This is a genomic window from Anaerolineales bacterium (genome assembly GCA_019637805.1).
GTDB lineage: Bacteria > Chloroflexota > Anaerolineae > Anaerolineales > UBA11579 > JAMCZK01.
The window spans coordinates 620,184-677,175 of sequence record JAHBVB010000001.1 but is presented as its reverse complement, the minus strand read 5'-3'; the positions used below and the strand labels follow the sequence as shown (position 1 = coordinate 677,175).

Annotated in this window: 51 protein-coding genes and 1 tRNA gene (2 of these 52 only partly in view); 17 read left to right on the top strand and 35 right to left on the bottom strand. The window is 63.1% G+C overall.

All coding sequences use genetic code 11. The annotated features are described in order from the left end of the window. From KF885_03270 to KF885_03260, 3 genes are all read right to left on the bottom strand, one after another. Nucleotides 1-828, bottom strand: the 5' portion of a protein-coding gene (locus KF885_03270; GenBank protein MBX3048171.1) for an FAD/NAD(P)-binding protein. The gene continues 510 nt to the left of window position 1, outside the view; 828 of the gene's 1,338 nt are visible here — the first part of the coding sequence; the start codon lies at nt 826-828; its stop codon lies off the left edge, out of view. Nucleotides 829-902: 74 nt separating this feature from the next. Next, nucleotides 903-3,416, bottom strand: coding sequence for an ATP-dependent Clp protease ATP-binding subunit (locus tag KF885_03265; GenBank protein MBX3048170.1), 2,514 nt, complete (start codon nt 3,414-3,416; stop codon nt 903-905). Nucleotides 3,417-3,639: 223 nt separating this feature from the next. Further along, nucleotides 3,640-5,064: a S1 RNA-binding domain-containing protein gene (locus KF885_03260; protein ID MBX3048169.1), complete on the bottom strand. Its 1,425-nt coding sequence runs from the start codon at nt 5,062-5,064 to the stop codon at nt 3,640-3,642. A gap of 112 nt (nt 5,065-5,176) precedes the next feature. Here KF885_03260 and KF885_03255 point away from each other — a divergent pair, with 112 nt between their 5' ends. Together KF885_03255 and KF885_03250 are read left to right on the top strand one after the other, a co-directional pair. Then, the gene (locus KF885_03255) at nt 5,177-6,286 is read left to right on the top strand and encodes an ATP-binding protein (protein MBX3048168.1); all 1,110 of its coding nucleotides are present in this window, start codon (nt 5,177-5,179) and stop codon (nt 6,284-6,286) included. Between the two features lie 161 nt (nt 6,287-6,447). Beyond that, the gene (locus tag KF885_03250; protein ID MBX3048167.1) at nt 6,448-7,233 is read left to right on the top strand and encodes a VWA domain-containing protein; all 786 of its coding nucleotides are present in this window, start codon (nt 6,448-6,450) and stop codon (nt 7,231-7,233) included. Here KF885_03250 and KF885_03245 read toward each other — a convergent pair. The 18 genes from KF885_03245 to KF885_03160 form a co-directional block, all read right to left on the bottom strand. Then, the gene (locus KF885_03245) at nt 7,230-7,958 is read right to left on the bottom strand and encodes a hypothetical protein (GenBank protein ID MBX3048166.1); all 729 of its coding nucleotides are present in this window, start codon (nt 7,956-7,958) and stop codon (nt 7,230-7,232) included. The genes KF885_03250 and KF885_03245 overlap by 4 nt on opposite strands. Before the next feature lie 184 nt (nt 7,959-8,142). Continuing rightward, nucleotides 8,143-8,916 carry an alpha/beta hydrolase gene (locus tag KF885_03240; protein MBX3048165.1) on the bottom strand — a complete coding sequence of 258 codons (774 nt, stop codon included), beginning with the start codon at nt 8,914-8,916 and terminating at the stop codon, nt 8,143-8,145. Between the two features lie 68 nt (nt 8,917-8,984). Beyond that, nucleotides 8,985-9,061, bottom strand: a tRNA-Val gene (locus tag KF885_03235). Nucleotides 9,062-9,072: 11 nt separating this feature from the next. Further along, entirely contained in the window at nt 9,073-10,965 is a 1,893-nt protein-coding gene (asnB, locus tag KF885_03230) for an asparagine synthase (glutamine-hydrolyzing) (protein MBX3048164.1), read from the bottom strand. Nucleotide 10,966: 1 nt separating this feature from the next. Beyond that, nucleotides 10,967-12,097, bottom strand: a complete 1,131-nt coding sequence (locus tag KF885_03225) for a glycosyltransferase family 4 protein (GenBank protein ID MBX3048163.1) — start codon at nt 12,095-12,097, stop codon at nt 10,967-10,969. Beyond that, nucleotides 12,098-14,086, bottom strand: a complete 1,989-nt coding sequence (locus KF885_03220; protein MBX3048162.1) for a hypothetical protein — start codon at nt 14,084-14,086, stop codon at nt 12,098-12,100. After that, a complete protein-coding gene (locus tag KF885_03215; GenBank protein ID MBX3048161.1) occupies nt 14,087-15,046 on the bottom strand; it encodes a flippase-like domain-containing protein in 960 nt (319 codons plus the stop codon). Then, nucleotides 15,030-16,043 carry a glycosyltransferase family 2 protein gene (locus KF885_03210; protein ID MBX3048160.1) on the bottom strand — a complete coding sequence of 338 codons (1,014 nt, stop codon included), beginning with the start codon at nt 16,041-16,043 and terminating at the stop codon, nt 15,030-15,032. Before KF885_03210 ends, KF885_03215 begins: the two co-directional genes overlap by 17 nt. 2 nt (nt 16,044-16,045) lie before the next feature. Then, nucleotides 16,046-18,049, bottom strand: a complete 2,004-nt coding sequence (locus KF885_03205; protein ID MBX3048159.1) for a hypothetical protein — start codon at nt 18,047-18,049, stop codon at nt 16,046-16,048. 98 nt (nt 18,050-18,147) lie between these two features. Next, nucleotides 18,148-19,119: a GDP-mannose 4,6-dehydratase gene (gmd, locus tag KF885_03200; GenBank protein ID MBX3048158.1), complete on the bottom strand. Its 972-nt coding sequence runs from the start codon at nt 19,117-19,119 to the stop codon at nt 18,148-18,150. Between the two features lie 35 nt (nt 19,120-19,154). Next, entirely contained in the window at nt 19,155-20,288 is a 1,134-nt protein-coding gene (locus KF885_03195; protein MBX3048157.1) for a glycosyltransferase, read from the bottom strand. Beyond that, nucleotides 20,285-21,661: an oligosaccharide flippase family protein gene (locus KF885_03190; GenBank protein MBX3048156.1), complete on the bottom strand. Its 1,377-nt coding sequence runs from the start codon at nt 21,659-21,661 to the stop codon at nt 20,285-20,287. The genes KF885_03195 and KF885_03190 overlap by 4 nt, the downstream gene beginning before the upstream one ends. 16 nt (nt 21,662-21,677) lie before the next feature. Further along, on the bottom strand, nt 21,678-22,649 hold the full coding sequence (locus KF885_03185; GenBank protein ID MBX3048155.1) for a GDP-mannose 4,6-dehydratase: 972 nt from the start codon (nt 22,647-22,649) through the stop codon (nt 21,678-21,680). Beyond that, nucleotides 22,649-23,968 (bottom strand): nucleotide sugar dehydrogenase, encoded by a 1,320-nt coding sequence (locus tag KF885_03180; protein MBX3048154.1) that lies wholly within the window; start codon nt 23,966-23,968, stop codon nt 22,649-22,651. Before KF885_03180 ends, KF885_03185 begins: the two co-directional genes overlap by 1 nt. Nucleotides 23,969-24,057: 89 nt before the next feature. After that, entirely contained in the window at nt 24,058-24,543 is a 486-nt protein-coding gene (gene rimI / locus KF885_03175; protein ID MBX3048153.1) for a ribosomal protein S18-alanine N-acetyltransferase, read from the bottom strand. Beyond that, the gene (gene tsaB, locus KF885_03170; GenBank protein ID MBX3048152.1) at nt 24,540-25,211 is read right to left on the bottom strand and encodes a tRNA (adenosine(37)-N6)-threonylcarbamoyltransferase complex dimerization subunit type 1 TsaB; all 672 of its coding nucleotides are present in this window, start codon (nt 25,209-25,211) and stop codon (nt 24,540-24,542) included. The genes rimI and tsaB overlap by 4 nt, the downstream gene beginning before the upstream one ends. Further along, a complete protein-coding gene (tsaE, locus tag KF885_03165) occupies nt 25,208-25,702 on the bottom strand; it encodes a tRNA (adenosine(37)-N6)-threonylcarbamoyltransferase complex ATPase subunit type 1 TsaE (protein ID MBX3048151.1) in 495 nt (164 codons plus the stop codon). The genes tsaB and tsaE overlap by 4 nt, the downstream gene beginning before the upstream one ends. A gap of 20 nt (nt 25,703-25,722) precedes the next feature. Next, complete coding sequence (locus tag KF885_03160; GenBank protein ID MBX3048150.1) at nt 25,723-26,574, bottom strand: SDR family oxidoreductase; 852 nt, start codon at nt 26,572-26,574, stop codon at nt 25,723-25,725. Between the two features lie 216 nt (nt 26,575-26,790). Here KF885_03160 and KF885_03155 point away from each other — a divergent pair, with 216 nt between their 5' ends. Genes KF885_03155 through KF885_03145 form a run of 3 tightly spaced genes read left to right on the top strand, consistent with a single transcriptional unit; the run spans nt 26,791 to nt 31,644 of the window. Further along, complete coding sequence (locus KF885_03155) at nt 26,791-28,464, top strand: cobalamin B12-binding domain-containing protein (GenBank protein MBX3048149.1); 1,674 nt, start codon at nt 26,791-26,793, stop codon at nt 28,462-28,464. After that, the gene (locus KF885_03150) at nt 28,461-29,591 is read left to right on the top strand and encodes an NAD/NADP octopine/nopaline dehydrogenase family protein (protein MBX3048148.1); all 1,131 of its coding nucleotides are present in this window, start codon (nt 28,461-28,463) and stop codon (nt 29,589-29,591) included. Before KF885_03155 ends, KF885_03150 begins: the two co-directional genes overlap by 4 nt. A 46-nt stretch (nt 29,592-29,637) precedes the next feature. Continuing rightward, nucleotides 29,638-31,644 (top strand): cation:proton antiporter, encoded by a 2,007-nt coding sequence (locus tag KF885_03145; protein MBX3048147.1) that lies wholly within the window; start codon nt 29,638-29,640, stop codon nt 31,642-31,644. Between the two features lie 67 nt (nt 31,645-31,711). On the opposite strand, the gene KF885_03140 is transcribed toward KF885_03145, so the two are convergent. The 9 genes from KF885_03140 to KF885_03100 all read right to left on the bottom strand — a co-directional run bounded on the left by KF885_03140 (nt 31,712) and on the right by KF885_03100 (nt 39,917). Further along, entirely contained in the window at nt 31,712-32,779 is a 1,068-nt protein-coding gene (locus tag KF885_03140) for a phosphotransacetylase family protein (protein ID MBX3048146.1), read from the bottom strand. Beyond that, entirely contained in the window at nt 32,776-34,911 is a 2,136-nt protein-coding gene (locus KF885_03135; GenBank protein MBX3048145.1) for an acetate--CoA ligase family protein, read from the bottom strand. Before KF885_03135 ends, KF885_03140 begins: the two co-directional genes overlap by 4 nt. Nucleotides 34,912-35,138: 227 nt before the next feature. After that, nucleotides 35,139-35,960, bottom strand: coding sequence for a DUF3800 domain-containing protein (locus KF885_03130; protein MBX3048144.1), 822 nt, complete (start codon nt 35,958-35,960; stop codon nt 35,139-35,141). A gap of 133 nt (nt 35,961-36,093) precedes the next feature. Next, a complete protein-coding gene (locus KF885_03125) occupies nt 36,094-36,390 on the bottom strand; it encodes a MoaD/ThiS family protein (GenBank protein MBX3048143.1) in 297 nt (98 codons plus the stop codon). Nucleotides 36,391-36,427: 37 nt separating this feature from the next. Continuing rightward, nucleotides 36,428-37,540, bottom strand: coding sequence for an exo-alpha-sialidase (locus tag KF885_03120; GenBank protein ID MBX3048142.1), 1,113 nt, complete (start codon nt 37,538-37,540; stop codon nt 36,428-36,430). A gap of 87 nt (nt 37,541-37,627) precedes the next feature. Continuing rightward, complete coding sequence (locus KF885_03115; GenBank protein ID MBX3048141.1) at nt 37,628-38,215, bottom strand: hypothetical protein; 588 nt, start codon at nt 38,213-38,215, stop codon at nt 37,628-37,630. Nucleotides 38,216-38,322: 107 nt separating this feature from the next. After that, entirely contained in the window at nt 38,323-38,742 is a 420-nt protein-coding gene (locus KF885_03110) for a hypothetical protein (protein ID MBX3048140.1), read from the bottom strand. A 97-nt stretch (nt 38,743-38,839) separates the two neighbouring features. Then, the gene (locus KF885_03105) at nt 38,840-39,565 is read right to left on the bottom strand and encodes a hypothetical protein (protein ID MBX3048139.1); all 726 of its coding nucleotides are present in this window, start codon (nt 39,563-39,565) and stop codon (nt 38,840-38,842) included. Beyond that, a complete protein-coding gene (locus KF885_03100) occupies nt 39,552-39,917 on the bottom strand; it encodes a helix-turn-helix transcriptional regulator (protein MBX3048138.1) in 366 nt (121 codons plus the stop codon). The genes KF885_03105 and KF885_03100 overlap by 14 nt, the downstream gene beginning before the upstream one ends. Before the next feature lie 528 nt (nt 39,918-40,445). On the opposite strand from KF885_03100, the gene thrS reads away from it, so the two are divergent. Beyond that, a complete protein-coding gene (thrS, locus tag KF885_03095) occupies nt 40,446-42,248 on the top strand; it encodes a threonine--tRNA ligase (protein ID MBX3048137.1) in 1,803 nt (600 codons plus the stop codon). Nucleotides 42,249-42,285: 37 nt separating this feature from the next. Here the strand turns inward: thrS and KF885_03090 are convergent, their stop codons facing one another. From KF885_03090 to KF885_03080, 3 genes are all read right to left on the bottom strand, one after another. Continuing rightward, nucleotides 42,286-43,356: a GGDEF domain-containing protein gene (locus KF885_03090; protein ID MBX3048136.1), complete on the bottom strand. Its 1,071-nt coding sequence runs from the start codon at nt 43,354-43,356 to the stop codon at nt 42,286-42,288. A 580-nt stretch (nt 43,357-43,936) separates the two neighbouring features. After that, a complete protein-coding gene (locus KF885_03085; protein ID MBX3048135.1) occupies nt 43,937-44,335 on the bottom strand; it encodes a VOC family protein in 399 nt (132 codons plus the stop codon). After that, a complete protein-coding gene (locus KF885_03080; protein MBX3048134.1) occupies nt 44,332-44,616 on the bottom strand; it encodes a helix-turn-helix transcriptional regulator in 285 nt (94 codons plus the stop codon). Before KF885_03080 ends, KF885_03085 begins: the two co-directional genes overlap by 4 nt. A 199-nt stretch (nt 44,617-44,815) precedes the next feature. Between KF885_03080 and nirK the strand changes: the two genes are divergently transcribed. The 7 genes from nirK to KF885_03045 all read left to right on the top strand — a co-directional run bounded on the left by nirK (nt 44,816) and on the right by KF885_03045 (nt 49,890). After that, nucleotides 44,816-46,267 carry a nitrite reductase, copper-containing gene (gene nirK, locus KF885_03075; GenBank protein MBX3048133.1) on the top strand — a complete coding sequence of 484 codons (1,452 nt, stop codon included), beginning with the start codon at nt 44,816-44,818 and terminating at the stop codon, nt 46,265-46,267. 63 nt (nt 46,268-46,330) lie between these two features. Continuing rightward, on the top strand, nt 46,331-46,801 hold the full coding sequence (locus KF885_03070) for a hypothetical protein (GenBank protein ID MBX3048132.1): 471 nt from the start codon (nt 46,331-46,333) through the stop codon (nt 46,799-46,801). Nucleotides 46,802-46,845: 44 nt separating this feature from the next. Then, nucleotides 46,846-47,220: a cupin domain-containing protein gene (locus KF885_03065; GenBank protein MBX3048131.1), complete on the top strand. Its 375-nt coding sequence runs from the start codon at nt 46,846-46,848 to the stop codon at nt 47,218-47,220. A gap of 7 nt (nt 47,221-47,227) precedes the next feature. After that, nucleotides 47,228-47,641 carry a cbb3-type cytochrome c oxidase subunit I gene (locus KF885_03060; GenBank protein MBX3048130.1) on the top strand — a complete coding sequence of 138 codons (414 nt, stop codon included), beginning with the start codon at nt 47,228-47,230 and terminating at the stop codon, nt 47,639-47,641. Further along, nucleotides 47,641-48,072: a hypothetical protein gene (locus KF885_03055; GenBank protein ID MBX3048129.1), complete on the top strand. Its 432-nt coding sequence runs from the start codon at nt 47,641-47,643 to the stop codon at nt 48,070-48,072. Before KF885_03060 ends, KF885_03055 begins: the two co-directional genes overlap by 1 nt. Before the next feature lie 22 nt (nt 48,073-48,094). After that, nucleotides 48,095-49,318, top strand: a complete 1,224-nt coding sequence (locus tag KF885_03050) for an alcohol dehydrogenase catalytic domain-containing protein (GenBank protein MBX3048128.1) — start codon at nt 48,095-48,097, stop codon at nt 49,316-49,318. Between the two features lie 41 nt (nt 49,319-49,359). After that, nucleotides 49,360-49,890 (top strand): hypothetical protein, encoded by a 531-nt coding sequence (locus KF885_03045; protein ID MBX3048127.1) that lies wholly within the window; start codon nt 49,360-49,362, stop codon nt 49,888-49,890. Nucleotides 49,891-49,927: 37 nt separating this feature from the next. On the opposite strand, the gene KF885_03040 is transcribed toward KF885_03045, so the two are convergent. Further along, entirely contained in the window at nt 49,928-51,271 is a 1,344-nt protein-coding gene (locus KF885_03040) for an FAD-dependent oxidoreductase (protein MBX3048126.1), read from the bottom strand. 135 nt (nt 51,272-51,406) lie between these two features. Here KF885_03040 and KF885_03035 point away from each other — a divergent pair, with 135 nt between their 5' ends. Genes KF885_03035 through acpS form a run of 3 tightly spaced genes read left to right on the top strand, consistent with a single transcriptional unit; the run spans nt 51,407 to nt 54,338 of the window. Then, on the top strand, nt 51,407-52,693 hold the full coding sequence (locus KF885_03035) for an insulinase family protein (GenBank protein ID MBX3048125.1): 1,287 nt from the start codon (nt 51,407-51,409) through the stop codon (nt 52,691-52,693). Then, complete coding sequence (locus tag KF885_03030; GenBank protein ID MBX3048124.1) at nt 52,690-53,973, top strand: insulinase family protein; 1,284 nt, start codon at nt 52,690-52,692, stop codon at nt 53,971-53,973. The genes KF885_03035 and KF885_03030 overlap by 4 nt, the downstream gene beginning before the upstream one ends. Beyond that, nucleotides 53,973-54,338: a holo-ACP synthase gene (acpS, locus tag KF885_03025; protein ID MBX3048123.1), complete on the top strand. Its 366-nt coding sequence runs from the start codon at nt 53,973-53,975 to the stop codon at nt 54,336-54,338. The genes KF885_03030 and acpS overlap by 1 nt, the downstream gene beginning before the upstream one ends. On the opposite strand, the gene KF885_03020 is transcribed toward acpS, so the two are convergent. Next, entirely contained in the window at nt 54,339-55,217 is an 879-nt protein-coding gene (locus KF885_03020) for an SGNH/GDSL hydrolase family protein (protein MBX3048122.1), read from the bottom strand. A 79-nt stretch (nt 55,218-55,296) separates the two neighbouring features. On the opposite strand from KF885_03020, the gene KF885_03015 reads away from it, so the two are divergent. Then, a protein-coding gene (locus KF885_03015; GenBank protein ID MBX3048121.1) for a penicillin acylase family protein crosses the window boundary here: on the top strand, nt 55,297-56,992 show its 5' portion. It continues 815 nt past the right edge of the window; the window shows 1,696 of its 2,511 coding nt (coding positions 1-1,696); its start codon is at nt 55,297-55,299; its stop codon lies beyond the right edge, outside the window.

The window sequence follows — 56,992 nt, the reverse complement described above, 5'->3', positions numbered from 1 at the left end:
CAGGGCATCCACCACCGCCCGCCAGTTGCTGCCATTTTGCTGTGCCAGGACCAGGTGGCGGCGCACGATGCGCAGCAGCTCCCGCACGGAAGTCTTGCCGGCCAGCTCGGCGGAAAAGCTGGGGTAGCTGTGCCCCAGCTCGTGCACGGCTGGCGCCCAGCCGTGGGTGGAGATGGCCTGGATCGGCCCGCGGTGCCCGGCTTCGTGCAGGCTGAGGATGGTGTCCACTGCGGTCAGGCCCATGCCGATGATCAGCACGCGCGCTTCGGCCGGGACCTTGTCCACCAGTTGCGGGTCCCAGGGATTGTGCTGGTAACCGGGATGGCTGCGATACTCTTGCGATCCGCCGCGCAGGTACGGCGGCAGGAAATTGCCAAAAGCCAGCACGACCTGGTCTGAGGGCAGTTGTTGGCCGGAGGCCAGCTGCACGACCAGCCCGCCGGCCGCATGGCTGACGTCCACGGCTTCGTCCTGGTGCAGTTGCAAGGTGACCGCCGCGGCGTTGCCTGCCAGGCTTTCTTCCAGCAGGGCCGCCAGGTAATCGCCGTACCAGCGGCGCGGCACGAAGGCGTCGGCCTCCAGCGCATGCCCCTGGCTGAGCAGCCAGCGGTGGAAATGCTCCGGCTCCTGCGGAAAGGCGCTCATTTTGCCGGCCGGCACATTCAGCCGGTGGGTCAGACTGGCGGCGGAATAGGCGACGCCGCGCCCGGGCTGCGGGCGGCTTTCCACCAGGTGGATGGTGAGCGGCTGCTTCTGGCTGAGGCGGATAAGTTGGATGGCCAGCAGCGTGCCCGAGGCCCCGCCGCCGATGATGGTGATTGTGTGCATGGCAATTCTTCCCGAAAGACTGAGCGCCCAATCACTTGGGCGCTCAGGTATTTTATCCTACTTTTCTAATCGGATTAGTTGCTTGCTACAGCTTCTGCCGGCGGGGTCTTCTTCTTGCGGCTGGGCTTGCCTTTGCGCAGCACAACTTCCGGCTGCTCTTCGCCGACTTCGACGTCGATCACCACGATGTCGCCGTCCTTGAAGTCGCCGCCCAGCAGCGCATCGGAGAGCGGGTCCTCGATACGGTTCTGGATCACGCGCTTCAGCGGGCGGGCGCCGTATTCACGGTCGTAGCCCAGTTCGGAGAGCAGGTCCAGAGCCGCTTCGCTGGGCTCCAGGGTCAGTTGGTGCTCTTCCAAACGAGCGGCCACCTTGGAGATCTCCAGATTGACGATCTGGCGCAGGTTGTCTTTGGTCAGCGAGCGGAAGATGACCACCGAATCGACCCGGTTGATGAACTCAGGCCGGAAGACGCGCTTCAAGGCTTCGGTCAGCTTCTTGCGCATGTCCTTGTAGGCGATCTGCTCTTCCACCTCTTCGTCGGCTTTCAACTGGAAGCCCATGTCGCCGCGGCGCATGATCATGTCGGCGCCTACGTTGGAGGTCATCACGATGATCGCATTGCGGAAGTCGACCTTGCGGCCGCGCGCATCGGAGAGGTGGCCCTCTTCCATGATCTGCAGCAGCATGTTGTGCGCTTCGGGGTGCGCCTTCTCCACTTCGTCGAAGACGACGATGGAGTACGGGCGGCGGCGGATGGCTTCGGTCAGCTGGCCGGCGTCCTCGTAGCCCACATAGCCTGGAGGGGCGCCCACCAGGCGGCTGACCGAGTGGCGTTCCATGAATTCGGACATGTCGAGCTGGATGAGGGCCTCTTCGCTGCCGAAGAGGAACTTGGCCAGGGCCTTGGTCAGCTCAGACTTACCTACGCCGGTGGGGCCGAGAAAGATGAAGGAGCCAATCGGGCGGCGCGGGTCTTTGAGGCCGGCACGGGCCCGGCGCACGGCCTTGGAGATGGCGTCAATCGCCTCTTCCTGGCCCACAATGGCTTTGTGCAGTTCGTCTTCCATGTGCAGCAGGCGTTCGCTCTCTTCCTGGGCGATCTGCATGACCGGCACGCCGGTCCACATGGAGATCAGTTCAGCAATGTCTTCCGTGCCCACCACCGGGCTGTTGTCCCGGTCCCAGGTGGTGCGCAGCGCGTCCAGGCTGCCTTCCAGGTCGCCTTCCTGGCTGCGCAGGGTTTCGCTTTCTTCTTCGCGGCCTTCGTCTTCGGCTTCCAGGCGCTTGCGGCGCACATCCTTGAGCTGTTCGGTGATGCTCTTGGCTTCCTGCGCCGCGGGGCTCTTGTACATGCGCACCCGCGAGGCGGATTCGTCGATCAGGTCGATGGCCTTGTCCGGCAGGAAGCGCTCGGTCACATAGCGGGCGGAAAGCTGTGCGGCAGCTTCCAGCGCTTCGTCGGAAATGCGCAGGCGGTGGTGCTCTTCATAGGCTGGGCGCACGCCGCGCAGGATCTCGATGGTTTCGTCCACGCTGGGTTCGTCCACCACCACGGGTTGGAAGCGGCGCTCCAGCGCCGAGTCGCTCTCGATGTGCTTGCGGTACTCTTCCAGGGTGGTGGCGCCGATGACCTGCAGCTCGCCGCGCGACAGGGCCGGCTTGAGGATGTTGGCGGCGTCCACGCTGGAGCCGGCCGCGCCGGCGCCCACCAGCATGTGCGCTTCGTCAATGAACAAGATGGCTTCGGAGGCCTTGAGCTCGTCGATGACCTTCTTGAGGCGCTCTTCGAACTGGCCGCGGTACATGGTACCGGCCACCAGCGAGCCGACGTCCAACTGCAGCACACGCTTGCCCAGCAGCGGGGCGGGCACGTCGCCGTTGTTGATGCGCTGGGCCAGGCCTTCCACGATGGCGGTCTTGCCCACGCCCGGCTCGCCGATCAGCGCCGGGTTGTTCTTGGTGCGCCGCGCCAAAATTTGGATGACGCGCTCGATTTCCATTTCCCGGCCGATGACCGGGTCCAGCTTGTCTTCCTCGGCCAGGGTGGTCAGGTCTGTGGCCAGTTGGTCGATCATGGGGGTCTTGGCGGCGCGCGCCTCACGGCGGGTGCCGCTGCGGCGTTCGGCCGGCGGGGTGGCCTTGCGCGGTGCAGAGCTTTCCTGCAGCACGCGGCGCGTCTGGCGGCGGATCTGCTCCGGCGAGACGCCCAGCTTGCGCAGCACGTTGAGGGCAATGCCCTCGCCGTAGCGCACCAGGCCCAGCAGCAGATGCTCGGTGCTGACGTAGTGGTTGCCCAGACGGCGGGCTTCTTCAAAAGCAAATTCCAGCACTTGCTGCGTGCCGGGGGAAAGGTCAATTTTGCCGCCACTTTCGTGTTGGCCGGCGCCGGTCAGGCGCTCCACAATCTCCTCGACCCGGGTGGCTTCCAGGCCCAGCTCGCGCAAGACGCGGGCGGCCACGCCGCCCTCTTCGCGGATCAGGCCCAGCAGCAAATGTTCCGTGCCGATGTAGTTGTGACGCATACGCTCGGCCTCATGGTGTGCGAGGCTGAGCACGCGCCGGGCTCGTTGGGTGAGGCGATCCATTCCTGCCACGTACAATCTCCGTTCTTGCTGGAAAAACGCCGCGCTGAGGGTCAGCACGGCATTGCCAACAACAGTTTGATTCTACCAAACTCGCATTTTATTCAGTGTCAAGATTGCTTTTTTTGCTTCAACTCCCCGGAGGTTATATCGGCTCCCAATCGGGTGATTTGTATAAAAAAAGAGCGTGAAACCACGCTCTTTTTACTTTAAAGGTTGTGCCGGTTTACTCAGCGTCGTCGCCGTCCGCTTCTTGCGCCGTTTCTTCGGCTTCTTCAGTGGGCGCCTCGGCGGGTGTCTCTTCCGCAGGGGCTTCCGCTGGTGTGTCTTCGATCGGCGCTTCAGCCGCCGGTTCCTCCGCAGGAGCTTCGTCTGTGGCTGCTTCCACTTCGGTTACGGCCTCAGGCGCGGCTTCGGCCACCGGGCTGCCTGCGTCAGCGTCCAGGCCGGCTTCGGCCAGGGCGGCTTCATAGTCCTGGTCGCTGAACTGGGCGGAGTTCACCTTGCGCAGCGAGAGGCCGATGCGGCGGTTGTCGGTCTCGATGCGAATGACACGCAGGGTGACCTGGTCGCCTTCTTTGACGACCTCTTTGGGGTGCTCCACGCGGTCTTCGCTCAATTCGGAGATGTGGATCAGACCTTCCACATATTCATCCAGACGGGCAAAGGCGCCAAACTTCACCAGGCGGGTGATGGTGCCCTGCACCAACTGGCCCACTTTGTAGCCGTCCACGTGCTTGTCCCAGGGGTCGGACTGCAGCTGACGCATGGACAAACCAATGCGCTTGCGCTCCTGGTCAATGTTGATCACTTTGACCTCGACCTCGTCGCCCACCTTGAGCAGCTTGTTGGGGTGGTCCACGCGTTCCCAGGACAATTCAGAGAGATGCACCAGGCCGTCAGCGCCGTTGATGTTCACAAAGGCGCCGAAATCTGCAATGCTGGTGACGCGACCCTTGCGGGTGTCGCCCACCTTGATCTCGGAGAGCAGGCGGTCCTTGAGGGCTTCACGCGTTTCCTGAGCGGCGGCGCGCTCCGAAAGGATCAGGCGGCGGCGCTCACGGTCCACTTCGATCACGCGGCCCACCAGCGATTCACCCACCATGTCGCCCCAGCGCTGTTCGGGCGTGTCGCCCTTGTAGCGCATGCGGCGCACCTGGCTGATCTGCGAGGCAGGCACAAAGCCGCGCAGGCGGCCGACGCGCACGATCAGGCCGCCCTTGTTGTGGCCGATCACGTCGCCTTCATAAGTTTCCTTCGACTTGAGCAGCTCTTCAGCTTGCACCCAGTCGTCGTCTTCCATTGAACGCGTGTAAGAAAGCTGCATGGCGCCGCGGCTCAGGTCGGCGCTGACCACATAGACTTGGATCTCATCGCCGACTTTCAGCTTCTCGCGCTCTTCTGCACCGAGTTGTTGGACTTCCCGCGAGGGGATTACGCCCTCCGACTTGGCCCCAATGCTGACCATAATTTCATCGTTATTTACGCTGGCGATCACGCCAGTGACCACATCACCAGACTTGGGCAGGTCCCAGTTCAGGTCCCCCTGCTGCAATAATTGCTCCATGGTCAGTTCATTTGTCGGGCTTGCAGCCTTGCTGTCATTCGCAATGGCTTCTTCCCCCTCCTGGGGGATCTGATTTTGCTCCATTAAAGTATTAACTCCAGGATCCGAGATGGGCGCTATTATAACCGCTTAAGATTGGCATGCCAGCCTGTGATAACATTAACTCTTGCGTGCATACTGACGCCCAAATAGCCTTATGCGAATGATTTACCCCTTTACCGCGATTGTCGGCCAGGAGCGCCTGAAGCGCTCCTTGATCTTGAATGCCGTGGATCTGCGCATCGGCGGCGTGCTGATCCGCGGCGAACGCGGCACGGCCAAGTCCACCGCGGCGCGTGCCCTGGCCGCCCTGCTGCCGGAGATCGACGTCTTCGCCGACTCGCCTTTCAACGACGACCCCCACAACCCGGAATCCTGGTCTGACTGGGTCAAGGAGCGCAAGGCCGCCGGCGAAGAACTGCGCGTGGCCAAACGCAAGATCGGCTTCATCGACCTGCCGGTCAGCGCCACCGAAGACCGCGTGGTGGGCACCCTGGATATCGAACGCGCCATCCAAAAAGGCGAGCGCCGCTTTGAACCCGGCGTGCTGGCCGCCGCCAACCGCGGCCTGCTCTACATCGACGAAGTCAACCTGCTGGACGACCACGTGGTCGACCTGCTGCTGGACTCGGCGGCGATGGGCGTGAACACGGTGGAACGCGAGGGCATTTCCTTCGTGCACCCGGCGCGCTTCATCCTGATCGGCACGATGAACCCGGAGGAAGGCGACCTGCGCCCGCAGCTGCTGGACCGCTTTGCCCTCTCCGTGGAAATGCAGGGCATCCGGGATGCGCGCCAGCGCGTGGAGATCATGCAGCGCAACCTGGCCTTTGAAGGCAAACCGGAAGCCTTTTACAAGCAGTGGGAACCCAAAGAACAACAGCTCGCCGAGCGCATCCTGGCCGCCCGCAACCTGGTGGACAGCGTAGATTACAGCTCGCGCGACCTGATCTCGATCGCGGCTCTGACCTCCTCCCTGCAGGTGGACGGCCACCGCGCCGACCTGGTGATCCTCAAGACCGCCCGCGCTCAGGCCGCCTTCGACAGCCGCAAGGCGATCAGCGATCTGGACATTGCCATCGCCGCCGAGCTGGCCCTGCCGCACCGCATCAAGCGCGGGCCCTTCTACCAGGCTGAAATGACCGTCACTGAACTGCAGGAACGCATTGCGGAAGTGCAGAAGGACGCCGCCAACCAGGCCGAGATGGACGCTGAAGGCGAAGAGTCTGAGACTGAAGAGCAGACCCAAGACCAAAAAAAAAACTAGACGAGCAGCAGGCTAGCGAAGCCGAGCCCACCGACCGCAGCACAGAGCCCGCGCCGCAGGACGTGTTCGGCGGCAATGACGCCCGCTGGTGGGATGGCGGCCAGCAAGTGCAGGCCAGCCAGCCCTTCGCCCCCCGCAAGATCGACAATCCGCTGGACAAGATGACCCGCCGCCAGAGCGGTCGGCGTTCGCGCACCCACACGGAGCGCAAGCGCGGCCGCTACATCCAGGCGCGCCCGGCCGGCAACGACCTGAGCGACATCGCCTTCGACGCCACCTTCCGCGCCGCCGCCCCGCACCAGCAGGCCCGCGAGGAGCAGCGCAAGCAGATGGCTTTCGCCATCCAGCGCCAGGACCTGCAGCGCAAAGTGCGCGTCAAACGCGCCGCCAACCTGGTGGTCTTCGTGGTGGATGCTTCCTGGTCCATGGCCGTGTCTGAACGCATGGCGGCCACCAAAGGCGCGATCCTCTCGCTGCTGACCGACGCTTACCAGCGCCGTGACCGGGTGGGGCTGATCGTCTTCCAGAAAGACCGCGCCAACCTGATCCTGCCGCCGACCAACTCGGTACAGCTGGCGCAGCGCGCCCTGGCTGACATCCCGGTGGGCGGCAAGACGCCGCTGTCGGCCGGCCTGGCGCTGGCCTACGAAGTCATCTCGCGCGAAAAACGCCTGCATCCTGACGTGATGCCGCTGATGATCCTGCTGACGGACGGCGCCGGCAATGTCTCGATTGGCCCGGGCGATCCCAAAAAAGAAGCGCAGCACCTGGCGGAACAGATCGCCAATGATGAGATCCGCAGCGTGGTGGTCAATATGGAGCACGCCGCCTTTGACCAGGGCCTGGCCGACCAGCTGGCCGAGCATCTCAAAGCGCCCTGCTATACCCTGGGCGAGCTGCGCGCCGAGAACCTGTACCAAACCGTGCGCGAGCAGATGGGCCGCTAAAGCGTATCAAAGTAGCGCGCCAGTTCGACCCTCAACGCCTCTACGGAATCAAAGACAAACAGGACTTCATTGAAGGTGTAAATCGCCTTCTCGTAGCCGATCACATTTTCGATGGTGAAAGGCCGTACCGGCGTTTTGCCCTCCATCACATGCTGGATCTCGCCATACGAGGACAGCAACCCCGCCCCAAAGATCTTGGTCTGGCCGCCTTCGCGGATCAACCCAAATTCCGTGCTGAACCAAGCCAGCCGTTTGATGTTCTCACGTTGCTGCGGGGTGGCCTTCAGGAAGGCCGGGGCGAACAGCTCCTGCAGGGCGGTGTAGTCCGGCAGGACCATGAAGGGCAGGTGGCCGAAGATATCGTGGAACATGTCCGGCTCAGGAGTGAAGTCCATTTCGTGCCGCTCGCGCATGTAGTCGGTGATCAGGAACTGGCGTTTGGCGAAATGGTGGTACCAGGGCACCGCATCGGAGTAGCGCACCACGGTGCGCACCGTGCGCCACCCGGTGCGCGGCGTGATGGCGGCATTCAGCTCGGCCAGCTGGGGGATGCGCTCGGCGGGCAGCCCCAGCAGCGCAAAGCCTTGCAGATATTCGGCGCAGGCGTATTTTTGGATATTGGGCAGCTGGCGGGCGTACAGGTCGCGCCAGACCGCGTGCTGCGCCTGGCTGAACGCCAGGTCGCGGCCGCTGAGGGCGACAGTTTCGTTGCGGTGCAGGGTCATTTCCTATCTCCTTGGCCGCTTAAACAAAAAACCACAGGCCGTTTGCCTGTGGTTTTGCTAAGCGGGGTTCGCGAAGGGGTTACTCTAGGCAGGACAAAACGGCCAAGTGGGGCTCAGCATAATAATAGGCGTAATCTCGGGAGCCGTTTTGGAATGCCATTGGCCGGGATTATAACAGACGGCGCTATTTGGCAGCCAGGCTTTGCATGAAATCGTCGATGTGTTGGTTGACCGCCTCGGGGTTGTCCAGGTTGGTCAGGTGGCCGGCGTTGGGGATGGAGTAGTACTGCGCGCCGGCGATGCCTTCGGTCAACGCCGCCTGTTGGCGGGCCACGAAGACGTCTTTGTCGCCATGCAGGATCACGGTAGGGCACCCCACTTTGTGCAAGTCGTGCTTGGTTTCCAGGCGCAGATTGCCCGCCCACTGGCGCAGGAATTCGTCGTGGGTCATGGAAGCGAAGCCCTTTTCCACGATGTCGCGGTGTTTGATGTTGACCGCCTGGGCGGTCCATTTGGCGGTGGTCTCGTAGGGCAGCAGGCGCACGCTGAACAGATTCATGGCCACCAGCCATTTGTCGTACCAGTGGTAGTTGTTGGAGAAGGGCGTGCCGATGAGCACCAGGCCGCGCACCCGCTCGGGGTAGCGCACCGCGGCCTGCAGTGAGATGTGCCCGCCCATCGACAGCCCGCAGAGCACGGCGGACTTGATCTTCAGCCCATCGAGCAGAGCGATGAGGTCGCGGCTGAAGGATTCAGGGTCTACCTCGCCGGGCGGCAGGCTGCTGTTCCCGTGGCCGCGCACATCCCAGAGGATGACACGGTACTTCTTGGAAAGCTCGGCCACCTGCGGTTCCCACTGCCCGTGGTACATCGAATTGCCGTGGGTGAAGACGATCGGCTCGCCTTTGCCGTGCTCTTCGTAGTACAGCTTTACGTCGTCCAGTTCAATAAAGGGCATCTTTTCTCCAGGTTGAAACAAAAAGACCCACGTTGGTGGGTCTTTTTTGTAAGGTGCTTGCTACCTAATGGTGGGCGCGATAGGACTCGAACCTACGACCTTTGCGATGTCAACGCAACGCTCTAACCAGCTGAGCTACGCGCCCAAGAGACAAAATTATATCTGATTCCCCCGCGCCCACAAGGCCAGGCAGGCCAGCGCCCACAGGCGCTTGCCGTGGTCCTGCTTGCCCGCGCCATGCTCGGCCAGCAGCTCCACCATGGCCTCGCGGCGCAGCCAGCCGGCCAGCGGGCTGCCGGGGTTCAATAGGGTTTCGTGCAGCCAGCCCTGCAGCGGGCCGCGCAGCCAGGCGCCCACCGGGATGCCGAAGCCCTGCTTGCGCTTGCTGGTGATCTCGGCGGGCAGCAGGTGCCCGAAGGCTTTGCGCAGCAGCTGCTTGCCCTGGCGGCCGCGCAGCTTGTAGCCGGCCGGCAGGCGGGCCGCCCAGGCCACCAGTTCGTGGTCCAGCAGGGGCGAGCGCCCTTCCAGGCCCTGGGCCATGGTCATGCGGTCGGCTTTGACCAGCAGGTCGCCGGGCAAATAGCTTTTCAGGTCGGCGTACAGCGTGCGGTCCAGGCGGCTGGCGGCGGGCGCCGCGGCGTACAAGGCCGCCATGTCCTGCTCGGCGCGTTTGTGATGCAAGTGGGCCGCCAGCTCGGGCTGCCACAAGGCGGCCTTATGGCTGGGCGAGAAATACGAGCCCCAGCGCAGCAGAGAGGCGCGCCGGTCGATCTCGGTCAGCTGCGGCAGGCGTTTGATGCCGTTGGCCAGGCTGCTGCCGACCGGGCCGCCCGCCCGGTCTGGCAGAGCCGCCGCCAGGGCCGGCGCCAGCCGGCGGGTGACCAGGCTGGGCAGGCGCAGGTACTGGTCGGCATAGCCGTCCAGCCAGTGCCGCCAGTAGCCGGCAAAGGATTCGTCGCCGCCGTCGCCGTTCAGTGCCACGGTGACGTGTTGGCGCGTCAGCCGCGCCAAGTGGTACAGCGGCAAAGCCGAGGGGTCTGCGAAAGGCTCGCCGAAGTGGCCCAGCAGGGTTTCCAGCGTGGCCGGGATGTCGCCAAAGGTCAGGGTGAACTCGTGGTGGTCAGTGGCGTAGCGTTCGGCCACGGCGCGGGCGTAAGGCAGCTCAGAGAAGCTAGTCTCCTCGAAACCCACCGAGAAAGTCTTGACCGGGCCGGAACTGGCCTCCGCCATCAGCGCCACCACGATGCTCGAGTCGATCCCGCCGCTCAGGTGCGCCCCCAGCGGCACTTCGCTGATCAGGCGCATCTGCACCGCCTGACGCGTCAGCCCGCGCAGCTCTTCGATCAATTCTCCTTGGCTGGCGGTGTGCTTGGGCTCGTAGTCCACTTGCCAGTACGCTTCGGTGCTCAGCTGGCCGTTCTGCCAGACCATGCGATGGGCGGCGGGCAGCTTGTGTACGCCCTGGTAGGCTGTGTGGGGCTCCGGCACGTACTGCAGGCTGAGGTAATCGTCGATCGCCTGCAGATCAACATCAGGCTGCTGGGGCAGCACGCTCAGCAGGGCTTGCAGTTCGGAGGCGAAATACAGCTGCCCGCCCTGCACGGTGTAGTGCAGCGGCTTTTTGCCCAGGCGGTCGCGGGCCAGCAGCAAGCGCTGGCGCTTGGCGTCCCATAAGGCAAAGGCGAACATGCCGCGCAGATGCTGCACGCACTCGTCGCCGTATTCTTCATATAAATGCACGATGCATTCGGTGTCAGTTTGGGTGTAAAAGCGGTGGCCCTGCTTCTCCAACTTCTCACGCAAGGCCGGGTAGTTATAGCACTCGCCATTGAAGACGATGGCGAGGCTTTTGTCCTCGTTGAAGATGGGCTGGTCACCACCCGCCACATCGATGATCGCCAGGCGGCGCATGGCCAGGCCCACGCCGGGCGCCTCGTAATAGCCTTCGCCGTCTGGGCCGCGGTGGGCGATGGCCGTGTTCAGCCGGCGCAGTTGGGCGCCGTCTGGCCGCCGCTCGCCGCCCGGGGCAATGCCGCAGATGCCGCACATCTCAGTCAGCCCTCTGGGCGGCCTGCAGCAGCTGCAAGTAGGCTTCGGCCACAGCCGGCCAGGTGTAGTGCTGCTGGACGCGCTGGCGGGCGGCCGCGCCCATACCCTGGCGCAGGTGGGCATCTGCCAGGGCGTACAGGGCGTTTTTCAAGGCAAGCGGATCTTCGCTGGGCACAAGCACTCCACAGTCCGGGGTGATCAGCTCTTCGTTGCCGGCAATCCGGCTGGCCAGCACCGGCAGGCCGCTGGCCATCGCTTCCAGCACAGCATTGGGCATGCCTTCATGGCGGGAAGGGTGTACGAACAGGTTGGCCGCCGCCAGCCTTTCGGCCAACTGCCGGCGGTCCAGCCAACCGCAAAATTCTACCCGTTCGGCCAGGCCCAGTGCGGCGGCCTGCTCTCGCAGGCTTTCCAGCCGCGGCCCGTCCCCGCCGATGGTCAGCCTCCAACCCGGCTCGCCAAAATCCGCCAGGGCGTCCAGCAGCAGGTCCAGCCCTTTCTGGTAAACCACCCGGCCCACGAAGAGCATGCGCAAAGGCTGCCAGGTGCGCCTCCCGGCCGGAAAGGCGGCCAGGTCCACGCCGTTGGGGATGATTTCGATCTCGCGCGCTGGGTCAAAGGCCTGCGCCAATTGGCGCAGGCCTTGGCTGTTGGCCACCACCGCCGCCGCCCGCCGCCAAACGCGGCGCAGCAGCGGCCCCAGCAGGCGGTGCTGGCGGCCGAAGTCGTAGGGCCGAAAGCCGGGCACATCGCCACCGCGCAGGCTGACAATATAGGGCAACCCCAGCAGATGGTTCCACAGCCAGGCGGCCACGCCGCTGGGCGCGCCGAAGAAGGCCAGAGTTACGTCCGGCTTCAGCTGCCGCGCCCAGGACAAGCCCCACAAGCAGGCCGAGAGGATGAAAATGGCTTGCTCCAGGGCCGTAGAGCGATCTTGGCGGCGGCGCAGACTGGGCAGGCGGATGATGCGCACGCCTTCCAGCGTTTCGTCGCGCGGCAGGTCGCCATAGCGCGCCGTTAACACGCTGACCTGGTGGCCGCGCGCCGCGAACTGGCGCGCCAATTGGGCGCTGGCGTTTCCGGCCCCGGCCCCGATCGGCGGGTATTCGCTATTGAGGATCAGAATATGCATTTAGCGATCATCGCATTTGGGGAAATGCGGCACCAACAACTGCACCGAAGGATTGTTGGAGGTCGCCACCGGCTCATAAGCGCACAAGATGGTGCGGGTGATCGCCTCCACCCAGGCGTTGTTCTCGGCGGCCAGCGGATCCTGGTTTTCGTCCACCAAGCGGTCATACAGCGGATCAGTCACGATCAAGCCAAATCGGTGCTCATCGACCAGTTTGGCGAAACGAGCCAGGTAGTCTTCGTTGTGGGAAATCGCCATTTCCATCAGAAACAGCTTTTCGTAGTCCGGATAGAGCGGCACGCCTTCCACCAGGCCGAAGGTGACCAGATGGCGCTGGGAGATGAACAAGACCTGCGAGCCGTTGGCCAGGGCTTTGTCGGCCTCGGTTTGGATCTGCTGCAGCAACTGTGCCGTCTCCTGTTCCGGGGCCATCTTTAACGGTCCGCCGCTGAAGATGGCGAAGCCGATCGGGATGAGCAGCAGAGCGGCCTGCAGCCCAACCGGTACGGACAGAGCGGCCAGCTTGCCGGCGGCCTGCGGCGCGTACCGGCCCACGGCCAGGGCATAGGCCAGGGTCAGCAGCAGCACCATGTAGGCGTCCATGTTGTGCAGGTTGGTGCCCCCGCCGATCTTGACACTGACCACCAGGCCGCCGGCGAAGAAGATCAGCAGCAAGGCCGCCACGCCCAGCCAGCGCCATTGGCCCAGCCCACTCCCGGGTTGGCGCAGCCGCAGCGCCAGCAGGGCCAACAGCGGCAGCGAGACCAGCACGATCCCAGGCAAAATGCCGGGCGGGAAAGCGGCATTGGGCCACAGGCGCGCCCACAGCAATGCCGATGTGAACGATGAGCCGAAATGCTCCGGCGGGTTGCCCGAGTTGAGGATATAGAAGGCGTAGGCACCCAGGCCGGCCAAGCTGCCGCCCACGGTGAACAGCGCCGGCCGCCAGAGATAGTCCGGGCTTAGGGCTTGTGCTTTAGGGCGCACTTCAATGAAATACAGCAGGGCGGCCAGCGCCCCGGGCAGCGGCACCCAGTTGATGCGGCTGAGGCCGGCCCAGATCGAAGCCAGGGCCACAAATAGCAAAGTGCGCCCGAGGCGCTTGCTGTCAAAACCGATCAGCACCAGGAATACGCAGGGCAGCAGATGGTAAAACACGGCGCCCTGCATCAGGAACAAGAAGCCCCACAGGACGAACAAGAGGCGCGCATAGCCTGCCGGGGTCTGCAAGCGGCGCGCCAGCAGCCAAGCGGTCAGCAGCGGCATGCCAACCCACAGGACAGCCTGCCAGAGACGATGCAGCCACAAGGCAGAACCGGGGAGCAGGAAAGGCAGCGACTGCAGCATGTAGCGGCTGGGGTGCGTCACCGGCCAAGGCAGATTGATGCCGTACAGGGCCTGGTCGAAGAACATGGAAGCCTGGTAGTAGCGGCTGATCTCCGACCACTCCAGCGAGAAGGGATAGCTTTGCACCATGACCAGGAAGGTGCCCGTCAGGTAGACGCTGGCGATCACCAGCAGGCTGCCCGCCAGGTTGGAGAGCCAACTGCTCCTGCGCCAAGCGGCCAACAGTGCGGCGCCCACTGCCGCCAGCGTCCAGAACAGCAGCAAGCGCGTATAGCCGCCGGTCACAAAGCGACCATAAAAGCCGAAGGCGATCAGCGGCATGGCGACGGCTACGCCAGCAAACAGCGCCAGGGCCGCGGGGCCTAACGCCTGCAGCCTGCTTTGCAGGCGCTGCAGCCCGGCCAGCAGGCGGGTTCCCAGCGGGGTCAGCGCGGCGCTGGCCAGCAGCGCCAGCACCGCCAGCAGGCCGTAGCCGGCATACAGGGCCGAACGGAAACGCGCCGAGGTGAAGAACAGCTCTTCGGCGATGATCTGATCGCTAAATTGGCTGAGCGCGGCGGCTGCCAGGACCACGCTGAGCCACAGCAGCACCCGCAAAGCACTCAGGGGGTTGGGTTTTTCAAAATGAGGCCAGGCTGCCATTTAGCCGTCCAGTTTGGTCAAAAGCGGCTGGGCTTTGGCCATGCCGGGCAGCACATCGGAGAGCGCCAGGGCGCCGGGGAGGCTGACCAATACGTACAGCGTGCGCAGTAGCAGGGCCAGCACCAGGCTGTTGGCTGGGGCCACCCCAGCCAGTGCGCTGAATGCGTAGCTGATCGAAAATTCCTGCAGGCCCCAGCCGCTGATGCTGATCGGGATCAGGGTGACCACATACACCAGGCTTTGCAAGCCAGCCACGGTCCAGAAATCCAGCGGGTCGTGCATGCCATCCAACAAGATATACAGCGTGAGGAACAGGCAGAGCATGTGCACAAATGTAAAGGCCAGTGCCTCAAGCAAAGCACGCGGCTGGCTCAGCCACAGGCCAATGGTCTTGATCAGCCGCTGCCAGATCTTGCGCACACGCTGGGTCATGCGCCCCAGCCAGCTTTCCCCGGCGGCCAGGCCCGCCAGCGGCAGGGCTCCTGCGGTGGTCAGGTTGGCCGCCGCCAGGATGCGCAGGCCGATCGGCAGGGTGAAGACGAACCCCGCCAGGCCCACCAGCCGGTCGGCCACCAGCGAAGCAGCCGATACGGCTGCATCGTAGCCCTGCTGCAGGGCGCCAGCCAGGCGGGCCACATCTCCGCCGATGGTGCTGGGTAGAAAATTGTTGGCGAACAGGCCGGCAAAGGTAATGCGCAAGCTGGTGCGCCAGCTGATGTCCACGCCCCCGGAGCGCAGCAAAATATGCCAGCGGCGCGCCACCGCCAACCGGGAGACGACCGTCAGCGCCACCGCCAGCAGGAAGCGCCACAACTCAATGCGGGCCACCGCTTCGGTAATTTCTTGCCAGCCTTGCTGGCTGATCAGGTAAACCACAAGGCCCAGGGTGATGATCGACCCTGCGCCCCGTAAGAGTGAACCCGCGGAAAGCCAGGCGGGGCGCTTAGCTTTGCTTGTCACCCTTAACCCCGATGCTGTAACGCACCGTGTAAATCGGCTTGGATTGCGATTCGTGATAAGTGCGCACAGACATCTCAGCCAGGAGGCCCATCAAGATGGACTGCACGCCGAGTACGCCCAACAGGGCGCTGAGCAGAAAGACAGGCGAATCGACCGTGCCAGTGCCATACAACATGCGGCGGACGAAGAGGAAGATCAGGCCCAAGCCACCCAGGCCCATAAAGCCCATGCCGACCCCGCCAAAAAGGTAGATCGGCTTGTTGACGAAACCGCCCATGAACTTGACGGTGAACAGATCCAAAATGACCTTGACGGTGCGCTCCAGGCCATATTTGCTGGTGCCGTGCATGCGCGGGTAATGGTTGACCGGCACTTCGGTGATGCTGGCGCCCACCTGGCCGGCATAGGCGGGAATAAAGCGGTGCATTTCGCCATAGAGGCGGAAGCCGGTCAGCACTTCACGCCGGTAGGCTTTCAGCGTGCAGCCATAATCGTGCAGGTACACGCCGGTCACGCGCGAGATGATCCAGTTGGCGATGCGCGAAGGGAAAGTGCGCGTAATGAAGTTGTCCTTGCGGAATTTGCGCCAGCCACTGGCCAGGTCATAGCCCTTGCGGATCTCTTCCAGCAGCAGCGGAATGTCGGCCGGGTCATTCTGCAGATCGCCGTCCATCAAAACGATGATCTCGCCTACGGAATGGTCAATGCCGGCAGACAGCGCGGCGGTTTGGCCGAAGTTGCGCCGCAGCGCGATGACGCGGGCGTGCTTGCGGTCTTTGGCCGCCACCACTTCCAGCGCTTGCAAGCTGCCGTCGGAGCTGCCATCGTCCACGAAGACCACTTCCCAGTCATATTGGCTGCCGTTCATGGCCGCGCTGATCTGGCGGTGCAGTTCGGGCACGCTGTCCACTTCGTTATATACCGGCACCACAATGGTCACCGTCAGGCGCTTTGTGGTTGTGCGCACTGTTTTGGGTTTGGTTTTGCTGATTGGCATGGTTAGTCTGTGCAGGCCCGCAAGTCTAGCATGCGGCGATAGTTAATGTGGGCATTGTCCCAAACCTCGGCAAAAGTAGTCACACAAGCGGCCTCAAAACCGGATGCGGCGCGCAACGCCGAGTCGAGTCTCTCCCATCCGCGGCTGTCTAAATAATAGAAGTTATAGCCATATTGCAACAGGTCGGCCAGCCGCGGGGCAGGGAAGAGCTGATGCCATTCGTTGCCGGGGTCAGGCTCACCGATTAACGCGCCGGAGAGGTGGCCACTGAGGATGGTGGCGCTGCCAACGGGGGCCAGTACTTTGGCTTCAGCGGGTAGCTTGCCCCACAGCTGGGCGGAGATGGCCGCGTCCAGCTCGTTGAAGTTCTCACCCAGTCGGGTTGTGCTGGCGGCGGAGAATTGCGTGCCGGCGATGATCAACCCACTAAAGCCGGTCAGCAGCAGGGCGACCACGCCCGCTTGGCGCAGCCAGCGGGGCCAGCGAAAGTTGCGATCGGCGATGACGAAAGACAGGAGCAGGGTCCAAGTCAGCATCGCCTGCCAAGTCAGGCGTGAAATATCGCGGTCGGACTGGTACTGGAAAAAAACGGGGATGATGAAGCCCAGCCAGGCAGCGCAGGCCAGCACGCCCAGCAGCCAGTCACCGGCCTTGGCGCGACGCCAGGCCCACTGCGTGATCCAGGGCGTGAATAAGATCACCGGACCTAGTTCAAAGAAAGCCACGATCAGCTGATGCGGCGAAAAAAGACTCAACGGCCCCAGGTGCGAAGAAACGATGGCCAGCGGCCAGCGCAGGCTGAAACCCAAGAAACTGACCGCGTTGGCTGTGTTGGCCACCGGGAGCATGCTGGAGATGCCCAGACCCAGGCTTTGCAATAGCCCGCCGCCTTCGTACCCGAAGATCATCTCTCGCACCAGTTCGGTGATCGTGCCGCCCTGCACCAACACCAACAGGCCGGAGATCAGCGCGGCGCCCAGCACTGGACGCAGTTGAGGCAGATTTAGCTTGCGCTCGCGCAGGAGGGCCAGGCCCACGAAGGTGAACAGTCCCAGGATAAAAAGCGCATAAGTGGCTTCCCACACCAGCGCCCACATGGCCAGGATGATCGCCAGGCAGGCTGCGCCCCAGCGGTTTTTTAAGCGCAGCGCCAGCAGCCAAACCAGCAGAAAGATCAGCACGGAATAGGTGTTAGGCCCTTGGTGGGCCATCACCAACGGGTCCATAATGCCGTTCAAAAACGCGAAGATATAGGGCATCGGCGGCCCGCCGTCCACCAGCCAGGGGGAGAAGAGCGCTTCAGAGAAAGGGCGATCGATCAAGGCGCTGGTGCCCTGCAACTGCACGACTCTGTCCATTTGCAGCAGCAGGCCCGGCGGCAGCAACAACAGCAGGTAGCGCGTGCCCGCCGCCAAGGCCACCAGGCCGGCAGCAGCCCAGCCGCCCCAGGCCCGGCCTGCATAGCGGCGGCCCAGCAGGCCGGCCAGCAGCAAGGTCATGGCAAACAGAAGCGCCTTGGAGACGTCAAAGGCGCTCCAGGGCAGCAGGCCGCCCAGGCGCATCAGGCTGCCTCCGATGAAGTGAAATCCGTAGTGGTAAATCAACCTAAGCGGGTATCCGGGCAGATATTCTGGTGGGATATTGCCGTTGCCAATGATCGAGATCAGTGAGAGGTTCTTGTGCTCATCAAACAGGGTCAAGCCCTTGCTCCACAACATGAAGACGTAGAACAAGGCAAACCCTGCCACCAGCCAGGGCCAAATGCGCAGGTCGGCCGAGTCCAGCCAACCGGTACCGCTGCGCCAGGCCGCCAGAACGGCCAAAACCAGCAAGAGTAACGCTGGCAGAGTGAAGGCCAGGTCTGGCGCCAACCAGCGGCCAAACAAGTTCACCAGCCAGACGTACAGCGTAAGGCCTAGTGCGAGACCCGCGATGACTCGTTCGCGAGATTGCAGGCGAAAAGTGTGGCTGGCTAATAGCCAACCGGCCAGCCACACCAGCAACATGGTCGCTAACCAGGGTAGCAGGCTAAGGGAGCTTCCGTCTCGGTACCAGTACATAATTGTTCTCGGCGGCCCGCGGCGGGATTGCCCGCCGCCGAAGGTTATTTGGCGGCTTGTGCGCTCACGCGCTCAAGGTCGGCGTCCACCATCATCTTGACCAGGCTTTCAAAGTCGACTTTGGGCTGCCAACCCAGCTTTTCCTTGGCTTTGCTAGGGTCGGAGATCAGCAAGTCCACCTCGGCCGGACGGTAGAAACGCGGGTCTTCGACCACGTATTCCAGGTAATCCAAGCCGACATGTTCAAAAGCCACTTCGCACAGGCGGCGCACGCTGTAGGTTTTGCCGGTGCCGATGACATAGTCATCCGGCTGGTTCTCTTGCAGCATCAGCCACATGGCTTCCACATAGTCGCCGGCAAAACCCCAGTCACGCTGCGCTTCCAAGTTGCCCATCGGCAGCTTGTCCGCCAGGCCCAGCTTGATGCGCGCCGCTGCGTCAGACACCTTGCGGGTCACGAACTCCAGGCCGCGGCGCGGGCTCTCATGGTTGAACAAGATGCCGGAGACGGCAAACAAGTTGTGTGATTCGCGGAAATTCACTGTGATCCAGTGTCCATACACCTTGGCCACGCCGTAAGGGCTGCGCGGGTAGAAGGGCGTGGTCTCCTTCTGGGGCACCTCGAGCACTTTGCCGAACATTTCGCTGGACGAGGCCTGGTAGAAGCGCGCCTTGGGGAGTACCTGGCGCATCGCCTCGAGGATGCGGGTGACGCCCAGGGCGGTCACCTCGCCGGTGAGCACCGGCTGGTTCCAGGAGGTGGGCACGAAAGACTGCGCCGCCAAGTTGTAGATCTCGTCTGGCTCGTAGCGCTCCATCACATCCACCAGGGAGCTTTGGTCGTGCAAGTCGCCCTGCTCAATGCTGATCTCGTTTTGGATGTGTTGGATGCGTTCGAAGGTTACCGTGCTGGATCGGCGCGCCATGCCAACCACTTTGTAGCCTTTAGCCAGCAGAAATTCGGCCAGATAGGAACCGTCTTGTCCGGTGATACCGGTGATAAGGGCAGTGGGCATTCGGTTGTTTCCTCTTCTATAGTGTGAAAGAGGAATTATATCGTAGCTGACGGCGCGGGCCCCTGCAGCACGCGCCGGGCGCGGGCCGCCCAACTGTAGCTGCTGGCCGTGGCCTGCCCGGCCGCGGCCAGGGCCGCCCGGCGCGACGGGTCTGCCTGCAGGCTGCGCAAAGCGGCCTGCCAGGCAGCCAGGTCGCCGCTGGGCAGCAAGACCGCGTTTTGCTCGTTCAGCACTTCCTGCAAAATCGGCAAGTCACTGGCTAGCAGCGGCCGCCCCGCTGCCAGGTACTCGAACATCTTGAGCGGATTGGTAAAGGCAGCGATGTCCTGCCCGCCGGAGGCAGTTACCTGCTGGCCGTAAGGCATGGTCAGCACATCGCAGGCGGCCTGGTACAGCGGCAGTTCCGCATTGGGCACAAAGCCAGTGAAGTGCACATTTTGCTGTTCGCCAGCCTGCTGGCGGCGGGCCGCCACGTCTTCCGGCCGGCCACCCACCAGCAAAAAACGCATTTCCGGCAATTGGCGGGCCAACTCCAGCAGGAAGCCGATGCCGCGGCCGGTGTATAAATGGCCGCTGTAGCCGACGGTGAAACCCTCGGCCAGGCCCAGCTGGGCGCGGGCCGCCGCCGCTGTGGGTAGGTTTTGGTAACGCGCCAGATCCACACCGTTGGGCGCCAGGGTCAGGAAGTCGCCAGCGGGCAGGCGGTAGGCGGCCTGCAGCTGCTGCGCCAAGTGGCGGGTGTTGACCACCAGTCGCCGAGCGCCGCGGCTCCGCAAAAATACGCGCAGGAACAGCGGCCCCATCCTGCCGCTGGGCATATCATGCAGTTCGAAGATCGTCGGCAGGCCCAAGGCGGCAGAGAGCGCCGCGGCCTGCGGCACACGTGTGTAGAGCAGGTCGGTGCGCCAGGCTTTGGCGGTGCGCCAGGCTGCCCAAGCGTAGTCATAGCGCCGCAGGGCCGCCCGCGCCGGCAGCCAACTGATCTCCAGCCGGCGCTCCAAGCCGTATTGGGCGGCCAGCTGCGCCCAGGGCAGCTGGGACGCCGCGCCGGGGGCCAAAATGCGCAAATCATGACCCTCGGCCGCCAGGGCCTGGGCCATTTTCATCACTTGGATGCTGTTGGCCGTTTGGGCCGGGATGGCCCCCGGGGCGACCAGGGCGATTTTCATGCCGGGGCCGTGTTGGGGTGGGCGCGCAGGTCTGAGAGGATGCGCAACACCGAAAGCGAGACGGTGAAGATGTAATATCCGGAGAGCAGCGCGGCAAAGGCCACCGCGCCGCCCGAGGAGAACAAGAATACGCCGATCACCTTGAGCACCATGCCGGCCAGGTTGACCAGGGTCGGGTAGATCGGCCGGTTGAAGGCCAGCAAGGCCGCCCGGCTCCAATAGAAGATGTTGGCAAAGCTGTAGCCGGCTACCAGGATGATCAGCGGCGCATAGGCAGGCAGAGATTCGGGGTTGCCTGAATACAGCAGGATCAGTTCACGCCCAAAGAAGATCAGCAAAAGGGCCACCGGTAGCGAATACAGGGCCGCCAGCGCCGAGCCACGGCCCAGCACTTTGCGCACCGCGGCCCAGTTGTTCTGCGCCACAGCCCGTGAGAGCTCGGGGTAGGTGGTGTAGGGCAGCGGGCTGACCGGGATTTGCAAGAAGCCGATCAATGTGCGCGCCAGGCTGTACAAGCCGCCGGCCAGGTTGCCCAGGAAAGCGTTGACCCACAGATCTTCGCTGTCTTTGGCCACCAGGCTGACCGTGGCGCTCAGGTTGGTGCTGAAGGCGAAGGCCAGCAGGCTGCGCCGGTCGCTCTGCAGAGTGGCGATCGGCGTGCGCCACCAGTCGCGGCCCCATTCCTTGGCCGCGATGCGGAAGGCCAGCAGCATCACCGCCAGCGAGCGCAGCAGGCGCCCGCCCAGCTCGGCGAGGATGATCTCGTACAAGCCGCCGCCGGTGAAATAAACCACCACGGTTAGCACCAGGCGCAGCACGCTCTGGCACACATCGATCACTGACTTGGCGTCGAAGCGGTTGAAGACCTGCAGCATGCCGTCCGAGCTGTCGTAGAACAAATTGATCAGCACCAGACTGCCGTAGGCGATGAAGATGCTCTCCATCCCGGGGATGTCCGAGAACAGCTGCACCCCCAGCGGGGCCAATAAGGCGATCAGCGCAAAAGCCACCATCGAGCCGCCTGCTTCGAGGATGGCGGCCAGCTTGTACACCGCCGCGGCCATTTTGGGTTCGCCGCGCTCCTGATACAGCCGCACGTACTTGACGACCAGTTCGTCAATCCGAAAGGAGGTGAAGCGGTTGATCACGTTGGAGAAAGTCGCTACCGCACCCAGCAGGCCGATACCGGCCACCCCCAGGCCTACATTCTCCAGAGCGCGAAACTGCAATGCCCCCTGCAGCATGCCGATCCCGGCCGAGATGACCGTGGCGCTGACCAGATAGCTGGAGTTGCGGATGATGCGCCGCAGAAATTCTGAGTCGAAGATGCGCAGATAGAGTTTTTCGAGGCGGTCCAGCGGCAGCTTGAACATAAGGATGGGGCGGGGCTCAGCCGATGTGAATATCCTTGGCCCACTCACGCTCGACCAGGTACCAATCCACCAGATGCTGCACCCCTTCACGAATGCCGACTTGCGGCTGCCAGTCCAGCGTCTTCATCGCTTTGCTCACATCCGCCCAGCTCGCCAGCATGTCGGCCGGATCCATCGGCTTGTATTCAATAATGGCTTTTTTGCCCAGAGCCTCTTCGATCAGGTGGATCAGGGCATTGATGCTGATCGACTCGTGCCCGCCCAGGTTTATGACTTCGTAGCCTACTGGTTTCAGGGCCAGGATCGTGCCGCGGGCAATATCATCGATATAGGTGAAGCCACGCGTCTGCTCGCCATCGCCAAACACTTGGATGGGCCTGCCCTCGCTGATGGCCTGCACGAAGCGGAACATGGACATATTCGGCCGCCCCGATGGCCCATACACGGTGAAATAGACCACCACGGTGACGTCGATGTCGTGCAGGAAGTGATACGAGTGCGCCAGAGTTTCAGCGCCCTTCTTGCTGGCGGCGTACGGTTGCAGAGGGCGGTTGCTCTCGGCGCTCTCTGGGGTGGGCAGCGGTGCCTCAGCCCCGTAGATGCTGGAGGTTGAGGCCAGCACGAACTTGGGCACGTTGCGCTGGCGGCACAGCTCCAGCATGTTCAGCGTGCCGGTCATGTTCGAGTCGACGTAGATCCACGGGTCCAGCACGCTGTCGCGCACCCCGGCCCGGGCCGCCAGGTTAATGACTGCATCAATCCGTTCGTCCGGGATGTGATCGATGACCTTGCGGTCAGAAATGTCCAGTCGGTGAAAGCTGAACTTCGTATCGGCCTGCAGCTTCTCCAGGCGGTGCTCTTTCATACGTACGTCGTAGGAATCGTTCATATTGTCGATGCCCACGATGCTGTGGCCTTCAGCCATCAGCAGTTCTGCCACCCGCCCGCCGATGAAGCCGGCGGCTCCCGTGATCAGGTAGCGCCCCACTACAGCCGCACCACTTTCGGGTTGCTCTTGGAAGCCGAACCCAACGCATTGCGCGTGTCCACGATCAGCTTGGCTTGTTTGAGCAGCTCAGCATAATCGTAGGCGGCGTGGTTGGTGATGATCACTACCGCGTCGGCTTGCTTGGCGGCCTTCAGATAATCATCCACCGAGTCCATGTCCCAGTCATCGTGTTGAATGTGCGGCACATGCGGGTCATGGTAGCTCACATCGGCCTTCTTTTCGCGCAGCAAGGCGATCACATCCAATGCCGGCGATTCACGCATGTCGTCAATGTCTGGTTTGTAAGCTGCGCCCAGCACCAGCACCTTGCTGCCGTTGAGGGCCTTGCCCTGGTCGTTCAGCGCTTCCAGAGCCCGGGTGACTACGTGACGCGGCATGTTGGTGTTGATCTCAGAGGCCAGTTCAATGAAGCGCGCCGTGTAGTTGAGGGACTTCATTTTCCAGGAAAGATACAACGGATCGATCGGGATGCAATGCCCCCCCAGGCCGGGGCCGGGAGTGAACTTCATAAAGCCGAATGGCTTGGTGGCCGCCGCGTCGATGACCTCCCATACGTCCACGCCCAGACGGTTGCACATCAAGGCCAGCTCGTTCACCAGGCCGATGTTGACCATGCGGAAGGTGTTCTCCAGCAGCTTGGCCATCTCGGCCACCTCGGTCGAGCTGACCGGGATCACGGTTTCCAGCGCCTGCGAGTACCAAGCGGCGGCCACTTCGCTGCAGGCCGCGGTGATGCCGCCGATGACCTTGGGCATATTGACCGTGGTCCAGTCCGTGCGGCCGGGATCCACCCGCTCCGGCGAGAAGGCCAGGAAGAAGTCTTCACCGACCTTGAGATCGTTGTTCTTGGTCAGCAGGTCCAACACCAGCTCGCGCGTGGTGCCGGGGTAGGTGGTTGATTCGAGGACGATGACCATGCCGGGGTGCAGTTGCTCGGCCAGCTTCTCGGTAGCCGAAACGATGAAGGCCAGGTCCGGATCGCCGGTCTTGCGCAGCGGCGTGGGCACACAAATGCTGACCAGGTCGATATCAGCCAGCTCGCCAAAGTCGGTGGTGGCGCGCAGCTTGCCCGCCTGGACCAACCTGGCCACCTGCTCACTCTCGATGTCGCCAATGTAGGACTCGCCCGCGGCGATGGCTTTGATCTTGCGCTCATCGGGGTCGATGCCCAGCACTTCAAAGCCGGCTTCGGCGAAGACGGCGGCCAGCGGCAGGCCCACATAGCCCAAGCCCAGCACAGCCATCTTGGCGCTGCGGTTGGCGAGTTTAGCTTCCAGTTCGGTACGAGTTTTGCTCATTCTGCCTCAAGGTTACAAGACGGAGGGCTGGCTTGGCCAGTCACTTCTTGGGAGTCTAAGTTCTAAAAATAAATCGGCAGCGGATTCTATCATGTGGGTTGATCCGCCTGTGCGCTTTGCGGCAACTGGGCCAGCTCCATCAAAACTGCGTCCTCACCATTGCTGTAAAAGCGCGGCCGTAAGCCGACTTGCCGGAAGCCAAACTGCTGGTACATGCTTTGCGCCGCCAGGTTGCCGCTGCGCACTTCTAAAAAGGCGCTGTGCAGTCCCAACCCGGCCGCTTCGGCCAGGGCGTGGGCCAGCAGACGGCGGCCGACCCCCTGCCGGCGCCGGGCGGGCGCCACGGTGAAGTTGGCGATGTGCAGTTCATCCTGCAGGCGCCAGGCCACGCAGTACCCGGCGATCTGGCCACCTTCGGCCTCGGCGGCCCACAGCAGGGCTGCCGGGTTGTCGTTCAGTTCAAAATCAAAACTCCCCTGGGTCCAGGGCCGGGGGTAGCTGTCTTGTTCCATGGTCAAGACGGCCTCTAGATCAGCGGCGACCATGCGCCGCAGGGTCAGCCCGCCTGCGCTCATTGCGGTACCGCACTGCTGGCTTGCAAATAGTGCGGCGCCAACCCCTGTGGGGCAGTGCGCTCGCCGGCCTGCCAGCGGTTCCAGGCCAGTTCCGCCAGCACCGCCGGGCGGCGCAGCCCCCAGGCAGGCGTCTGCAGCACGGCATTCTTGTACTTGCGCCCCAGGGTGCGGCGCTCGTCTTCGCTCAGCTCGCCGCTGACTAGCGTGGGGCTGGCAATGCTTTCGGTCAGTTCCTCAGCGGTCATCAACTGGGGTTCGCCTTGCGGCTGCCAGCCTTCCTTATATAGGTAACGCCCCACCGCCAGACGGCCGCGGCCGGCTTGCAGCACCGCCGCCAGCGGCAGTTCGCTGGGCGGCTGCCCAGCCGCCAAAATATCCAGGGTGGGCACCGCCAGCAGATCCAGCTTGTGGGCAAAGGCCAGCCCTTTGGCCAGCGCCAGGCCGATGCGCAGCCCGGTGTACGACCCCGGGCCGATCGCCACCGCCACCACTTGCAGGTCGGCCGCGCGCAAATGTACTGAGGCCAACAGCTTGTCGATGGCCGGGGCCAGGTTTACGCTGTGGTGCTGGCCGCCGTGCCAGCTGTGCTCAGCCAGCACTTGCAGCCCATCGTATAACGCCAGACCGCTGGTCTGTGTGGAGGTGTCAATGGCGATCAGAGTCATCACAATCCAAATACGCTATCGCGCAGGCTGGAGGCTATCGCCTGGTAGCGCTCACCCTGCGGCGAGATCTCCAGCCGGCGGCGGTCCTCGTCGATCCAGAACAGTTTGATCCACAGCCGCTCGGCCGGCAGGGCCGGCTCAATGCGCCCCGGCCATTCCACCAGCATCGGCCCCTTGGCCAGTAGATCGTCCAGGTCCAGCGCTTGGGCATCTTCGGCGGAGTTCAGCCGGTAGGCGTCCAAATGCGCCAGTTGCTGCCCATCGGGCCGGGTGTATACGTTCACCAGCACAAATGTTGGGCTGGTGACTGCCTCGGCCGAACCCCAGCCGGCGGTCACACCCTGGGTCAGCGTGGTCTTTCCGCTGCCCAGGTCGCCTTCCAGGCAAACCAAGTCGCCCGCCTGCAGCCGGCTGCCTAGCTGCATGCCCAAGCGGCGCGTTTGCTCCGGGGAATTGCTGAAGATCTCAAAGGCGCCGGCGCGCAGGATAGGCATACAGAATTATACGGCGGCGCCTAGCTTCGGCTGCGTCGTGTCAGCAGCCAGTCCAGCAGCCGGTCCGGCGCAAAACGCAGCGCGAAGATTGCCAGGGCGATCAATCGCCCCGGCGCGTAGCGCGTGCGCGGCCGCGTCGCCCTCAGGGCGTGCAGCACATCTCGAGCCACGGCCTCCGGCGGCACGCCGTGCATGCCCAGCTGCGCGGCCTGTTTCAGCCGGCTGCGCATCGCCGCACCGTACAGCGCCTCGGCTTGCTTGGGCAGCCGGGCGCTGGCCTCGGCGGCCTGGTCCAGCGACTTGTCCCAGATCGGCGTGGCCACCGGCCCAGGCAGGATGCTGGCCACATGCAGTTTCCAGGGACGCAGCTCGCGGCGTAACCCGTCGCTAAACGCCTCCAAGGCATGTTTGGAAGAGGAATACGGCACCAGGAAAGGGCTGGTCACTTTCCCGCTGATCGAGCTCATGTTGACCACCCGGCCCTTGCCTTTGCGCAGCAACGGCAAAAAGGCCTGCGTCACCGCCACCTGGCCGAGGAAGTTGACCTCGAACTGGCTGCGCAGTTCCTCGATGGGTAGGAATTCCAGCGGCCCGGTCATGGCCACCCCGGCATTGTTCACTAAGCCTTGCAGGCCGGCCCGGCCGGTCTGCTTTTGAATCGTCTTGACCGCCGCCTTGATCTGTGCCGGCTTGGTCACATCCACCGTCACGGGGGAGATGCTGGGGTGCATTTCTTCCAGCCGCTTGGCATCCGCGGCTTTGCGCACACCGGCAAACACCTGCCAGCCGCGTTCCGCCAGGTACAGCGCCGTGGCCTCTCCAATGCCGGTCGAAGCGCCGGTGATCAGCACATTTTTGTCTTTGGTGGCCATTACAAGATGTTAACCCGTCTGAAAGAATATTTTTCCGATAGAGATGGATGACATGATAAAATTTCCAAGTCTTGTCATCCGCCCGGCCTTGCCGGCGTCCAACCCTTCATCTCTGCTGAACTGCGCAGCCTGCTCAATCTAGTGTATTACGAAACATAAACATCAGCAGGCCGTTATCAGGGGAGCCAACCCGTACTCCTAGTGCAAGGAGGAAAAATGGCGAATTCAGCCTCCAAACAAAAAACCGTGGTCGCCGGCGCCCTGGGTGAGTGCGTGCATGTAGCCGGCGTGTCCAATTTTCTGCGCTTGGCACAGCAGGCTGGCTGGCGCACCGTCTTCTTGGGCCCGGCTGTGCCCATCGAACGCATGCTGGCGGTGGCGCGGGAGGAGAAAGCCGACCTGGTCGGCGTATCCTACCGGCTGACGCCGGAGACCGGTGAGCGCTTGCTGGCCGAGTTCGCCGAGGAAGCCGACGAACTGCACAGCGCCGGGGTGCAGTTCGCCTTTGCCGGCACGCCCCCGGTAGTGGAGCGCGCCGACAAGCTGGGTTTCTTCGCCGCCAGCTTTGACGGCACCGAAAGCATGGACGAAGTCCTCGCTTTCCTGCATGGCGAACAGGCCGGCCCGGCCAGCGAGGCCGACTTCCCGCAGACCACGGTGGGCCGCATCCAATGGAAGCAGCCCTACCCGCTGATCCGCCACCATTTCGGCCTACCCACCATGGAAGAGACGGTCGCGGGCATCCAGCAGATCGCCGAGGCGCGTGCCCTGGATGTGATTTCGATCGGCACTGACCAGGACGCCCAGGAGAATTTCTTCCACCCCGAGCGCCAGAACCCGCGCCGCCGCGGCGCGGGTGGCGTGCCGGTGCGCAGCGCTGACGATTTCCGCGCCCTGTATGCGGCCAGCCGCCACGGCAACTTCCCCCTGCTGCGCACCTACACCGGCACCGACGACTTCCTCAAGCTGGCTGAGATGTTCATGGAAACCATCAATATGGCCTGGGCTGCCATCCCGCTCTTCTGGTTCAACAAGATGGACGGCCGCGGCCCCTGGGACCTGCAAGGTTCACTGCGAGAGCACCAGGAGCTGATGAGTTGGTACGGTGAGCGGGATATCCCCGTCGAACTCAACGAAGCGCACCACTGGGGCATGCGTGACGCGCCGGATGCCATTTTCTGCGTGGCCCTCTACCTGGCAGCCTACAACGCCAAAGCCTATGGGGTGCACGACCACATCGTGCAGATGATGTTCAACAGCCCGCCCGGCCTCTCCGACACGATGGACCTGGCCAAGATGTTGGCCGGTCTGGAGTTGGTCTCTGAACTGGAAGACAAAGACTTCCGCGTGTGGCGCCAGACGCGCACCGGCCTGCTCAGCTACCCGGTGGATATTGAAGCTTCGCGCGGCCACCTGGCCGCAAGCGTCTATTTGCAGATGCAGCTCAAGCCGCACATCATTCACATCGTCGGCCACACCGAGGCCGACCACGCCGCCACCGCCGGCGAGGTGATCGCCGCCAGCCAAATGGGACGCCGCGCCATCGAGAACGCCCTGCGCGGCCTGCCAGATGCCACGCATGACCCGCTGATCGTCACCCGCAAGCAAGAACTGGTGGCCGAGGCGCGCCTGCTGCTGGACGCCATCCGCAAGCTGGCCGCGCCGGGTGTGCAGGACCCGCTGGCTGACGCGGCCACCCTGTCCGCCGCGGTGGAAACCGGCATCTTGGACGCGCCGCAGCTGGGCAACAACCCGCACGGCCGCGGCCAAATCCGCACCACTTTCGACGAGCGCGGGGCCTGCATCAGCGTGGACCCCGAGACCGGCAAACCGATCACAGAGAAACAGCGCCTGAACGCTTTGGCGCAGGGAGCAAGGAGTGCGCTATGAGCAAAAAAGTTGCCAAGAAGACTCGCTACACTGTAGTTGGCGCCGGCCACGGCGGCAAAGCCATGGCCGCTCACTTGGCCATCATGGGTTTCGCGGTGACCCTCTACAACCGCAACCCCGACCATATCGCCGCCATCCAGCGCCGGGGCGGCATTGACCTGGAGCCGGATGACCGCGGGCCGGAAGGTTTTGGCGAACTCAAGCTGGCCACCTCCGACATGGCGGCCGCGCTCAAGAACGCCGATGTGATCATGGTCGTGGTGCCTTCCAGCGCCCACATCGACATCGCCACCCTGGCCGCCCCGCACCTGAAGGATGGCCAGATCGTGGTGCTCAACCCCGGGCGCACCTGCGGCGCATTGGAGTTCTATCAAACCATCCGCGCTCACGGCTGCACGGCCGATGTGACCATCGCCGAGGCCGAGACGCTGATCTATGCCAGTCGTTCAGACGGCCCGGCGCAGGCGCGTATTTTCCGCATTAAAGAGGCCGTGCCGCTGGCCGCTTTTCCCGCCAAGCGCACCCAGGCGGTGTTGGATGCGCTGGCCAGCGCCTATCCGCAGTTCATTGACGGCGTCAATGTGCTGCACACCGGCCTGAACAACATGGGCGCCATCTTCCACCCGGCGCTGACCGTGCTCAACGCCGGGCGCATCGAATCAACCCATGGCGATTACGAGTTCTACATCGAAGGTGTCACGCCTTCGGTGGCCCGCGTGCTGGAGGTGCTGGACCGTGAGCGCGTCACCGTCGCCTCGGCTCTGGGCATCCGCGCCCGCACCGCCATGGAGTGGCTGCAGCAGGCTTACAGCTCCACTGGGGCGGACCTGCTGGAGGCGATCCACAACCAGCAGGGCTACCACGGCATTAAGGCCCCCAGTACGGTCAACCACCGCTATGTGACCGAAGACGTGCCGATGAGCCTGGTGCCGATCACTTCCTTCGGCCAGCGCTATGGGGTCTCGGTGCGCGGCATGGACGCCATGATTCGCATGGCTTCCTTTATGCACCGTACGGACTACTGGCACCGCGGCCGCACGCTGGACAAGCTCAACCTGGGCCAGTTGAGCGTCAGTGAGTTGACCCACTTCGTCAACGAAGGGCCGGAAGGTTTAGCGGCCACTTAACTGCCGACATCTTTTCGCAGGACAAAAACGGGCCTACAATTGGCGCATGCAACATGTGCCTGAACTCCTGGTTAATATCTCGGTGGCCCTGGGGGCTGCCTTCATTGGCGGGCTGATCGCCCGCCGCCTGGGTTTGCCCGCCATTCTTGGCTATCTGCTGGCGGGCATCGCCATTGGCCCTTTTACTCCCGGGTTCGCCGGGGATACCCAAACCATCCTGGACCTGGCCGAACTGGGCGTCATCTTCCTCATGTTCGGCGTGGGCTTGCATTTCTCTTTCGCCGATCTGTGGCGCGTGCGCAGCATCGCTGTCCCCGGCGCCATTGGCCAACTGCTGCTGGCGACCCTGATCGGTTTCCTGCTCAGCCAGGTCTGGGGGCTGTCGGTGGGCGCCAGCATCGTCATTGGCTTGGCGATTTCCATCGCCAGTACGGTGGTCCTGCTGCGCAACCTGATGGACCGCAATCTGCTCAATACGCATGCCGGCCAAGTGGCGGTGGGCTGGCTGGTGATGGAAGACCTGGCCACCATCCTGATCCTGATCCTGATGCCCGCCCTGGCCCCGCAAGGCGGCCAGTTCGAGTGGAACCAGCTGTTCATGACCCTCTTCAAAGCCGGCATCTTCGTGGCCCTCATGTTCCTGGTGGGCAAGCATTTCTTCCCCTGGCTGCTCAACTTCATCGCCCATACCCGCTCGCGTGAGCTCTTCATCTTGGCGGTGCTGTTCATCTCGCTGGGTACCGCCCTGGGGGCGGCCGAGCTGTTCGGCGTCTCGCTGGCGCTGGGCGCCTTCGCCGCCGGCGCCATCGTCAGCGAATCGCCGCAGAGCTACCAGGTCGGCGCGGATGTGCTGCCCTTTCAGGAAGCCTTTGCGGTCGTCTTTTTTGTTTCCGTCGGCATGTTGGTTAACCCAGCCTTCCTGATCGCCCATTGGATGGAGGTGGTGGCCCTGACCCTGCTGGTGGTGGTGGGTAAAGCCATCATCACCCTGGGCCTGGGCATGCTGATTAAAGGCCCGGCCCACGCCTTCCTGGTGGTGGCGGCTGGCCTCAGCCAGATCGGCGAGTTTTCCTTTATCGTCGGCCAGGCTGGCCTGCAGCTGGGCATGCTCACATCCAACGAGTATTCGCTGATCTTGGCCGCTGCCTTGATTTCCATCACGATCAACCCGGCGCTGTTCACGTTCATCGAGCCGGTTGAGAAGTGGCTGCGCAACATCCCCTGGTTGTGGCAGCGACTTAACCGCCAGGCGAGCTTCACGGATGAGCCTGTCGAGCTGGAAGAAGGCGCCGCGCCGGTGGTGATCGTGGGTTACGGCCGGGTGGGCAAGCACCTGCTGCGTGTGCTGAAACGCCTGGAAATTCCCTTGCTGATCATTGAGACTGACGCGGAAATGGTCAGCGAGTTGAACGAGATGGGCATCCCCACCATCTATGGCGACGCGGCCAATTCCGAGGTGCTGCTGCACGCCGGGCTGAAGAAGGCCAAGGCGATGGTGGTCACCTTGCCCGAAGAGGCCGCCACCGAGATCATCGTGGCCGCCGCGCACCGCGCCAACCCGGACCTGCCGATCATCGCCCGGGCGGCCACTGCCGAGAACATCGAGCAGCTCACCAAGCTGGGCGCCAAGCACGTCATCCAGCCGGAGCTGGAAGGCGGGCTGGAGATGGTGCGCCATACGCTGCTGCAGCTGGGTTTCCCGCGCCGCGAGGTGGACAGCTACGCCGAGGAAGTGCGCCACAAGCATTACGAGTTTGAGGACGAAAACCGCCGCGAGCACATGTTGCTGCGCAACTTGCTGCGCGCCGCCGGCGAAATGGAGATCACCTGGTATACGCTGGGCGAGGAGAACAACTCCATCATCGGCCACAACCTGGCCGAGAGCGACCTGCGCGGCCGCACCGGCGCTTCGATCGTGGCCATCATTCGGGGTGGCAAACTGATTCCTAACCCCAAGTCGACCACCATGTTCATCGCCGGAGACCGCATTGGGGCGATCGGCGAGGCTGAGCACCTTGAGGCGTTGGAAGCCTTGTTGAACGTCAATCAGTGATCTGCATCAAGTTAATAAAACAAAAGAGCCGCTGCAAGCGGCTCTTTTTGGTTGCCGGCGTCGTTTTTTACAGCTCCAGGGCGCGATTCAGGCGCTGCGCGTCCACATGCTTGTCGAACAGCTCTTCGAAACGCTGCAGCTTGGCCAGCTGGCCCAGGCGCGTCTTGCCGAAGACGCGGTCGATGGCCTCGACGATCTCCAGCGTGTTCCCGCTGGCCAGCATCACGGCTACGCCGCTTTCCTCGGCTTGCTTGAGGATCAGCGGACTGGGCTGCAAATTGCCGCTGAGGATCAGCGCCGCGGTGGAGGTTTCCAAAGCGGCCAACTGAATGTCGGCCCGGTCGCCGCCGGTGATGACCACTTTGTTGGGCTGCTTGCGGAAGCGGCTCAGCGCCGCGTCGGAGGTCATGGCGCCCACGGTCATCGTCTCGACCAGGGCTTGCGGGTCGTGCTTTTCGGTGAGCAGCTCGCCGCCCACCACGTCCAGCACTTCCTGCACGGTCAGCGCGCCCAGGCTGCGGTCCTCCGGCAGGCTGCCCAGCACGGTGATGCCGCGCTGCTCCAGATACGGCACGGCTTCCTCCTGCACGAACTTGGCCGCGTCGCCCGGCACGCGGTTGATCAGCACACCGCGCAGCCGTTCGCCCAGGCGGTGCTGGGCGGTCAGCGCATCATCCAGCAGGCGCACTTCGTCGCGGTATTTGACGATGGCCAGCGCGGTGCTGCCCAGCTCGGCGGCCACCTGCGGCGTGGGCAGGCCGACGGCGTAGCCCTCGCGCAAACTGCCGCCGCCTTCCAGGATCATGTAGTCCTTGCCCTGGGCGGCCGCCTCCAGCGCAGCTTTGACCCGCGCCATCAGGCTGGCTTGCTGGCCCTCGGCCAACAGTTCCTGCAGGCCTTCGCGGGTCACCACCACCGGCGACATTTCCCAAGGCTCGCTCTCCAGGCCGAGGATCTCTTTGACAAAGCCGGCATCCTCGTCGGCCCAGTGCTGGCCTACGCGCCAGGGCTGCAGGCTGAGCGGCTTCAGGTAGCCGACCTGGTGGCCGGCGGCCTGCAAGCGCTTGCCCAGCGCCAGGCTGGCGGCCGTCTTGCCCGAATAGCGTTCTACCGAGGTGATGTAAATCGATTTCATGAGTCCTCCGCGCTCTGGCTGCCGTCCAGCACCAGGCGCATATCCAGCGCCAGCGCTCCGCCCCCTTTGGGGAAGGCAATCAGCGGGTTAATGTCCAGTTCGACGATCTCGGGGAAGTCCTGCACCAGTTGGCCGATGCGCAGCAGTGCGTCGCACACCGCCGCCTTGTCCACTGCCGGCTGGCCGCGCACGCCGTCCAGCAAGGCGCTGGTGCGCAGCTCGCTGAGCATCGCCTCGGCGTCCTGGGTGGAGAAGGGCGCGATGCGGAAGGTCACGTCTTTCAGTGTCTCCACGTAGATGCCGCCCAGGCCGAAGGTCACCAGCGGGCCGAACTGCGGGTCGCGGTTCATGCCCACCAGCACTTCCATGCTGCCGCCGGTGACCATCTCCTGCACCAGGCAGCCCCAGATGCGCGCATCTGGCAGATAGCGCTGCGCCCGGTAAACCATCAGCTCGTAAGCGTCGCGCACCTCGGCGTCGCTGCGCAGGCCGACCTTCACGCCGCCCACATCGGTCTTGTGCAAAATATCCGGCGAGGCGATCTTCAGCACCACCGGGTAGCCCAGCTTGCGCGCTTGCTCCACGGCCTGGTCGGCTGTCTCGGCCAGCTCGGACTGCGGAATGCGCAGCCCGATGGCCTCCAATATCTGCCGCGATTCCAAGTCGCCGATGGTCAGGCGGCCCTCGTCGCGCGCCTTGGCGATGGCGGCCCGGATGGCGGCCTGGTCGAAGTCGAATTGCGCATACTGCGGCTCGGGCTGCTGGCGGATGCGGCGGTATTCGGCCATGGCCCAGAAGGCCTGCGCCGCCCGGTTGGGGAAGGGGTAGTTCGGCACGCCGGCCCGCATCAAGATCTCAATGCCGGGCTGGATGCGCTTGGCGCCCATGAAGCAGGTCAGCACCGGCTTTTCGCTTGCCGCAGCCAGCTGGGCCACTGCTTCGGCGGTCGCCTCGATCTCGGTCATCGCCTGTGGCGTGACCACCACCAGCACGCCGTCTACGTTGGGGTCGGCGGCCACGATATCGATGGCGGCCTGAAAGCGGTCGGCGCGGGCGTCGCCCAGCACGTCCACCGGGTTGTTGGCGCTGGCCGCCCCCGGCAGGCTGGCCTGCAGCGCCTGGATCGTGGCCGGTTCCAGGCGGGCCAGGGTCAGCCCGTAGTGCTCCAGAGCGTCGGTGGCCAGAATGCCCGGGCCGCCGGCGTTGGTGATCACCGCCACGCCGTCGCCGCGCAGCGCCGGCTGGTAGCCGAAGGCCAGCGCCATGTCGAACAGTTCTTGCATGGAATTGGCGCGGATCACGCCGGCCTGGCGGAAGGCGGCCTGGTAGGCCTGCTCCGACCCGGCCAGCGAGCCGGTGTGTGAGGACACGGCGCGCGCCCCGGCCTGGGTGGTGCCGGACTTGATTGCCACGATCGGCTTGACCCGCGAGACCTGCCGGGCGGTCTGCATGAAGCGTTGGCCGTCGGTCAGTTCCTCGCTGTAGAGCAGGATCACGCGGGTGTTCTCATCATCCTGCCAGTCTTGCAGTAGGTCAATTTCGTTGATGTCGGCTTTGTTACCCAAGCTGACGAACTTGGAGAGCCCCAGCTGGCCGCCCTGGGCCCAGTCCAGGATGGCGGTGCCCAGCGCGCCGGACTGCGAGCTGAAGGCCATCGGCCCCTGCGGCGGCGAGTCGGCCGCGAACGAGGCGTTCAGCGGGGTAAAGGTATCAATAATGCCGAGCACATTGGGGCCGATGATGCGCATGCCGTACTGCTGGGCGATGGCGATGACTTCCTGCTCGCGCTGCACGCCCTCCGGCCCGGCTTCGCGGAAGCCGGCCGAGATGATCACCGCCGCTGGGATGCCCTTCTCGCCGCACTCACGCAGCGCCCCGGCCACTGCCTTGTCCGGGATCACGATCACGGCCAGCTCGATGCCCTCAGGCACGGCGGCCACGCTGGGGTAGGCGCGCAAGCCGAGGATCTCTTCCGCTTTGGGGTTGATCGGGTAGACCTGACCGACCTTGACGTAGCCGCCCTCCACCAGGTTGCGCAGCACGGCATGGCCCAGTTTGACCGGGTCTGTGGACGCGCCGATGACGGCCACAGAGCGGGGGGCGAAGAAGGCGCGCAGCTGGCTGGCGGGCATGCCCCTATTGTAGCCGGGCCGCCGTCTGCCACCAGCCGCGTTTGTCATGCGCAGGCGGGTTGTTTGTCATGGATTGACAAGTGGCAAATCCAAATTGACAAATTTGACCGAATAACCTATGATTCTTGAAAGAGTTGACTGCATACTATTGGGGTTCCCCTGGACTTTCTGTTCCGCCCACGAATTGACGCTGGGAATTAAGATGTGGACAACTCTTTTTATTTCTTCTAGCGTTGAACTCTCCACCCGACACGGTTTCTTAGCGGGAACTTTGCGACCCCATAACCTTGTATCCTGCCATAAGGTCCTTGTCTAAATTTTTCTACTATGAGCTCAAAGTACTCATACATGGGCAGGGTACCCAATCCTTTGGTTTCCCATTCCTCTCCATGATCTCTAAATTGCCTAAACACATTGTATGCCACCGAGTCTGCAACCTGAACCAAGTGGTGTTTTGCTGAATCTGTAAATTTAAGCTCAGGCAATAAACAGTCAAATCTCATCCCTTTTATCAGCTGGGAGCCGTGTTGCCTAAGCCGTCTGTGCTGTTTAGCTAGATTTGTTTTGTATGTCGTCATCTTCGGGGTAGAACCAGACATGTCGTCAATTGTCACGCTAACACTACCTTCAATCCCTTGCGATATGCGTTGAAGTAGGACTTCGTAGCCTATTGCTGGTGCATAGTATGGATTTCCGTAATCCTCTTGTACTTGTTGCTTATCTACAATAGAAGCTACTAAAGTCATTTTGGACGCAACTAGAATCTTGTAATAGCGAGCAGTGAACTCTGTCAGTCTTTCGTCGCTAATGTTGTATTTTTTGAGGTACTTGTTTTCTCTATGGGATGGAATTCTTAACCATGTTGATTTGACTTCAACATCTTTAGTTTCGAAAATCTCTTGCTTCAAAGCAATAATTTGTCCGGTTAGCCTACTAGCCTCAGCGTTCTCCAGTAACACACCACCGAAAACAAAATATCTGCTTCGCCCATCCCCATAAGGAACCCTGTCGTCGGCGTACTCTTTGGTGCCCGATTCGTCGATAAACAAGGAATATTGTGATTCAATCAAAATAGCTTCTCTGCCAGTAAAAGGGTCGATTTAACTATCCCTAATGAGTTTTACAGGCAAATATAGCATATTTGTTCGAATAAATCTGTCTCGCCCTTTTTAAAGAACCTATTCATCCCCCCGCAATCGCGCCCACCACCATGAACGGCTCCTCGCCGGCCGCCACCGCGGCCGGCAGCGGCGCGTCCAGCGGCTGGTGCGAGATGTCCTCCTGGCAGGCGAAGAAGCGCAGGTAAGCCCGCCGCGGGCCGCCGCCGTGCTCGCGGATCGTACCGCGCAGCATCGGGTAAGCCGCCTCCAGCGCGTCCAGGATGCGGGCCGCCGTCACCGGGGCGGCCACTGCCAGCTGCACCTCCGGCCCCGTGCGGGCCAGGTTCTGCAAGTGGTAGGGGAGCGTTACGCGGACCATCGTTATCTGAGTAGGGCGGCTTGCAAGCCGCTACATATTATTCGATCGTCTGCACTTCCACCGACTTGACCGCCGGCAGGTCGCGCACGATGGCCTGCCAACTGTCGCCCTCGTCGGCCGAGGCATACACCTGGCCGCCCGTGGTGCCAAAATAAATACCACAGGGGTCCAGCTTGTCCACGCTCATCGCATCGCGCAGCACGTTTACGTAGCAGTCCTGCTGCGGCAGGCCCTGGGTGAGCGCCTGCCATTCGCCGCCGCCTCGGCTGCGGTAGACGCGCAGTTTGCCTTCCGGCGGGTAATGCTCCGAATCGCTCTTGATCGGCAGTACATACACCGTCTCCGGGTCGTGGGCGTGCACGTCGACCACGAAGCCGAAATCGCTGGGCAGGTTGCCGCTGATCTCGCGCCACTGCTCGCCGGCGTTGTCGCTGCGCATCACGTCCCAGTGCTTCTGCATGAAGAGCGTCTCCGGCCGGCTGGGGTGCAGCGCAATGCGGTGCACGCAGTGGCCGATCTCGGCATCCGGCTGCGGCAGGAAGTTGGACTGCAGGCCCTTGGTGATCGGCTTCCAGCTCGCCCCGCCGTCGTCGCTGCGGAAGGCGCCGGCCGCCGAGATGGCGACATACAAGCGCTTGGGATTGGTGGGGTCGATCAGGATGGTGTGCAGGCACAGTCCGCCGGCGCCGGGCATCCACTGTGACCCGCTTTCATGGTCGCGCAGGTTGGCCAGCTCGTTCCAGCTGGCCCCGCCGTCTGTGGACTTGAACAGCGCGGCGTCCTCCACCCCGGCGTATACCGTGTCGGCGTCGACCGGGTCAGGCTCAAAGTGCCAGACTCGTTTGAACTCCCAGGGGTGCGGCGTGCCGTCGTACCACTGGTGTTGTCCGGGCTTGCTGGCGTAGGTGAACTCGTTGTTGATCGGCTGCCAGGTCTTGCCGCCGTCGTCGCTGCGCTGCACCACCTGGCCAAACCAGTCGTCGGTCTGCGAAGCGTAGATGCGGTCCGGGTTCACCGGGGAGGCCTTGACGTGATAAATTGGCAGGCCGCCGAAGAACGGCCCGTCGACTTTCCACTGCTTGCGCTTGCCGTCCGAGTTGAGGACGAAGGCGCCTTTTTGCGTACCCACCAGCACACGAACTTTGGACATTGAGGACTCCTTGGGGGCGAAAGGTGGGGCTATTTTACTTCGCCGCCACTCAAATCTCCGGCCTCTGATTACTAATCTCCACCTCGCTCAAAATGGAACGATATTGGTGCGTCCCTCCCAATTCCCATACTCTGCAATCGGTCTGAAGCGAAGGGTCGTAAACTCGAAGTGAAAATCTTTGCGCTGGCGTTCGGCCATCGCCACCGCGTGGCGCTCAGGCTGCGGCACGGCGCTAAGTCCACGCACCATTTCGACCATTTCCCGTTGGGAGGTCCACACGGAAAAGGTGGAGACAGTGCGCGGCAGCCTCATTGCCGCTATCGCCAGGGTTGCGCCTGGGTGGTCGCGAACAAGCTCTTCGACCGGCTTGCCCCAACGAATGAAGCGCGGTACTTCGGGCAGCCTCATCCGGGCAAGCGTGACCGCTACCACCGGCGCGGCGGGGTCTTGTTTGCCAACGCTTTCGGGGAGTCCGTCAAACTCGTTCACATGACCCCAGCGGCGCTGGAAGGCCATGCGCACATGCCATCCAGTGGCCAGCGCACGGCCAAGCGGCGTATTGGCAAGGAACTCGTCTATCACCGCATCGTTCTCCCAGGCGGCAAACATGGTCAGGTGGCGCAGCTGCATCCGTGCGGGTGACAGGATGGGCGCGCCGAGCGTCATCCTGGTCATACACTCTGCGTGGTTCAGGCCGGGGATATCCTGCCCGGTAGGCCGACGAGAGAGCGCCCTGATTGTTGTGCCAATCGGGGTCTTTGCAAAATGGAAAGTAAACACTGTCATAAGCTACTTCGCTTTTCCGCCGCCATTTGCCAGAGTAGCAGCCCTGTACGCAGCAGCCCGCCCGGCGGCCCAAAGGGCAGCACCAGGCCGACCCAGAAGAGCAGCTCTACGGGCAGCAACCCCAGCGCCAGCCAGCGGCCCGCAGGCCGCCCCCGCCACAGCAGAACACCCATCAGCACTTCGGCGGCGCACACCAGTACAAAGCCGGCGATCAGCGCTTCGCTGGTGAAGATGCCCGCCCGGCGCAGCAGCGGTCCGGCCGCATGGGTGGGGAAGCCGAGGAAGTTCCATACATAGTGGTATCTGGCAAAGTGCCACAGACCATAGCTGGCCGGCAGGCCGAAGCCCAGCCCGCTGAGCAGGGCCATCAGCGCCGCGCCGCGTTGCATCCAGGAGAGGTGGGTTTTTGCAGGCATACCCGCATTGTACAGGCCAGTTCTTGATGCCGAAGCCGGCGTAGCGTCGGATGCGGCCATTTCGGCGAATTAATACTTTTTGAACGCCAAAAATGGGCTAATCGCAGTGGCGCACGCCCAGGAAGCAAGGCATCTGGTCGGCCAACAGAGTGAAGAAGCCAATGCCAATCACAACCAGCAGCGCCCCGCGGACGACCAGCGAGGCGGGGTTGGTCACGAAAAACTTGCCGGAGCGCAGGTTGCGGACCAAGGGGGTCAGGATCGCAGAGAGGAGGCTGGCCATAAACCACATGCTGCCAAACAGCACAAAGGGGAAGTCTTCGCCGTAGTCTCGGCGGTTGACCAGCTCCATCACCGCAAACGGAAGAACAACCAGGAGCCCAAACAAAACGGATGTGCCCAGCGGCGCTCCATAAAGGGCCAGCCCAGCTAGCAACATCAGCATCGGCAGCGGGGCGGCGCTGGCTGGCAATGACCAGGAACGGCTAACCCCGACCATATCTAGCAAAAAGAAGGCGGCCATGGGAAAGCAGAGCAAGGTAGCCAGCATCGTTCTGGATTTGGGGTTTGAGATCAAGTTTTTCATCGTCTCTCCGATCAGGTGGAAATGTTCCTGCAGGGCAGTTTTGAACAGGTCCGGCAGCGTGGCCAGCCACAGGCCGATCAAGCCTCGGGTGCCGGCGCTTTCCAGAGCTTCGCGGCTGCAATCCCGGAAGACCTGGGCGATCTGGTCGCCATAGGCCCTCCGGAACCCAGGCGGGTACCAGCGCAGTACCTGGACGAACAGTTTTTGGGAAGTTGCCAGCGCGTCACGAACAGGCATAGTCTACGGCAGTCAGTTTCTTGCTGTGGGCCAGCTGCAGCAGCTTTTGCAGCCGGGCCGTCTCAGCCCCGGCTGCTTTGCGCCCCAGCGCCGATATGCGGTAGTAGCGGCGACGCTCGTCGTCCAGCGCCGGGTCGGGCCGTTCGGCGCTTTCTTCGATCAGGCCCAGCTCCAGCAAGCGCTTGATCGCCTGGTACAAGGTGCCCGGGCGCAGCAGCATCTCGCCGCCCGTCTGCGCCTCGACTTCTTTCATGATGCCGTAGCCATGGCGCTCCTGGTCCATCAAGGCCAGCAGGATGTGAAACACGGCCGGGGTCAGCGGCAGCAGGTCGCGGAGGCTGGATTTATGCATGCTCTATATCCTCTATCGGTATATCCATACTGGATATATTAGTGGGAGGACCGAATTTTGTCAATAGCCTCTGGCATACTTATGTGCCTTTGTGGTGAACCTGGCTGCTTGCCTCCCGCGCCCGTTGTGCCGTATAATCACTCCCACAACTCAGCAGCACACGCGTCGACCGGGACGAGTAATGCTTTCGTTGGTCGCTTTACGACCAACGACGCGTAGCCACCAGGAAGCCGAGGCCACCGACTGAAAGCCTCCGCAGGCAGCCAGCACCAAAACCCCCCGCGAGCCGAAGCCTGAAAGGCATTTCGCATAAATGCACGACTAAGGCAACCGGGCGCTCCCGATACAGAGCAATCAAGATAGGCAGGCCAACACGGCTGCCTAAATTGGGTGGAACCGCGAGCGCACGCTTGCCCCAATACTGGGCAAGCGATTTTTGTTTAAGCGCCAAAGGCGGCGCTTAAACCTGGAGTTGCATTATTCGGCGCAGCCGAATAGCAACTCGACGCAATTCGAAACGAGGAAATCATGGCAGAGAAGAAAACCGAACGCTACGAAGACAGCCATCTTTACAAGATCCGCCACTCGGCCGCCCACATCATGGCCCAGGCCGTGGGCGAGCTGTTCACCCCCGGCGAGGCCAAGATCGCCATCGGCCCGCCCATCGAAGATGGCTTCTACTACGACTTCGACCTGCCGCGCCCGCTGACCCCGGACGACTTCCCGGCCATCGAGGCGCGCATGCGCCAGATCATCGCCGCCGACTACGCCTTCCAGAAGCAGGTCGTCTCGGCAGACCAGGCCCGGGCGCAATTTGCCGGCCAGCCCTACAAGCTGGAACTGATCGAGGGCTTGGACCAGGGCGGCCTGGACGAGAACGGCCAGCCGCTCAAGGAGAAGCCCGAGATCTCTTTCTACACGCACGACAGCTTCACCGACCTGTGCCGCGGGCCGCACGTGCCCAGCACCGCCGCCGTCCCGGCCGACGCCTTCAAGCTGCTCAGCATTGCCGGCGCCTACTGGCGCGGCGACGAGAAGAACAAGCAGCTGCAGCGCGTCTACGGCACGGCCTGGGAGGACGCCGCCCAATTGGAGGACTACCTCTGGCGCCAGGAAGAGGCCAAGAAGCGCGACCACCGCAAGCTGGGCCGTGAGCTGGGCCTGTTCCACTTCGCCGAAGATATCGGCCCCGGCATCCCGCTCTTCACCCCCAAGGGCGAAATGCTGCGCCACCTGATGGAGGGCTACGTCCGCGAAGTGCAGACTCGCTACGGCTATCAGCACGTCTGGACCGGGCATCTGGTCAAAGAGGACCTCTACAAAAAGTCCGGGCACTACGACAACTACAGCGAGGTCATGTTCCCGCCCATGCAGGACGAGGGCGTCAGCTACCGGCTCAAGCCGATGAACTGCCCCAGCCACATGACGCTCTACAAGGAGATGGGCCTGCACTCCTACCGGGAATTGCCCATGCGCTTCTGCGAGTTCGCCACGCTCTACCGCTACGAGAAGTCCGGCGAACTTTCCGGCCTGGCCCGCGTGCGCGCCCTGACCCAGGACGACTGCCATGTCTTCTGCACCCCGGACCAGATCGAGAGCGAGTTCACCCTGGCGCTGCAGCTCATCCGCGAAGTGCTCGACCGCTACAAGTTCAGCGACTACTCGGTGCGCCTCTCACTGCGCGGCGAGGAGGGCAAATACGTGGACGACCCCGAGAAGTGGGACCTGGCCGAAGCTGCCCTGCGCGCCGCGCTGGACAAGAACAAGGTGGACTACTGGGAAGCCGAGGGCGAGGCCGCCTTTTACGGCCCCAAGGCCGACTTCATCGCCAAAGACGTGCTCGGCCGCGAGTGGCAACTTTCTACCATCCAGGTGGACTTCATCCAGCCCGCCCGCCTCGGCCTGACCTACATCGGCGAGGACAACCAGGAGCACACGCCGGTGCTGCTGCACCGGGCCGTCACCGGCACCACCGAGCGCTTCATGGCCACCATCATCGAGCACTTCGCCGGCGCTTTCCCCGTCTGGCTGGCTCCGGTGCAGGCTGTACTGATCCCCATCGCCGACCGGCACAACGACTACGCCCAAGGCGTGGCCGAGCAGCTGCGCGCCGCCGGCCTGCGTGCCGAGGTCAACGCCGGCAGTGACCGCATGAGCGCCAAGATCCGCGACGCCCAGGGCCAGAAGGTGCCTTACATGCTGGTCATGGGCGACAAAGAGGCCGAGGCCGGCGCAGTCGCCCTGCGCTTGCGCTCCGGCGAAGATCTTGGCGCCATCCCGGTGGCGGACTTTATCGCCCGCGCCCAGGCCGACATCGAAAGCGGCGAGTAAGAGAAAACAAAAAGGCGTTGCGCAAGCAACGCCTTTTTTATGCAGTGCTGACCCGGTTGCGCCCGGCCAGCTTGCCCTTGTACAGCGCTTGGTCCGCCCGGCTGACCAGATCGCTAAAGGCGTCGGCCGGCTGCAAGCTGGCGCTGCCCAGCGTCAGGGTCAGCGGGATCTGCTTGCCGGCAAACTCCAGCGGCGAGCTTTCAAAGCGGGCGCGGATGCGCTCCGCCAGCGCTTCGGCGCCTTTGGCGTTGGTATTGGCCAGCAGCAGCACAAATTCTTCGCCGCCCCAGCGGCACACCACTTCGCTCTCGCGCACGCTGGTCTTTAGAAGCCGGGCGGCGTGGATCAGCGCCGTGTCTCCGGCATCATGCCCGTGTTGGTCATTGATGGCTTTAAAACGGTCCAGATCGCAGATCAGGATCGACAGCGGGCTTTCATAGCGTTTGGCGCGCACGATCTCCCGCGAGGCGATCTCGTTCATGCTGTGGCGGTTGTACAACCCGGTCAGCTGGTCGACCGTCGCAAAGGCCTGCAGGTCGGCCTGCTGCTGGGTGACGATCTGGAAGTAGCGCCACACGATCCCGGAGACGGCCAGGATCACCGAACCAAAGTTGATCGCTCGCATCGCCATCAGCGAGTTTTCTTCCAGGTCGACGATGGCGCGGTAGCTGCCCGTGTACTCCTGCAGGCCGATCACAAAAGCGCCCAGCACCAGGATGATCAGGATCTTGCTCCACACCCCGATCCGACCGGTGACCACCACCAGAGGGAACATGGGCACAAACAGGATCTCGAAACCGGCCGCTCGCCCCAGCGAAAGCGCCAGAATACTGACCGAGGTCAGAAAGATGCCCAGGAAAGCCATCAGCCCGATCACGAAGATCAGAAAGGGTCGCGCTTCATCCAGCGCCCACAGCAAGATGGTGCACAACCCCACAAAGGCCAGGCACAGCAGCCAAAGCGGGCTGTCCAAGATGTAGAGCAGAATCGCATGGCACAGGCTCACCAGAATTGCCAGCAGGGCTGTGAAGTGGGTTAACTGGCGATAGGTCTGCCGGACCAGCGGGGTGTCTTCCGGGCGTCCCGAACCGGGCAGCGGTCTTTCCATGTTTTTGAGCTTACCATGATTGCCCGCCGGGTTATGCGGCTCATCTTGACAGCCTACAATATGCAAGTATATGCTTGCCTATTGTAGGCTCTTGAGGAAGCCGAAGATCATGAAACCTGAAATACAGATCCTGCCTTACCTGACATTTGATGGCACCTGCCAAAAAGCCATGGAGTTCTATCACGGGATTTTTGGCGGTCAATTGACCATCAATCTGTTTGCCGATGTGTATGGGGAAATGCCAGAGGCGGATAAGCACAAGGTCATGCACGCCGCCCTGGAAAATGAGTTCGTATCGCTGTTCGCCAACGACACCGTGCCAGGCAGCACCACCACTTTTGGGGATAACGTGCGCGTTACCCTGACGGCACTGACGGCACTGACGGCGCCAGACTGGCCCCTTTCTTTGAAAAACTGGCCGGGAAGGCACCGTGCTGATGCCCTTCGAGAAGCAGGTGTGGGGGCAGGAGCTGGGCATGCTGACGGACAAGTTCGGCACCCACTGGCTGGTCAGCGTCGGCGCTTAGTCAAGATCTGCGGCAACAAAAAGGCCATGCACTGCATGGCCTTTTTTCATTCTTTACGTGGCCGGCACCTCGGCGATCTCGATCAGATTGCCATTGGTGTCATCAAACACGGCGCTGGTCCAACCGCCTGCGCTCATCGGCTTCTGGGTGAACTTAACCCCCAGTCCATTCAAGCGCTCGTATTCCTTTTGTACGTCCTGCACGGCGAACGAAGCGATCGGGATGCCATCTTCGGCCAATGCCTTGCGCAAGGCTTTGATGCCGTGATACTTGGCGTTGGGCTCCAGTAGCAGCTCCGGCCCGTTCGGGTCTTCGGGCGATACCAGCGTGATAAAGCGAATGCCGTGCGCCATTTCGCTATCGCGCTTCTTCACAAATCCAAGGATCTCGGTATAGAACTTGAGGGCCTTGTCGTAATTGCTGATCGGGATGCTGAGGATGTACATTCTCATTGGGTTTCCTTGCCTTTGTCCAGCCAACGCCGTTGGATGTCTTCCAGCGGGGTGGTGTTGATGAAGTGAAACTTGTAGCGACCCTGCCGTTTGACCTTCACCAGCCCGGCATCCTCCAACAGATCCAAATGCTGCGAAATCGCCTGCCGGGAAGAATTGATCTGGTGGCGCACCACCAGGCGCTGGCAGAGTTCGAAGAGGGTTTGGCCGTCATTTTCCGTCAACTCATCCAGCACGGCCCTGCGGGTCGGGTCCGCCAGGGCTTTGAACAACGCATCCATCCCTAAAGTATATGCAAGTATTGGCTTCCGTGGCAAATCAACCGGCCTGAGTAGCACTTTTGGCCTGCAAGGTCTCGGGACAATTGCCCCTATTTTTAAGAGACAGCTATCAATAAGCGTTTACCGGTGCATCCACTAGAGTCATCGAAACCATTCGCCTTCTGATTCGTCAGAAGATGACCCTTAAGAGGTGCTGATTATGAAGCGAACGTATTCCCTGTTGGCGGTTTTGGCAGTCTTGGCGCTTTCGGCGCTGGCCTGCATCGAATCGACGGACCTGGCCCAGGTCCAGCCTACCCTCGATTCGATGGCTGCTCGGTTGGACGAATTGGACGGCGGCGTCAGCCATGAACCCGGCCACGTCCCCAGCGGCGACGTGGGCGAAGCCACGATCGAATTCACCTTGCGCACGGATGCCGAAGGACACAACTTGGTATTCCGCGGCGTGGGCGGCGAGATTGACGGCCAGATCAACCCGACCCTGGTTGTCCAGCCCGGCGACGTGGTGCAGATCACGCTGATCAATGGCCAGGCCGCCGAACACGATATCGTCATTGACGAATTTGGCGTCCACAGCGCCTCGATTAAACAGATGGACGAGCGCGTCACCCTGACCTTCGTCGCCGACCAGGAAGGCAGCTTCGAATATTACTGCAGCGTCATTGGCCACCGCGCTGCCGGCATGTTCGGCACGATCCAGGTCGGCGCCGGCAGCGCGGCGGTGGATGCGGTCAGCATCATCAAGCACCCCACAGACCTGCCCGCCCCTGTTGGCGCCCGCGGCCCGCAGCTGGTCCAGGCGGAACTGGTGGCCCAGGAAGTGGTCGGCCAGCTGGCGAGCGGCAGCGCCTACACCTACTTCACCTTCAACGGCACCGTGCCCGGCCCGTTCATCCGCGCCCGGGTGGGCGACATGGTCGAGATCACCCTGCGCAATGAGACCAACAGCGCCTTCACCCACTCCGTGGATTTGCACGCCGCCACCGGCCCGGGCGGCGGTGGTGAGGTCACCCAAGTCGGGGCGGGGGAAACCAAGACCTTCACCTTCCAGGCTCTGCAGCCGGGCATCTACGTCTACCACTGCGCCACGCCCAGCGTGCCGCACCACATCGCCAGCGGCATGTATGGGCTGATCCTAATCGAGCCGGCCGGCGGCCTGCCCCCGGTGGACCGTGAGTTCTATGTCATGCAGGGCGAGATCTACACCGCCGAACCCTATGGCACACCGGGCCTGCTCAACTTCAGCCATGAGAAGATGTCCCATGAACAGCCTGAGTACTTCGTCTTCAACGGCGCCGCGGCGGCCCTGACCACCGAAGAGCATTGGCTGACCGCCAACGTGGGCGAAAGCGTGCGCATCTTCGTCGGTGTCGGCGGTCCCAACTTCACCAGCTCTTTCCACGTCATCGGTGAGATCTTTGACCGGGCCTATGCCTTCGGTTCGCTCAGCAGCCCGCCGCTGACCGATGTGCAGACCATCTCCGTCCCACCCGGCGGCGCGGTGATGGTCGAGTTCGGCCTGGACGTGCCCGGCCACTACGTGCTGGTTGACCACGCCCTCAGCCGGGCCGAGCGCGGCCTGATGGGCATCCTGCATGTCGAAGGTCAACAGAACCCCAACATCTTCCACGAAGGACCGGCCAACCCGTAAGCGGTTTTTGGGAGGGCGGCTTTAGGGCCGCCCTCCCTGCGCCCGCCTTCGCCGTGCTCTGCCATGCCCAGTTGGATCAATATCGCTCGCTGGCTGCACATTCTGAGTGCCGCCGCCTGGTTGGGAGAAATTTGCCTGATGGCTTTTGTGCTCATCCCCCAGGTGACCAAAATGCCGGCCGAGGGGCGCGGCCAGTTTATGACCCATTTCTTCCCGCGCATCTCGCGCCTGGCCTCGCACCTCATCGTCGTCACTATGCTCTCCGGCCTGTGGCTGAACTATCTGATGACCGGCTGGCGCAACATGCATGTCTATCTGACCAGCCGGCATGGGCTCTTGGTGCTGGCGGGCGGCGCGCTGGGCCTGCTGATCGCGCTGGTGCACTTTGGCGTGCTAGGCCAGTTTGAAGCCCGCTTTGCGGCCGGGGACCAGCAGGCCAAAACCCTGCGCCTGATGCAGATCGTGCCCAAGGTCGGTCTGCTGGTGGTCAGCCTGGCCTTCATCTTGATGATGGTCGCCGCGCGCGGCTACTAACTCGCAGGCTGCTCAGTCTGCCATTCGCCTTTAAGGAGGCTGTTGTGAAACCTGTTTCTCTTTTGGAAGATATTGTCTTTAAAGACGAGGCTGCCAATATCCAACCCATGCTGGTGGATGAGAGCGGCCGGGTGATGCGCTTTGCGCTCAAGCCCGGCCAAAAGATCAAGCCGCACCGCGGCCCACAGATCGCCTTGTTGATGATCGTGCTGCGGGGGAGAGGCTTGTTCCGCGGCGAAGATGACACCCCGGTCGAGTGCGGCCCCGGCACCATGCTGGTCTTCGAAGTGGGTGAGCTGCACGGCGCGCAAGCCCTGGATGAGGAACTGGTCTTCCTGGCCATCCTGCGTCAAACCCCGGCGGGCGTGGCGCTGCCGCACGGCCGCCCGGCTGGCGCGGCGCCGATCCAGGTGGAATAGGACCGGCATGCCGCCCATTACGCGCGGGTTCATCAAGGCCTCGCTGCTCTACCTGGTGCTGGCCATGGGCCTGGCCGTCTTTCAGGCGCTGCAGCCCTTGCTCGGTCTGAGCATCAGCGGCTTGTCGCCGGTCTACTTTCACTTGTTCCTGGTGGGCTGGGTGACCCAGATGATCATGGGCGTCGGCTTGTGGTTCTTCCCCAAGTACAGCCAAGCGCGCCCACGCGGCAGCCAGACCGCGGCGTGGGCCAGCTTTTGGCTGCTCAATCTCGGCTTGCTGCTGCGCGCCGTGGCCGAGCCCGCCGCCAGCGCTCAGCCGGCAGCCATCTGGCTGTGGGCCCTGGTGCTCTCAGCCGTGGCCCAGTGGCTGGCGGCGCTGTTGTTCGTGCTCAACGTCTGGCCGCGCATCAAGGAACGCTGATGCCGCGCTTCAGCGTTTGGGGCATTCGCCTGGCCCTCCTCTACTTCCTGGTCGGCATCACTTTCGGGGCCATCCTGCTGGTCAACAAGGCCTTCCCGCTGCACCCGGCCCTGTGGGCCTTGCTGCCGCTGCATATCGATTTCCTGCTCATCGGCTGGATCGTGCAGTTGGTCTTTGCCGTGGCTTACTGGATCTTTCCGCGCTTCCGCAGCGAGCCCAAGCGCGGCCGCCCCCAGCTGGCTTGGGCGGCCCTGGCCGCGCTCAACCTTAGCTTGGCCTTATTGGCAGCCGCCAGCCTGGCTCTTGAACCGGCCTGGCAGCTGCCGGCCCGCGGCCTGCAAGTCGCTGCCGCTGGCCTGCTGGCGGCCAGCCTGTGGGGCCGGGCCAAGCCCACCGAGACCGGCAAGGCGCTGAGGGACGCCGCCAACTAAGTGGCTGGCGTATAATCGCGCCATGCAAGCCGTGCAGTTCACCTTCTCCTACCCGCGCTATGGCCTGGGCCTGGCGCTGGGCGGCCTGGCCCCCGGCATCTTATGGAGCGGGGCGTCCTGCACCGTGCTGCGTGACCTGCCCGAGCCAGACCTGCCCGGCCCGGACTGGGTGCGCATCGCCACCCGCCTGGGCGGCATCTGCGGTACCGATCTGGGCAACATTACCCTCAAGACCAGCCCCTATTACTCGCCGTACAGCGCCTTTCCCTTCACCTTCGGCCACGAGAACGTGGGCGTGATCAGTGAACTGGGCGGGGCCGTCAGCGGCTTTCAACCCGGCCAGCGCGTGATCGCCGAGCCGACCCTGTGGTGCGCCCCGCGCGGCTTTGCCCCGGCCGAGTGGTGCGCCAACTGCCGGCAGGGCCTCACCAACCGCTGCCTCAACCGCCGCGCCGGTCCACTGGGCCGCGGCATGTTCATCGGCGCCAGCCCGCGCACCGGCGGCTCATGGAGCCCGGCCTTTGTGGCCCACCAAAGCCAGCTCTACGCCGTGCCCGACGCGCTCAGCGACGAAGCCGCCCTGATGGTCGAGCCTTTCGCCTGCGGCCTGCACGCCGTGCTGCTCGACCTGCCGGCGGAAAACGAGACCATCCTGATCCTGGGCGCCGGCACGATTGGCTTGGTGACCGTAGCCGCCCTGCGCGCGTTGGGCAGCCGGGCTCGGGTGCTGGTCTCCGCCCGCTACGCCCACCAGGCCGAGGCCGCCCGCCGCCTGGGCGCCGACGAGGTATTGCAGGGCGGCGACCTGTATGCCCAGGTGGCCGAATTGACAGGCGCCGAACTGCTCCAGCCGCTGATCGGCAAGCGCGTGCTGGAAGGCGGCGTGGACCGCGTCTACGAGTGCACCGGGGCCGACAGCGCCCTGGACGACGCCAACCGCTTGGCCCGCCGCGGCGGCACGGTGGTGCTGGTCGGCGTGCCCGGCATCGCCAAAGGCGTGGACTGGACCGCCATCTTCAGCCAAGAGCTGCGCGTGCTGGCCGCCACGGAATACAACCACGCTGAGCAGTACCAGGGCAAGACCCGGAAGACCTACGACTTGGCGCTCGATCTGATCAGCCAGGGCAAAGCCGACCTGGGCTGGCTGGTCAACAGGAAATATCCCTTGGGCCAATACAAGCGCGCTTTGGGTGACTTGGCCCAAAAAGGTTCGCATGGCATCATCAAGGCGGCTTTCGAGTTCTGAGAACCGGCAGACAAGCCGCAGCCTACGGGTACAATCCCCACGTGAGCCAACCCCTGATTGCCCAAATTTCCACCCGCACGCTGCGCAAACGCGTCGGCGCTAGTATTGCCCTGCTGGGCTTCATCATCTTTCTTCTCGGCGCGCAGCCGCACTGGTTCGGCTGGCCCGCCAGCCCGGTGGTGGGCGTGATCCAGATCCAAATATTCATGCTGGGCCTGGGGCTGATCGCGCTGGGCGGCTATCTAATTATGGAAGCGCTGTGGAGCCACAAGGACAAGCTGGTCATCACGGAGTTAGGCGCCCGCCTGGTGGGCACCGGCTATGTGATCGCGCTCACCTCGGGCATGGCAGACGTCTTCGGCTTGGGCACCCGCCCTTTGCCGGCGGTGCCTTTCTTTGGCTACTGGCAGGGCCGCGGCGTGCTCATCGGCCAAATGGTGATCTTCCTGGGCTTGTTCATGATGTCGCCCTGGTTGGCCCGGGTTAACTTGGGCCGCCTGGCTGCCCGGCTTCGCTCGGCCTTATCCAGGGAAAACAGCGCCAGCCAGAAACAAAAAACCACCCGGAAATAGGATTACTTCCGGGTGGCCGCTTTCAGTGACTGGATCGCTAAGGCTGTTCCGCCAGCAGTTTCCCGATCACGCCCAGCATTTCTTCATTATTGTCGAACTTGAAATCGGGCAGACCCTGCCCTGTGGCGATCGCCGCTTCGGCGGCTTCCAGCCGTAGCAGATCGGCTTTGCTCACCACTGGTTCCGTCTGGCTGGCTGCCGCCGCGGCCAGGGTCGCCAGCGGCTGGCCGCCGCGTGCCGGCTTGCCTTGCAGGCTGGCCAGCACGGCGTGCGCCGCGTTGGTGCCGTCTTTGCGCGCCGTGCCCACCAGGCCGGTGCTGGCCTCGCGCGCCCAGCCGGTCAAGAAGACGCCGTCCAAGCCGGCGGCCTCGTAAGATTTCTCGTCGACAGGAAAACGCGGCGCTGGTTCTTTGGCGAAGTCGCCCCATTTGTCCAGCGGCAAACCCAGCTCCGGGTTGACCCGGTCGCCAATACAGAAGATCACCGTATCACAAGGGATTTCCTGGTAGCTGCCCAGGTCCACCGCTTTGGTGCGGCCGTCCGCTTGCAGCTCCAGGCTGGTTTCCTCCACCTGCAGGGCGCGCACCCGGCCCTGCTCGTCGCTCAAGATCTGGTGCGGCGAGGCCAGGAAGTGAAAACGGAAGCGCGTGTCGGAGATCTTCTCCTCCGCCCCCGCCAGCGCCGAGAGAATGAAAGCGCGCGCCGCTTCCGGGTCCTGCCCGGCGGCCAGCATCACGCTGCGCGTGCGCTCAATTTCCGCGTCCAGCGCCGCCTGGTCCAGATTGTGGACCACGGCTTCCATCTCTTTTTTGGTGAACTTGACATCCGCCGGGCTGCGCCGCGCCACGGCCACCACCTCGTCCACCTGCAGCTCGCGCACCAGCCAGTGGGCGATGTCCAACATGACGTTGCCCACGCCCACGCACACCACGCGTTGGCCCACCGGGAACTGCTGGCGGCCAAAGGGCGGCAGGCGGTTGTAGTGATAGACCAGGTCCTTGGCGTGGTAGACCCCGGGCAGGTCTTCGCCGGGCAGGCCCAGCTGCTTGGTGCCCTGGGCGCCCACCGCCACCACCACCGCGTCGAAACCCATGGCCTGCAGCTGTTCCAGGCTCAACGGCCCGTCCTGGCGCACTTTCAGGTTGCCGAAATAATGGATATTGGGCTCGGTCAGGATGTTGCGTGTTTGGCGGCGCAGGCCGTCCTTCATTTTATACTTGTTGGGATAAATGCCGTATTCGGCCAGGCCGCCGGCTTTGATGTCGCGGTTGATCAGGGCCACTTGCAGGCCCGCGTTGGCCAGCTCACGCGCCGCGTACAATCCAGCCGGCCCGGCGCCGATGACCGCTGCGCTATAGGGGGAGTAGTCTTTTTCGTTCATGGTCCTCTGCGTTGCCCGCTGGGCATTGTATCGTGATTTGGTGCGGGTTCTGTGACCGCACCGCTTGCCTGGGGCGAATTCACTATGGGTCACACTGTGCTATAGTTTGTGGCGTTTCGTTAAACTAGGAAAGTTATGGATGTCCTGAAAACCACCCTGTCAAACGGCCTGAACATCTTTTTAAAGGAAATCCACACCACGCCCATCATCAGCCACTGGTTGTGGGTGCGGGTCGGTTCCCGCGATGAGATCCCGGGCATCACCGGCGCTTCGCATTGGGTTGAGCATATGCAGTTCAAAGGCACCCAGCAGTTCCCCGCCGGCCGCCTGGACAAAGACATTTCCCGCGACGGCGGCTTCTGGAATGCGATGACCTACATCGACTGGACCGCCTATTATGAGACCATGCCGGCCGAGAAGATCGACCTGGGTCTACGCCTGGAAGCCGACCGGCTGATCAACAGCGACTTCGACCCGGACGAAGTCGCCTCCGAGCGCACCGTGATCATCTCCGAACGCCAGGGGCACGAGAACAGCCCCATCTTCCGCCTGGACGAGGACGTGCAAGCCGCCGCCTTTGACCAGCACCCCTACCGGCACGAGGTGATTGGCCGCATGGCCGACCTGGAGAGCATGACCCGCGACGATCTCTACCAGCACTACAAGCGCTTTTACACACCCAACAACGCCATCCTGGCGATGGCCGGCGATTTTGACAGCGCCGAAATGCTGGAACGCATCCGCCAACTCTACGAGGACATCCCCGCCGGGCCGTCGCCGGCCCGCGTGGCCGCCCCCGAGACGCCGCTCAGCGCCGAGCGCCGCGTACTAACCCAAGGCCCCGGCGAAACCGTCTTCGTGCGCGCCGCCTACCGCGCCCCGCACGCACAGGATCCGGACTTCTTCGCCCTCAGCGTGGCCGACAGCCTGCTGGCCGGCCCCAGCAACCTGAACTTTTTCAGCGGTGGCATTTCCAACAAGACCTCACGGCTCTACCAGAACCTGGTGGAGAAAGAGCTGGCCGTGGGCGTCAGCGGCGGCCTGCAGGCCACGATTGACCCTTTCCTCTACGACATCACCGCCGTGGTGCACCCGGAGCGCAGCGCTGACGAAGTCATCGCCGCGCTGGATGGCGAGATCGCCCGCCTGCAGGACAGCCCGCCCAAGGCCGAAGAGCTGGCCCGCGCCGTCAAGCAGGCCCAGGCGCTCTTCGCCTACGGCAGCGAAAGCATCACCAACCAGGCTTTTTGGCTGGGCTTCGCCGAGATCTTTGCCGACTATGCCTGGTTCGAAAATTATCTGCAGCGCCTGGCGGCGGTCACCCCTGCCGATGTGCAGCGCGCCGCCCAGACCTATTTGCAACCCCAGCGCCGCGTCTTGGGCGTCTACCAGCCGGATGGCCGCCCGGAGCAGCCCGCATGAGCCCGGCGCGCAACTCCATCCCCGGCAGCGACGACATCACTCGCGTCGAGCTGGCCAACGGCATTGTCGTGCTGGCGCGCCACAACCCCAACAGCCCGGCCATTACGCTGCGCGGTTACCTGCAGGCCGGCAGCCTGTTTGACCCGGACGAAAAGCTGGGCCTGGCAGACTTCACCGCCGACGCGCTGATGCACGGCGCCGGTGGACGCAGCTTCCAGGAGATCTACGACTCGCTCGAGTCGATCGGCGCCAGCTTCGGGTTCAACAGCGGCACGCACACCACTTCGTTTGGCGGCAAATCACTGGCCGAGGATCTGCCCCTGCTTTTGGACATCCTCAATTCCAGTCTGCGCACACCGGCCTTTCCGGCGGACCAGGTCCAAAAACTGCGCGCCCAACTGCTCACTGGCCTGGCCTTGCGCGCCCAGGACACGCGTGAAATGGCTTCCCTGGTCTTTGACGAGCTGGTCTACCGGGGCCATCCTTACAGCCGCCCGGATGACGGCAACGTGGAGAGCATCTCCGCCATCGTCAGGGACGACTTGGCCGCCTTCCATCAGCAGGTCTACGGCCCGCGCGGCATGGTCGTTGCCGTGGTCGGCGGCGTGCCTGCCGAGCAGGCCGTGGAGCAGCTGCGCGCTGCCCTGGAGGACTGGACCAACCCCCAGCAGCCCGCTGAAGTCGTGCTGCCCCCCTGGCAGCCGCTGCCTGAGCGCCTGGCCAAACGCCATGAGATCCCCGGCATGATCCAGAGCGATCTGATCGTTGGCACCGCCGGCCCGCCGCGCCGCTCGCCGGACTTCATGGCCGCCAACCTGGGCAACAGCGTCCTCGGCCGCTTCGGTCTGATGGGCCGCATCGGCGATGCTGTGCGCGAGAAGGCCGGCCTGGCCTATTACGCCGCCAGCGGGGTCGGCGGCGGCCTGGGGCCGGGCGCCTGGGAGATCTACGCCGGGGTCAACCCGGCCAATGAGCAAAAAGCCGTGGACCTGATCCTGCAAGAGATCCAGCGTTTCACGACTGAGCTGGTCAGTGAAGAAGAGCTCAGCGACAGCCAGTCCAATTTCATCGGCAGCATGCCGCTCTCACTGGAGAGCAACGGCGGTGTCGCCGAAGCCCTGCTCAACATGGAACGCTACCAACTGGGCCTGGACCACTACCGTCTTTTCCCGGATAAGGTGCGCGCCGTCACCCGTGAGCAGGTGCGTGATGTGGCCGTCAAATACCTGCCGGCGGATCAGCTGGCCGTGGCCATCGCCGGGCCGCCGTTGGAGTCCTGATGGGGTTATTGCTCACCGGCGTCGACCTGATCGAAGTGCAGCGGCTGCAGCTCGTCATCGAACGGCATGGCGAGCGCTTCCTGCGGCGGGTCTACACCCCGCGTGAGCTGGAGCAGCTGGAGGGCAACCTGCCTTCACTGGCCGCCCGCTTCGCCGGGAAAGAAGCCGTGGCCAAAGCGCTTTCCACCGGCATCGGCCCGGTCAGCTGGCAGGAGATCGAAATTCTGCGCGGCCCGGCGCGTGAGCCGGTGCTCAACCTTTACGGCGCCGCCCAACAGCTGGCCGCCCAGCGCGGCATCCGCAACTGGTCCATCAGCCTCAGCCACACCCACATTCACGCCATCGCCATGGTGGTGGCTACTTAATCAGCGGATCCCGGAGGCGTTAAAAGCGTCCATCCAGGCTTGTGCGATCAGCGCGGCCCCCTGAGTTCCCGGGTGCACGACATCCATATACATTCGCTCGGTTTGCCGGTTTTGCATATACAGTTCCCACACGTCCACCCAGAAGACTGCTTTGCCGGCCGCCGCATAGTCCGCCGCCAGCTGGCGCTGCGCCTGGGCCAGTTGTTCCAGGCCGAGGTTGTAATGGCACCAGCGGCCTTCCTCCCAGATAACTTCGCCGTTCGGCCCGCGGTGGCTCCAGGGCAGGTTGCCGCCCAGGACCGGCATGGCCGAGACGACAAAGACATCAATGTCTTGCGCCAGCAGGTCGTCGATCTGTTTGCGCATTGCCAGGCTGTGTTCTTCGACGTAGGCGCGCAGCTTGTACTCCATCAGGCGGTTGCTCTCGCGGTCAAAGATGCCCGGACAGCCGTCCAGATCGTTCATCCCCCACCAGATGGTCACGATGTCTGGGTCGTGGATCAGCACAGTCTCTTCCAGGTGCTGCGCCGCCCAGCGCGCTTTGCGACCGCCGTAGTTGGCGAAGATCAGCGTGTAGGCTGAATTAGGCTGCAGGTAGGCGGGCAGTTCATCCACAAAGGATACGCCGGACTGTCCCTGGCGGCCCACTTCGCCAACTTTCAGCAGGCTGTCGCCGTAAAACACCAGGGTCAGCGGCGCAATTTCAGTGGCAGAGGCTGTATGTGTCGGCCGGGGTGATGGGGTGGGCGGCAAAGTGGCGCTGGGCGCTGGCAGGCTGGTGGCTTGGGCGGCAGCCGCGGGGGCGCAGGCCGCCAGCCACAGGCCGAGCAGGAGCAGAGACCAGCACAGATAGATCGGGCTTCGAAGGCTGCTTATCAAGTTTCCTCCTGGCCGCGCTACTTTTGCCACTTTCGGGGTTTATACTACAGACTCCCAGCTCGAAAATGTGAGGTTATCTATGCGAACCGTTGGTCGTATCCTGTTAGGTCTGCTTGCCGTACTGCTGCTCGTGGTGGTCGGCGCAGGCATATATGTCTATCTTTCCATCGATGATTCTTTCCCGCAAACCCAGGGCGAAATCAATCTGACCGGCCTGAACGGCCCGGTGGATGTGTATCGTGATGCGGCTGGCGTGCCGCACATCTTCGCCTCCAGCGAATATGACCTGTTCTTCGCCCAGGGTTATGTGCATGCCCAGGACCGCTTCTGGCAGATGGACTTCCAGCGCCATGTCGGTGCCGGGCGTCTGTCTGAGATGCTGGGCAGCAACACCATCGACACCGACATCTTCCTGCGCACGGTGGGTTGGGAACGCGTCTCCCGCCTGGAGCTGGATCTGCTCGACGATGAGAGCGCAGCCACCCTGCAAGCCTACGCCGACGGCGTCAATGCCTATCTGGCTGACCGCCAGGGTACCCAGATCTCTTTGGAATACCTTTTCCTCGGTCTGCTCAACCCCGGCTATCAGCCGGCGCCTTGGGAGCCGCTCAACACGCTCACCTGGGCCAAGGCCATGGCCTGGGACCTGCGTGACAACATGGACGACGAGATCAAGCGCTCGATCTTGCTGGCCAGCCTGCCTGCCGAGCGCATCGCCGAACTGTATCCTGCCTACCCCGAGGAGCAGCCGCTGATCCTGCCGGAATATGAGTTCAACGAGTCGGCTGTGATTGCTGAACTGCAAAGCCAACCCGGCCTGCCGCAGGGCTTGCAGCCCCTGCTTTCCAAGGTGCTGCGCGACCTGAACACGGTGGACGACTGGCTGGGTGGTGACCCCGAAGCCGAGTTGGGTTCCAACAGTTGGGTGGTCTCCGGCGAGCTCTCCGCCAGCGGCGCGCCGCTCTTCGCCAATGATCCGCACCTCAGCACGGGCATCCCTTCGCTCTGGTACCAGGTGGGCTTGCACTGCCAGCCGGTGGGCCCCGACTGTCAATACGAGAGTATCGGCGTCTCCTTCGTCGGTGCTCCCGGCGTGGTCATCGGCCACAACGCTCAGATCGCCTGGGGCCTGACCAACGTCGGCGCTGACGTGATGGATCTGTACGTCATCCGGGTTAACCCGGACAACCCGGACCAATACGAGATGAACGGCCAGTGGGTGGACATGCAAGTCGTCACCGAACAGATCCAGATCGGAAGCTCCGAGACCATGGACCTGAAGGTGCGCATCACGGAATTCGGCCCGATCATCTCCGGCGCCTTTGGCGACCTGGAGGACTTCCACGAGACCTCTGGCCTCAACCTGCCGCAGGACTACGCCATCGCCCTGCGTTGGACGGCCCTCGAACCCGGGCGCACTTTCCAATCGATCCTCAAGATCAACCGAGCCCAGGACTTTGACGAGTTCCGCCAGGCCGCTCGCGACTTTGTGGCCCCCTCGCAGAACCTGCTCTACGCCGATATCGATGGCAACATCGGCTATCAGCTGCCCGGCCATATCCCCGTGCGCACCATGTCGGATGGGCGTTATCCTGTCCCCGGTTGGACCAGCGACTTTGCCTGGCAGGGCTACATTCCCTTTGACCATCTGCCCTACGCCCTCAACCCCGAGGCGGGCTACATTGTGGCCGCCAACAACGCCATTGTCGGCCCGGACTATCCTTTCCACATCGCCGACATCTGGGACTACGGCTATCGCGCCAAACGCATTGAAG

Excerpts from the sequence above, each read along its gene's own strand:
- KF885_03265 (MBX3048170.1), bottom strand. The coding sequence starts at position 3,416 with ATGGATCGCCTCACCCAACGAGCCCGGCGCGTGCTCAGCCTCGCACAC.
- KF885_03260 (MBX3048169.1), bottom strand. The coding sequence starts at position 5,064 with ATGGAGCAAAATCAGATCCCCCAGGAGGGGGAAGAAGCCATTGCGAAT.
- KF885_03255 (MBX3048168.1), top strand. The coding sequence starts at position 5,177 with ATGCGAATGATTTACCCCTTTACCGCGATTGTCGGCCAGGAGCGCCTG.
- KF885_03250 (MBX3048167.1), top strand. The coding sequence starts at position 6,448 with ATGACCCGCCGCCAGAGCGGTCGGCGTTCGCGCACCCACACGGAGCGC.
- KF885_03245 (MBX3048166.1), bottom strand. The coding sequence starts at position 7,958 with ATGACCCTGCACCGCAACGAAACTGTCGCCCTCAGCGGCCGCGACCTG.
- KF885_03240 (MBX3048165.1), bottom strand. The coding sequence starts at position 8,916 with ATGCCCTTTATTGAACTGGACGACGTAAAGCTGTACTACGAAGAGCAC.
- asnB (MBX3048164.1), bottom strand. The coding sequence starts at position 10,965 with ATGTGCGGCATCTGCGGCATTGCCCCGGGCGGCGAGCGGCGGCCAGAC.
- KF885_03225 (MBX3048163.1), bottom strand. The coding sequence starts at position 12,097 with ATGCATATTCTGATCCTCAATAGCGAATACCCGCCGATCGGGGCCGGG.
- KF885_03220 (MBX3048162.1), bottom strand. The coding sequence starts at position 14,086 with ATGGCAGCCTGGCCTCATTTTGAAAAACCCAACCCCCTGAGTGCTTTG.
- KF885_03210 (MBX3048160.1), bottom strand. The coding sequence starts at position 16,043 with ATGCCAATCAGCAAAACCAAACCCAAAACAGTGCGCACAACCACAAAG.
- KF885_03205 (MBX3048159.1), bottom strand. The coding sequence starts at position 18,049 with ATGTTGCTGGTGTGGCTGGCCGGTTGGCTATTAGCCAGCCACACTTTT.
- gmd (MBX3048158.1), bottom strand. The coding sequence starts at position 19,119 with ATGCCCACTGCCCTTATCACCGGTATCACCGGACAAGACGGTTCCTAT.
- KF885_03195 (MBX3048157.1), bottom strand. The coding sequence starts at position 20,288 with ATGAAAATCGCCCTGGTCGCCCCGGGGGCCATCCCGGCCCAAACGGCC.
- KF885_03190 (MBX3048156.1), bottom strand. The coding sequence starts at position 21,661 with ATGTTCAAGCTGCCGCTGGACCGCCTCGAAAAACTCTATCTGCGCATC.
- KF885_03180 (MBX3048154.1), bottom strand. The coding sequence starts at position 23,968 with ATGAGCAAAACTCGTACCGAACTGGAAGCTAAACTCGCCAACCGCAGC.
- rimI (MBX3048153.1), bottom strand. The coding sequence starts at position 24,543 with ATGAGCGCAGGCGGGCTGACCCTGCGGCGCATGGTCGCCGCTGATCTA.
- tsaE (MBX3048151.1), bottom strand. The coding sequence starts at position 25,702 with ATGCCTATCCTGCGCGCCGGCGCCTTTGAGATCTTCAGCAATTCCCCG.
- KF885_03160 (MBX3048150.1), bottom strand. The coding sequence starts at position 26,574 with ATGGCCACCAAAGACAAAAATGTGCTGATCACCGGCGCTTCGACCGGC.
- KF885_03155 (MBX3048149.1), top strand. The coding sequence starts at position 26,791 with ATGGCGAATTCAGCCTCCAAACAAAAAACCGTGGTCGCCGGCGCCCTG.
- KF885_03150 (MBX3048148.1), top strand. The coding sequence starts at position 28,461 with ATGAGCAAAAAAGTTGCCAAGAAGACTCGCTACACTGTAGTTGGCGCC.
- KF885_03145 (MBX3048147.1), top strand. The coding sequence starts at position 29,638 with ATGCAACATGTGCCTGAACTCCTGGTTAATATCTCGGTGGCCCTGGGG.
- KF885_03140 (MBX3048146.1), bottom strand. The coding sequence starts at position 32,779 with ATGAAATCGATTTACATCACCTCGGTAGAACGCTATTCGGGCAAGACG.
- KF885_03135 (MBX3048145.1), bottom strand. The coding sequence starts at position 34,911 with ATGCCCGCCAGCCAGCTGCGCGCCTTCTTCGCCCCCCGCTCTGTGGCC.
- KF885_03125 (MBX3048143.1), bottom strand. The coding sequence starts at position 36,390 with ATGGTCCGCGTAACGCTCCCCTACCACTTGCAGAACCTGGCCCGCACG.
- KF885_03120 (MBX3048142.1), bottom strand. The coding sequence starts at position 37,540 with ATGTCCAAAGTTCGTGTGCTGGTGGGTACGCAAAAAGGCGCCTTCGTC.
- KF885_03115 (MBX3048141.1), bottom strand. The coding sequence starts at position 38,215 with ATGACCAGGATGACGCTCGGCGCGCCCATCCTGTCACCCGCACGGATG.
- KF885_03110 (MBX3048140.1), bottom strand. The coding sequence starts at position 38,742 with ATGCCTGCAAAAACCCACCTCTCCTGGATGCAACGCGGCGCGGCGCTG.
- KF885_03105 (MBX3048139.1), bottom strand. The coding sequence starts at position 39,565 with ATGCCTGTTCGTGACGCGCTGGCAACTTCCCAAAAACTGTTCGTCCAG.
- KF885_03100 (MBX3048138.1), bottom strand. The coding sequence starts at position 39,917 with ATGCATAAATCCAGCCTCCGCGACCTGCTGCCGCTGACCCCGGCCGTG.
- thrS (MBX3048137.1), top strand. The coding sequence starts at position 40,446 with ATGGCAGAGAAGAAAACCGAACGCTACGAAGACAGCCATCTTTACAAG.
- KF885_03090 (MBX3048136.1), bottom strand. The coding sequence starts at position 43,356 with ATGGAAAGACCGCTGCCCGGTTCGGGACGCCCGGAAGACACCCCGCTG.
- KF885_03085 (MBX3048135.1), bottom strand. The coding sequence starts at position 44,335 with ATGAGAATGTACATCCTCAGCATCCCGATCAGCAATTACGACAAGGCC.
- KF885_03080 (MBX3048134.1), bottom strand. The coding sequence starts at position 44,616 with ATGGATGCGTTGTTCAAAGCCCTGGCGGACCCGACCCGCAGGGCCGTG.
- nirK (MBX3048133.1), top strand. The coding sequence starts at position 44,816 with ATGAAGCGAACGTATTCCCTGTTGGCGGTTTTGGCAGTCTTGGCGCTT.
- KF885_03070 (MBX3048132.1), top strand. The coding sequence starts at position 46,331 with ATGCCCAGTTGGATCAATATCGCTCGCTGGCTGCACATTCTGAGTGCC.
- KF885_03060 (MBX3048130.1), top strand. The coding sequence starts at position 47,228 with ATGCCGCCCATTACGCGCGGGTTCATCAAGGCCTCGCTGCTCTACCTG.
- KF885_03055 (MBX3048129.1), top strand. The coding sequence starts at position 47,641 with ATGCCGCGCTTCAGCGTTTGGGGCATTCGCCTGGCCCTCCTCTACTTC.
- KF885_03050 (MBX3048128.1), top strand. The coding sequence starts at position 48,095 with ATGCAAGCCGTGCAGTTCACCTTCTCCTACCCGCGCTATGGCCTGGGC.
- KF885_03040 (MBX3048126.1), bottom strand. The coding sequence starts at position 51,271 with ATGAACGAAAAAGACTACTCCCCCTATAGCGCAGCGGTCATCGGCGCC.
- KF885_03035 (MBX3048125.1), top strand. The coding sequence starts at position 51,407 with ATGGATGTCCTGAAAACCACCCTGTCAAACGGCCTGAACATCTTTTTA.
- KF885_03030 (MBX3048124.1), top strand. The coding sequence starts at position 52,690 with ATGAGCCCGGCGCGCAACTCCATCCCCGGCAGCGACGACATCACTCGC.
- acpS (MBX3048123.1), top strand. The coding sequence starts at position 53,973 with ATGGGGTTATTGCTCACCGGCGTCGACCTGATCGAAGTGCAGCGGCTG.